Consider the following 57,671-nt stretch of genomic DNA (forward strand, 5'->3'; position numbering starts at 1 on the left):
GGATCCCCGAACAAGTCATCAAGATCGTCCGACGGGGCCTGCTCCGCGTCCGAAGCTGCGCTTTCAGGGGCTGCCGCCTCGCCCAGATCGCCCAGCAGGTCATCAAGATCGTCGGCGGGGCCTTCTTCGACGTCACGTCCACCCAAGAGTTCATCAGTTGACGCCTCGCTGTCTGAGGCGTCGGCGTCCTCCGGATCCCCGAACAAGTCATCAAGATCGTCCGACGGGGCCTGCTCCGCGTCCGAAGCTGCGCTTTCAGGGGCTGCCGCCTCGCCCAGATCGCCCAGCAGGTCATCAAGATCGTCGGCGGGGCTTTCTTCGATATCACTCTCGCCCTGGAGTTCATCGGATAACGTTTCATTGTCTGAGGCGTCGGCGTCCTCCGAATCTCCGAACAAGTCATCAAGATCGTCCGACGGGGCCCGCTCCGCGTCCGAAGTTGCGCTTTCAGGCGATTCCGTCTCGCCCAAATCACCCAGCAGGTCATCAAGATCGTCGGCGTCAGATGCCAGCGACGACGAGTCGTCATCCAGCGGATCAGCCGCAGCAACGTTGTTACCCGCCTCTGGCAAATCCGGGGTGGGGTCCGACAGAGATATCTCTGTGGAGTCCGTGGCATCCGGATCTCTGAGCAGATCCTCCAAATCGTCCGGCTCAGGCGTCCCATTCGCGGCATGGGTCGCGCTCACGACATCGACAGGCTCGGTGCCCGCCGCGGACCCAATCTCGCCCAGCCCCAATAGATCGTCCAGTTCATCCGGAGTATCAATCCCGCTATCGCCAAACAGATCGTCCAGATCGGTCTCTGCAGCTGTTTTTTGTGTCGCTTCTCCGGCATCTGACGTGCCGAGACTGTCCACCGCAAGCTCCTCCTCATCCGCCGGTAGAGGCTCTTCAGGCTGAGTGTTCGCACTCTCTGTCAACACATCGGCACTGCCGTCACCGGCAGCTTCCTCGACTTCAATCGACGCCAGACTGTCGAGTGCGTCGTCCAGGTCATTCTCCTGCGGCAACTCTTCCGGTATTGCGCCAGCAAGTTCCGCCAACGTATCAGCCGTCGTATCTTCTGGGGGCGGGCCGCTGTGAACGTCGGCAAGACTGTCCAAGGCCGACTCAATATTGTCTGCCTCCGGAGGTTCTTGAGGCGCAAGTTCAGCGAGCCCGGCAAGCGCATCATCTGCCGCATCATCGGCAGTTACCGGAAGCTCGACATCTGCGATGCTGTCCAGTGCCGCGCCAACTTCATCCGGTTCAGGTGTCTCTGCCGGGGCAGCGGCAGCAAGACCTGCCAAGGCGTCATCGGTCGTGTCTTCGGTTGGTCGCGGAGGCTCAACGTCAGCAAGGCTGTCCAGTGCCGCGCCAACGTCGTCCGGTTCAGGGGTCTCTTCCGGGACAATCGTGGCCAAATCTGCCAAGAGCGCATCGCTCTCATCCTTTGCTGCGTCCGGTATTTCTGCCCGCGCCAGACTGTCCAATGCGGAGGCAGTCATATCAAGTTCGACCTCGGCATCGGGGACCGCATTGGCAAGACCCGCGAGCGCGTCATCAACACTCGTATCCGGCGCGTTCTCGATAGGCGAATTGGCGCGCAGTTGATCCAATGCGGCTTGGTCCTTGTCCTCGCCGGGCTCGTCTGGTGCTGCGCTCTCGCGCAGGCTGGAAAGGACGTCCGCTTTCGTGTCAGTCGGTTTCGGCTCTTCCGCCGATGTTCGGGCAAGTGCTGCCAACACATCGTCGGAAGTGTCTTTTGGCGTCTCCTCCACCGGCGCCTTCGACTTCAATCCGTCCAGGACATTGTCGGCCACATTCGCATGCTGCGGCTCTTCCGTGGCCAAAGCCCGCAAACTGTCCAGAGCAGCAGCGCTATCCGTGGCCTCTTGCTTCGATCCGGCGAGGGCCGACAGCAATGCGGGATCGGCGAGGATTTTCTCGATCAGGGTTTCCGCACCGACCTTGCCATCCATATACGTCATCAAGTCTGAAAGTTGCGTGCGTGCCTCAAGCAGTGAACGGAGCGGTGCGACCTTGGCCGCGATCGCCTCCGGTGAAAAATCCGATATCTTCTCAAAGGTCAGATCAACATCGACATTGCCCTCACCGGTCAGAGTATTGGGTACACTGAAGGCCGCGCGGGGCTGCATCGCGCGCATGCGATCATCAAAATTATCGACATCGATTTCCAGGAACTTGCGCTCTTCGATCGAAGGCTGGGGCACCTTGGATTTTCCGGCAAGATCAGACATGACGCCCATGACAAACGGCAATTGCACCTTCTTTTCGGAACCGTAGAGCTCAACATCATACTCGATCTGCACCCTTGGAGCACGGTTGCGAGATATGAATTTCTGCGAGCTGTCGCTCATTTCTCCTCTCCTTTGAGTTCCGCGACTTCGGCGCGCAATGCCCGGAGCTCCGCGAGCATCTCGGTGACATTCTCGTTGACGATGTCGGTTTCACTCTTGACGAGTTCTCTCAGGTTTTCGAATTCGGCCTCGTTCTCTTCCTCCACCGCAGCCTGCATGGTGTTGACCAAGAGACCGATGAACAGGTTCAGGACCGAGAACGCGGTGATGATGATAAAGGGCACGAAGAACGCCCAGGCATAGGGATGCACCTCCATCACCGGGCGAACGATGCCCATTGACCAACTCTCGAGCGTCATGATCTGAAACAGAGAATAAAGACTGCGCCCCAGCGTGCCGAACCATTCGTTGAAATCAGGCCCGTACATCAGCGTGGCCATCACGCCGAAGACATAAAAGACGATCGAAATCATGATGATCACTGCGCCCATGCCCGGCAACGCATCCAGAAGAGCCTGCACCACCGCCCGCATCTGCGGGATCACCGAGAGCAGACGCATCGCGCGGATCACCCTCAACCCACGCAGGGCCGACAGACCGCCCTTGTCCGGCAACAGGCCCAGGCCAACAACGATAAAGTCAAAGATATTCCATGGGTTTGAGAAAAAGCCCCTGATGCCATAGGCAAAGAACTTGAGCGCCAGTTCGGCGACAAAGATCATCAGCACGATCTGGTCGATCACCTTGAGGGCCGGGCCGATCACGCTGTTGATGTTTTCCGATGTCGACATGCCAAGCGTCACGGCGTTGAAAATGATCACGCCCAGAATTGCGTTCTTGACGCTGTCTCGTTCAACGAACTCCAGCGCCTTTTCCCGCAGGGTGGTTGTCTGATTGATCTCTGGGCTCGTCTGCACGTCTGCCACTCCTAGGTCTTGGGTCTATGTTCGGGCCTTACTCGAACGCATATGAAAAATTCGTACCATCCGAATCTATCGCCACCTTGGTCACGGCGCCGCCTTCCATCATCCGGCGCAGGAACTCTGCCGAGATTTCGGGCAGCATCGTGTTGGTCACGATCGCATCGATCATGCGACCTCCACTTTCCAGTTCCTGACAACGATCAACAATCGTGTCGACCACAGCATCGGAAAACTCGAACGGCACGCCATGCGATGTTTCAACCCGGCGCTTGATCCGACCCAACTGCAGCTTGGTGATCTCGGCGATCATGTCGGGGCTGAGCGGATAATAGGGGATCGTGACCAGACGCCCAAGCAATGCCGCCGGGAAAATCTTGAGCAACGGCTCGCGTAGCGCCTTGGCGATGCCTTCGGGTTCGGGCATCAGGTCGGGATCGGCGCACATGTCCATGATCAGGTCGCTTCCCGCGTTGCTGGTCAACAGGATCAGGGTGTTCTTGAAGTCGATTACGCGACCTTCGCCATCCTCCATGACGCCCTTGTCAAAGACCTGAAAGAAAATCTCGTGCACGTCGGGATGGGCCTTTTCAACCTCGTCCAACAGCACCACGGAATAGGGTTTGCGCCGCACCGCCTCGGTCAGAACGCCACCTTCGCCATAACCGACATAGCCCGGAGGCGCGCCTTTCAGGCTACTGACCGTGTGGGCTTCCTGATATTCGCTCATGTTGATGGTGATGACATTCTGCTCACCGCCGTACAGAACCTCGGCCAGCGCCAGCGCGGTTTCGGTCTTGCCCACGCCCGACGTGCCGGCCAGCAGGAAGACACCGATGGGTTTGGACGGGTTGTCGAGCCCCGCGCGGGATGTCTGGATGCGTTTGGAGATCATCTGCATCGCGTGATCCTGCCCGATCACCCGTTTTGCCAGATGGTCTTCAAGGTGCAGGATGGTCTCGATTTCGTCCTTGACCATGCGGCCCACTGGAATGCCCGTCCAGTCGCCGACGACGCTGGCCACGGCCTGATGATCGACGATGGGCAGGATCAGCGGGTTTTCCCCCTGCACTTCGGTCAGTTCCGCGTTCTTTGCCTTCAACTCTGCCATCAAGGCCGCGCGCTCTTCTTCGGACAGCGGACTTTGGGCGGCTTCATCATCCTGCGGCGCCTCATCCACCGGCGCGCCGCCTTCTCGAAGTTTGGCCCGCAGCGCCAGGATGGATTCAACCACGGCCTTTTCCGTTTCCCAACGACCGTTCAGTTCTTCCAACCGGTCCTCTTCCGCGCTCTTGGCCGCCGAAACGGCCTCTCGCCGATCGGCCACTTCATAGCCCGCGGTTTCGTCCCGCCCGATGATATCAAGCTCGGTGGTCAGTCCCTCGATACGACGGCGGCTGTCATCCACCCTGGCCGGCACGGCATGCTGGCTGACCGCAACGCGCGCGCAGGCCGTATCGAGCAGGCTGACGGATTTATCCGGCAATTGCCGCGCCGGGATGTAGCGCGCCGACAGTGTGACCGCCGCCTCGATGCCTTCGTCCAGAACCTGCACCCGATGATGCGTTTCCAGCATCGACGCAATGCCGCGCATCATCAGGATCGCCTTGGGGATGTCGGGCTCATCAACCTGTACCACCTGGAACCGGCGGGTCAGCGCGGGGTCTTTTTCGATGTACTTCTTGTATTCGGCCCATGTGGTCGCGCCGATGGTCCTTAACGTTCCCCGTGCGAGTGCCGGTTTCAGCAGGTTTGCGGCGTCCCCAGTTCCCGCCGCACCTCCGGCCCCCACCAGCGTATGGGTTTCATCGACAAACATCACGATAGGCTGATCACTCGCCTGCACCTCGTCAATCACCTGACGCAGCCGGTTCTCAAATTCGCCCTTCATGCTGGCCCCGGCCTGCAGCAAGCCGATATCCAGCATCAGAAGGCGCACATTCCGCAACGCCGGTGGCACGTCACCGCGCGCGATACGTAGTGCAAAGCCTTCGACAACGGCGGTTTTGCCGACGCCCGCCTCGCCGGTCAGGATCGGATTGTTCTGACGCCGGCGCATCAGCACATCGACGATCTGGCGAATTTCCTCGTCACGCCCGACAATCGGGTCGATCTCGCCGTTCCGCGCCTGCTCCGTCATGTCGGTACAGTACTGGTCCAGCGCCTCGGTGCCGCCCAACTGGGCCTGCCGAGCTCCGCTGGCTTCGCCCGGCTCCACGCCTCCTCCCGTCTGGCTGGCGTCTTTGGGGTGAAGCGCCTCTTCGGGCGAACCGTCAGTGGCCTTGGCAAAGTTATCCGCCAGGTCATCCGCCCCGATACCACCTAATTCGGGTGACATGGTTCTCAGGATGTTGCGCAGCGCCGGGGTTTTCAACATTCCCAACAACAGGTGACCCGTTCGGACATGATTGGAACTATAGAGCAGAGACCCCCAGACCCATCCGCGTTCCATCGCATCCATCAGATGATCCGACAAATCGGAAATCGCACTGGCCCCGCGCGGCAATGCATCGAGCGCACGCGTCAATTCGGCGGAAATCTTGCCCGGGTCCAGATCAAAGTAACCGATGATGCGATGAATGTCGCTGTCCTGCCCATTCAGGATCTGATGCATCCAGTGAACAACCTCGACATAGGGGTTGCCCCGCATCTTGCAGAACACCGTGGCCCCTTCTACGGCTTGATAGCCCAGTTTGTTGAGCTTTCCGAACAAGGCTACGCGGCTGATTTCGGTCATCTGATGTCCTTCCTGGTCAATATTGGCGTCACAGCCCCGCCTGCGCGGGTGGCAGATCCGGGTACAGGTACAAATCCTCGGCATTTGAGCGCGTGTCATCCGCGTCCGGGCGGGTTCTGATCCAGCTTGTGTGGCCCAGGCGCGTGGTACCTCCGAGACTGGCGCGGGGCACTTCGTCGCCGGCCAGCACGAGGTTCACGTCCCAGTCAAGACTGTCGCCCACGTAGTTGCGCACGATGGACTGCAAGCGCTGCTGCGAGTCGCCGCCCGGCAGCAAACGTTCATAGTCCACCAGAGAAAGTGGCCCGATGCGCAGCCTGAACTTCGCTGCGCGCGTCCAGACCCTTTGTCCGACGCTGGTGCTGCGCCCCAATGCGGCCCGATGCCCCAACTGCCATTGATCGTCCGGTTCGAGCTCGAGCCAGCAGCCGACAAATTGCTGCAATTTCACGGGCACCCGAAAGAATGCCGACAGGATGGAGACAAGCCCTTCCGGATTCCGGGCCGCCTGCGCCAGATGACCTGCGAAATGAAGCTTCGCCAGATCCGGCATCGCATCGCGATCTCGCAACGCGCGCCCATGGTACCCGGCCAGCGCCGCCACCTTGCGCGCCATCGGATCATCCGCGCGATCAAAGCTCGGTGCGGGCTGGCCGGTGGTCCACGCGCGATACAGCAGGCTCATCATCCGATGAGTCAGCATGTTGGCAAAGGCCACAAACGTGCTGTCGCGATGATTGCGATGTCGATCGCGTGCGTATTGCGTCATGTGCAGCGGCAATGGTCCGTTGGGGCCAAACAAGCCGAAGAACCGGTTGGTCAGTCGCGCGGGCCGGTCTCCGACGCCCAGTTTGAATTCGGCGATGGTTGACGGAGGAAAGGCCAGTTCAGCCTCCTGTCCCAGCCGCACCTTGTCTTCGCGCGGACGGCGGCTTTCCCCCAGGCGCGGGGCGTCTTCAAACGTCGCTTCGATAACCCGAAGCGCCTGAAAAACGTGATGCTTTTCCGGATCCTTTTTCAGCCTGTCAAAATGGCTCAAATCATCCGGCCCAATCCGGTTTCCGGTCGCCATCTGGCAATTTCCCCGCGTTTCTGCGTTTTCAGAACGGTTTCTGTAAAGCTGTTGATCGTCGTGTATCGGCGCAGGAACCGTTCCAGTACCGCGCCCAGTACATAGGCGCTTGTGCCTTCAAAAAAGCTCTCGTCTATGCCGATCGTCACTTCGACGCCGCGCACTGCCGTCGACAGGATTTCATCACTCATCCGGCGCACGATCGGACGGCTTGAAACCGACACGATGCCTTCAAGTTGCTTTTCCGTAACCCGGTCGCCCAAAGGTGCATAAAGTCCGACCAATTCGCGCAACGCGGCGGCCGAGTCCCCTTTGCCAGAATCCGCAATCGACAGGTAGTTGAGGCTCAGATGGCTGATCAGCCGCCAGGCCGTATCCCCCTGCGCCAGTGTCGGGTGAGGCCGTGTCGGCGAGACCGGCAAGCGAATGGATTTGACCGGCCCCCCCTCGGGCATCCGGAACACATCCGCATCCCCTGTGGCCAACAGCAATGGCAGGTCCCGGTTGGAGCACAACGCCTGGACCGCCAGTTGGTCGAGCCCGGCGGCATAGGGCGTTTGGGCCCGATCAACCAGTGTCAAATAAACTTCGGACCCCAGATAGGAGGTCCGCACCCCCCGCAGGCGTTCCTTTTCCGAGCGCTGCCGCATCCGTCGGTTGATTGTATAATATGCCGGGTGGGTTTCCCCGGCAGCCGTGAAATCGGTTGAGGAATAGAACGGGCGAAACACCACGTCATCTCCCCCCGCACTGCTGATTCCGGTGACGTTTTGGAGGGAATGAATTTCGAAATCCAGCGCCGCGGTGCGGCTGGCGATGATGTGTTGTTGCGTGTCGCTTGAGGCGACATGCACACGGTCACACCGTTTGGGGAACAGGTTCACCGCCGGCACGGCATTGGGGGTAAAGGCCTCGGCAACGACAAGCGGCGCCACTTCGCTGCGGCTTTCCTTCAGCAGGATGTAGATGTCTACATCCGGCCCCGTCGCGCGCGCGAGCGCCGCACGTAATCCCTGAAGCTCGACAAACAGGAACCGCTCGGGCATCGCAAAGTATTCCTGCAACAGGCGATACCCGTCAAAGGACCGGCGCGGGGTCGGCAGCAAGGCTTCGTCCTGTCCAAAACCACGGTTCACGACTGCACCCGCCACCAGCGGTTCTGCCCAGTCGGCACGACGGTCAGTCGACCGCCCGCAGAGGCCGCTGACCTGCGTTGACAGCAATTCGAGGAGCGCCCAGCTGTTGCCCCCGCTGCTGTTGAGAAACAGCGTCAGGTCATCCATCGGCATTTCCGCGATCGGACCACCATCCGCACGCCTGAGCCTGAGGCGAATGCCGGCGCGGGCCTCGGCCTGACCGGCGACACCGGCCGCAACCAGTTCGCCACGCCCTTCTATGTACTCCGCCTCGCTTATCTGGATCGGCCACATTGTCATTTCGGCAGCCGTACGAAACTCGCACGGGGTACTTTCACCTTCCATCGGCCGACTGCGCAGCGAGGTATGACGCGGCAGGACATAACCGCTCTTGACCGCCGAATTGGTGGTATCGGGCTCGAATGCGGCAATCATCATCGACGGGGTCGGCGCGAGGTAGTGCGGATAGACGATCTCGAGCAGATTGCTGGTAAAATTCGGGTACTGGAGTTCCAGTTCCAATTGCACGCGCGCAGAGAGGAAGGCGACACCTTCCAGGAGCCGCTCCACATAGGGGTCCAGCACCTCGACCCCCTCCATGCCAAGGCGGCTGGCAATCTTGGGATAGGCAGAAGCGAATTCCGCGCCCATGTCACGCAGAAAGATCAACTCGCTTTCATAGTGTTTCATCAGGCGCGTATCCATGGCGACTATCGGCTCCCTTCCACGGAGATTTCACCGGTGGTCACGTCCACCTGGCTGCGCAGGTACAGTTCGAGCGGCAGAGGTTGCGCCCACATATCCGCCCGGATGATCAGCGCCACCATCATGTCGCTTCCCTCCCCTTCAGGATTGAGCGTCACATCCACGGTTCCCTTGATGATGCGCGGCTCGTAGGTGGAGATCGCCTGCTGGATCGAGCGACGGATTTTTTCCGCCCGCTCCGCCGTAGAGAACTCTCCCGAGACCTCGCGAAGCCCGTAGTTGATCACCGAGCGCGTAACATGGGGCAAGGCGGCGGCATCAAATGAGCTCTCGGTGTTGGTCGTGTTCAACAGCCAGGACAGATCACGCTGAATGATATCGCGCAACCGCGAGATGTCGATCACCCGCGCGTCCCTCGCTTCCTTGAGATTGCCGGGCTCATTGTCCGTCAACCTGTCCAGCAGGGACGGTTGAAGGCGCTCGGCAAGGGTCTTGTCAGCCATCGCCCGAAGCGCCCCCCGCTGCCGGGGCGCCCTCCATGACAAGGCTGCGAACGTCCATCAGGGCCACATCGTTCTGGTCGGTCGCTAACAGTCGCTGACCAGACCCGACAAATGTGTCGGCCCCCGCATCGGCCCATGTGGTCGCCCGCGCGAGCTTGGCCGCGGCATCGTCGCCATCGGTGGTTCCGACATAGCGCGTGGGTATGAGCGCCGCCACCTCGCCACCATTGTGCAGGCCCAGAGTCGCCGCAGTCCAGACCGCATCCCTCAGATCGCTGGGATCTTCCATGGTCAATGACGCGATCGAACTGAACGGCAGCCAAAAATATCGTCCGTTCACGATGACTTCGAGGACCGGACCCAACCGCATGTCAGCGTCCGCGATCCATTGAAAGGGTTGCCCGTTGATCTCGCCAGAGCAGGCAGGTGCCGCATCAAAGGCCCGGGCACGCAGTGTGGCAGCCTCGTCCGCTTTGCCCGATGCGAGGAGTTTCTGCGCCTCGATCAGCAGGGCGAGCCATTCTTCCGGTTCGCCAAAAATAAGCGGCTCCTTTTCGCCCGCGAACACCTTTTCGCGATAGACCTCGCAGATGATCGCCTCGCGGTAGGTCTGGGCCATCATCGTCGCGGTGCCGTCCATTTCGGCGCTCAGCTTCAGTTGGGTAATCGCCCGCTTCCAATCTCCGAGTACGCACAACAGCTGAAACAGGAAAATCCGAAGCTTTGGATCGGCCGGATTCGCTCTGACCTTGTCCTGCAGTGCGGTCAGCGCCGACTTTGGGTCGCCAGAGTTCAGATGCTCTTCGGGGGTCATGCAGACTATTCCATATCTCGTACAATGGTGGACATGCCCGGCCAGAACGCGACCGGGCATGTAAGGGAAACGATCAGATCATTTCGTTCTTCATGACATTCCAGGCAAAATTCGAGGTGTCCTTGGTCAGCGCGCCGGTCTCGGGATCGGATGCCTTGTAGTCGACCGTAATGGTGCGATAGGCGAGATCCCAGTTTTCTTCCGGAATCTGCTCTTCGCCGCCCGAAACCTCGTATTTGTCGATCACCGAATGGGTCAGGGTAAAGACCAGATAGGGTTCCATTCCGGTGTTTCCGTCACTGCCGGACCGGCACAGGTGGATTACCGTCTTGTCGCGAACAGTGCCATTGGCCACGGAGAGCATCAGCTTGGGCGAAGCGAGGCTAAGCTCTGACGTCAGGCTGATCTTCCCGAAATTGGCGTTGGCATATCCGCGCTGCGTCGTACCAAGGTCGGCCATGTCCAAAGTACGCTCGACATTGAAGGAGACAGACTTGAGCGGGATCCAGTTGGGGTGACCCTTGTCCATGCTTTCGCCATCGGCGCCCTCGATTTCTACAAATGCGTTTTCCATAGTTTTTTCCTTTCAGTGTTTGACGCGATGCGTCTTTTTTGGATGTAGTGCCTTCCTGGAGCCAAAAATTACGCTCCTTTCTCCGAAGGCAATTTGGATACCAGTCGCAGGGAAACAGTGAGCCCCTCCAGCTGGTAGTGAGGGCGCAAGAAGAATTTCGACGAATAATAGCCGGGATTGCCCTCTACTTCTTCGACAACGACTTCGGCGGCAGCGAGTGGTTTGCGCGCCTTGACCGCTTCCGAAGAAACATCTGCGTTGGTGTCTACGTATTGGTTCACCCAGCCCTGAAGCCAGGACTGCATGTCGTTGCGGCTCTTGAACGAGCCGATCTTGTCGCGAACCATACATTTCATGTAATGCGCAAAGCGGCATGTCGCGAAAAGATACGGCAACCGGGCCGCGAGATTGGCGTTGGCCGTCGCGTCAGGATCGTCATATTCCGCCGGTTTGTGCAGGGATTGCGCACCGATAAAGGCCGCAATATCCGAATTCTTGCGGTGAATGAGCGGCATCATACCGTTCTTGGCCAGTTCTGCCTCGCGCCGGTCGTTGATGGCGATTTCGGTCGGACATTTCTGATCTACACCACCATCGTCCGTCGGGAAGGTGTGACTTGGCAGATTTTCCAGCGCGCCGCCGCTTTCGACGCCGCGAATACGCGAGCACCAGCCATATTGCTTGAACGACCGGTTGATGTTGACCGCCATGCCATAAGCGGCATTGACCCAGCCGTACTTGCTGCTGTCCGCACCTTCGGTGTCTTCTTCAAAGGCAAAGGCCTCGACTGGATCGGTTTTCGACCCATAGGGCAGACGCCCCAGAAACCGTGGCATCGCGAGGCCGACATACTTGGAATCCTCGCTTTCGCGCAGGGACCGCCAGGAGGCGTATTCCGGTGTCTGGAAGATCTTGGTCAGATCGCGCGGATTGGCCAGCTCGGACCAGCTTTCCATCTGGAACAGCGTCGGTTGCGCACCAGTGATGAGCGGCGCATGGGCAGCGGCGGCAATCTTGGACATCTCGCCAAGAAGCTCCACATCGGGTGGGCTGTGATCAAAGTGATAGTCCGCAACAAGGGTGCCATAGGGCTCGCCACCAAACTGGCCGAATTCCTCTTCGTAGACTTTCTTGAAGATCGGAGACTGGTCCCAGGCAGTGCCTTTGAACTTGCGCAGGGTCTTGTGCATGTCCTTCTTCGAGATGTTCATCACGCGGATTTTCAGCATCTCGTCCGTTTCGGTATTGTTGACGAGATAGTGCAGGCCCCGCCACGCGCTTTCCATCTGCTGGAATTCCGCGTGATGCAGGATCAGGTTGACCTGTTCGGTCAGTTTCTTGTCGAGCTCCGCGACAATACCTTCGATGGAACGCAGCGCGTCATCGGAAATCAGGTTGGTGTTGTCGAGCGCCTGTTGTGCAAGCGTCTTGACGGCGGATTCGACGGCGGTTTTGGCCTGATCGGATTTCGGGCGAAACTCTTTTTGCAGCAGATCCTCAAATTCAGATGATCCAAATGCGGTGGCTTCACCACCGGCTTCCGCCTGGGCTTGTTCTTCAGCCATGTGTGTCTCCTATTCCTCGTCGCTTTCAGCCTTGGGTGCGGGCTGCGCAGCCAGTGTTTTCAACAGCGTCGGGTCGGTTATGATCTTGCTGATCAAATCCTCGGCTCCGGTCTTGCCGTCCATGTATGTCATCAGGTTCGAAAGCTGGGTGCGCGCCTCGAGCAATTCCTTGAGCGGCTCGACCTTGGCCGCGATTGCAGCGGGTGAAAAATCGTCCATGCTCTCAAAGGTGATATCCACGGCCAGGTTGCCTTCACCGGTCAGGGTGTTGGGAACGGTAAACGCCGCGCGGGGCTGCATCGACTTCATCCGGTCGTCGAAATTGTCGACGTCAATCTCGAGAAACTTGCGGTCCGCAACGGCAGGCTGCGGCGCTTCGGACTTGCCGGCAAGGTCGCTCATCACACCCATGACGAATGGCAACTGGACCTTTTTCTCAGCGCCATACAGCTCAACGTCGTATTCGATCTGAACCCTTGGTGCGCGATTTCGCGCAATGAATTTCTGTGAACTGTCCGCCATCTAGTGCTCCTTGGTATCCCTGTTTTACATTAATTCGCAGCATTCCCGAACAGAGGCTGCGTATCGGTTAATCGTTGTCGATGCCGCCCAGAATTTTCACATTGTCGAATTCGTTGGGTGCGATGTCCTGAATGATTGTCAGGAAATCGGCATTGACCAGCCGCTTTGCCCGCTCGAGCAATATCGGAACCGGACTGGATGGCTCGTGCTGGCGATAATAGCCGACAATCCGATCCAATGCATTCGTCACGTCGGAACGCGAGTTGATTGATCCGACGGCCCGCGTTGGTGCCGCCGACGTTGCTGCGGCTGCAGGCGCGTCCGCATCGCCATGGCTATCGTCCACTTGTATCGTCGGATCGTCAGCAGACGTGTATTCTCCCAAACGCCGCGCCATCTGGTCCAGCAGCTTGACCAGAGGGTCAAGTTCCGGTCCCCGACCCGGCGTCTTTTCGTCAAATACCGCGGAAATTGCCCGGATGTTTTCCGACGCGGTCTGGACGGCGGCCAGCGTTTCGGCCAGCACATCATCGTCCGTATCCTGAAAGGCCGCCGAGATCGCGGCGGTATCCGGCCCGGTCTCACCCTCCGGCAAGGCGATCTGACCCTCGGACACCTCGATGTCACGCATCGAGAAGCGCCCAAATCCGCGGCTCTCGGTCAGCGCGACCCGGCGCAGCGACCGATAGGCCAGTGACGGCCCCGCCATTCCGCCGGGTTGACCGCAGAGCCCCTGAATAGCGTTGACACGCATCGTCGGATCGTTGTCATCGTCTTCGTCAAGCTCGGGATGGCAGGTGTCCCAGAACTGTTCAACATGACCACGCAGGACCGTTGTCGCGTCGGCGTACCCTTTCAATCCCTCGATGTTCAGGATCGCGTCGGCCAGAAACACGCCGGCCCGCAGATCGTGGCTTTGTTCCAGCACCAGCAGAGCCTTCTTGATGACTTCGCGATAGTCCGGTTCGTGCCCCTCGGTTTTTGCATCGCCAACCTGTTGCTCCTCGATCGGCTGAGCGGCAAGTTCCATTTCGGTAAAGACGGTCTCGTACTCGAGGTTCTCACCGCTCGGAGAGTCATCACTCTTGGATTGTAAAAGGACTGCCGGGTCCATCGTGTCTCCCTTCGAAGCGGCACACACCCTGGCCGCGACTACACTTGAACCCATTCCTCGCTGCGTTTGCTGTAATGCAGTTCACACAACAGAAAAAAACATTTTCTTGACCCCAAGTCAGCCTTATCGTCTTCTTAAAGTCAATTGAATTTCCACGATTGATAGAGGGTTCAAGACCATGGCAGATCTGAAACTCGAAGGCGCCGAGCTGAAAAAGATGGTGAAGCTCGGAAAGAAGAAGGCTCTGTCGTTTGCCTTTTGCCCCGGATCAAAGAACGAACACACGTTTCTGATCGACCGCCGCAAGGGCCCTGAGATGCTTGGCAAGCTTGCCCGAAAAGAAGGCACCGGCAAGAAGGTCGCGTTCGGCACCTTCGAGGTCAAGGGGCGCGTCATGGAGATGACCTGCGGGCGGACGGTCCCGCAGATGGCGAAGACCGTCAAGAAGTACCTGAAGACCCAGAAAACGCTGGTCAATGTGGTGATCCTCGACGCCGACGGCAACACGCTGGAAAGCGATGTGGAAGATTTGCCCGCAGATCCCACGATGGAGGATACCCAAGCGGATCCGGCAGCAGCCGCAACCGAAGAGGAGCCGGCCGCCACGAGCGAGGATCAGGCCGGGGATTCCGCTCCCGCCGAAGACGCACCGGCAGACACCGAAGAGGCCCCGGTTGATGCCGCAGCGTTGGCAGCGCGCCTGAAAGCCCTGCAGCCCGCTATCGCCGCCGCTGGTGGAGATGTGGCGGACAAGCTGAAAAAGGTGATGACAGGCGCGGTCGCACAGATAAAATCTTCCGCATTCGAACAGGCAGACAAGACGGTTACCGCCCTGGAGAACGCTGTCGCCAAGCTGGGTCAAGACGTGGCCCCGGCAGCGGACACCGAAGCAGCAGAGGTTGCCACCGCACCCCAACCGGATTTTCGCGCACTGGCGGCCCGGGCAAAGGCGCTGCAGGAAACGATTTCCGCCATTGCAGAACCTGCAAAGGGCAAACTGATGACCGCGTTGTCCAGCGCTGCGCAGAACATCAAAGAGCGCAACCATGACGCCGCGGACGCGATACTGGGCAAGATCGAAAACGCCGTCAACAAGACGCTGGCCGCCGCGACCGACGCGACCGCTGCAGACGGCGACGCAAAAAAATGGGAAACCGCGTTGGCACGCCTGCAACCCGCCGTCGACAAGACGATGCAGGACAAGCGCGGCGATCTCGCGGCGATCAATCGGACCTTTGACTATGCCAAGGATCAGGCTGCGGATGGTAACTATGCAAGCGCCTTGAAGGCCGCGGCGAAGACCGCTGAGCTGCTCAAGCAGGCAGCCACGATGGAAACCACCGCGGCGGCGCAAGAGGCTGCTGACATCACACCCGAAGGGCTGGTGAAGCTGCGTGTGGCCTGGATCGAAACCCGCCTGGGGATAAAAGAGGAGATCGAGGGCCTGAAATCCGCGATCGACGACGCGACCAGGGACGTCGAGGGCATGGAAGAGGTGGCTTCCAAATCGAAGGTGCTGTTCGATTATGTTGCCGATATCGACACGAATCTCGAACAGACCCTGCAAAAGATGGCCGACGCAAAAGACGCGGAAAGCCGCGACGCCCTGAAAGGCGACGCAATGCAGATCGTGGAGACCTACAGGGGTGTTCTGGACTCTGAATTCTTCAAGGCCGTTGACGACAACGGATTTGTGAAAACCAGTATCCGAAGCACGGCGCTCAACTCGCTGCAACAGGTGAGTGCGGCCCTGGCGGCCTGACCTGAGCACTGCGGATCTTGACATCAAACGGAGGCGAACATGACCCCGCGAAAGACCCTGTTGGCTGCGGCTGCCCTGATGCTTGCCGGAACTTTGCCGGGCCTGGCGGAGACCGGGCGGATGACTGTGGAGTTGAACAAGGTCGAAGAGATCGATGGTGGCGGTTGCCGGGCGTTCTTTCTGTTTCGGAATGAAACCGCATCAAGCTTTGACGGCTTTGAGATGTCACTCGCCATCATGGACAAGAACGGGATCATCGACCGGCTCCTGTCGATAGACGCGGCACCCCTGCCGGTTGCGCGCACGACTCTGAAACTGTTTGAAATTCCGGATATGACCTGCGCCAACATCTCTGAAATCCTGCTGCATGAAATGACATCATGCAAACAGCAGAACGAAGACGAAATGGATTGTTTTCCGATCCTTGACCTGAACAGCAAGGCCAATGCTGTGCTGGTCAAATAGGCGATGCCAACGTCGTTTGAAGACCTCGGCGCTGGCGGCCCGATCATGGTGGTGCTGGCGCTGCTGTCGCTGCTGTCATGGGCGGTCATCGTGATCAAGACACTGCAACTCTGGCACAGCCGCTCTGGCGCGGCCATGCGTGGCGACGCCTTTGACAGGTGGCGGAGCGGTGAACGGCAAGAGGCACAAGCGGCAGTGGCGGCGGGCCGTTCACCGGCGGACCGGGTTACGAGCTATGCCATGCAGGCGCTGTCAGGCGGGTTTTCGGGGCCTGTTCTGCTGGCGGAACTCACCCGGCGCGGCAACGATGAAGTGTCACGGATGAACGGTCTGATCCGACTCCTGGAACTGATTGCCATGATCTCGCCCCTGCTCGGGCTTCTGGGCACGGTGCTGGGCATGATCCAGTCGTTTCAGGAACTGGAACTGGCACAGGGTGCCGCAAACGCATCGGTTCTGGCGGGTGGTATCTGGCAGGCGTTGCTGACGACGGCGGCGGGCTTGCTGGTCGCGATCCCGGCGGCGGTCGGGGCAGGCCTCTTGTCCGCCCGGATAGACGGCGCGGCGCAATCCATTGAAAGCGCGGTCGGCCAGTTGATGCTGGCCGAGGAGAACCCGGATATCTGACTGTCAGGAGAAGTCGGCCACATGGCAAACGAACTGGCATTGAGACGCGCGCGGCGGACCGGTCCGCTGATCTCGCTGGTGCCGATGATCGACGTCATGCTGATTTTGCTGGTCTTCTTCATGGTCACATCCACCTATCTGAACCTCGACATGATCCCGGCGGTCAAGCAACAGGACCGGGCAGGCCGCCAACAGAACCCGAATGGCGAAACTGTTCTGATCCGGTTGGCGGCGGATGGCGCTCCGGTTCTCAACGGCAAGCCACTTGCACCGGAAGCGTTTGCTACGCTGTTGCGTGAGCGCGTCAAAGCAAACCCCCTTACTCAGGTCCTGCTGCTGCCCTCGGGCGCGGCGACGACGCAATCGCTGATATCCGTTATGGATATCGCCACACGTGCAGGCGTCGAACGGTTGCAGGTCATCAGGCTGGAAGCGCGGCCATGAAGCTGAATCGCCCGACCCGAAACACGCAGTCCGAGACCATGATCGCGCTGATCGACGTGGTGTTTTTTCTGCTGGTGTTTTTCATGTTGATCGGCCGCATGGATGCCACCGCACCATTTGAAGTCTCGCCACCATTGGCAAGCAGTGGCCAAGACATGCCTGCAGGAGGCGCGACACTGGCCGTCGCGCAGGACGGGAGTCTTGCGATGGACAGTGTTTCAATTGAGCGATCTGAGCTTGAGGGTCTGATTACCGGGGCGCTGGCAGCTGACCGTGATCTCCGTTTGCAGATCAACGCACATCGCGACGCCGAATTGCGCCATGTATTGCCGCTCGTTGGCCTGGCCGAAACCCTGGGTGTTGGCGATGTCGTATTGGTCGTCACGCCGGAAACACGACAGGCGGGACCGTGACGGGCGGACTTGGCATTTGGGCTGTCGGGATCTGTGCATCGGCACTGGCAAACGCGGCGATTGGAACCGCCCTGTTGGTTGCCATGCGCCCGGAGCCTGTGGAACAACAGCAGTCGCCGCAAAGCGTGCTCGACGTGCAGGCCCATCAACTCAATCGTGACCGTGCGGTCGAACAGCAGCCAGAAGCTGACGCAGCCGACGCCGCTGAACCGAACAGCCCCACGGTGGACGCAGGGCACATTCCTCGTTCACAGGCCGTTGCAAGACGGCCCGTTCCGGCACGACTCTCGGAGCAGCCCCCACCGCACGTCACGCTTGGATCGGTACGGCCGTCCTCCGCGACCCAGACCCCGGCGCAACCCGAACCAAACAGGCTCGGATCGGCGCAAACACAGGGTATGATGCTTCCAGACCGCACAGTGTCCGCCCGCCCCGCTCCGGTCGTGCGGCCTGTTTCGTCGAACGCACTGCAAAGCAACGTTCCCGATGATATCAGCCTGCCAACTGTTGCGGCGGCGGCAACTGCAATCGGCACGGCAAAGCGCACCGCGATGGCGCTCCCGCAGGCATCTGGCAATGCCGATCCGGTAACGCCCATATCGCCGCCTTTGCAGCGCGCTGCGCCGATACTGTCGGAACCGGAAAAAATGACGGCTGCACTCGCCTACTCCGGTGCTGATGACGGTGAAGTCGATCCGGCATCGGTCGCCGCTTTTCAGAGCTTTGTCCACCCGGAGGACGCACCGTCACAGGGAACAACGGTGCGTGATGCCGTATCAGATCTTTTGGCGCAGGTGCCCTGTTCGCGACTGCAGGTCGAATTTGACCCGACGACCGCGATGCTTCGCGTCAACGGGCATATCCCGGAAGATGGCCTGCGCACCCCGGTGCTGAAGGCGTTGCAGACACAGATGGGCACCGATATCACTCTCTCGGATCACATCCTGATCCTGCCACGTCCGCAATGTGGCGCCCTGGCGGGAATCTCGAATGTTGGCCTGCCACAATCAACCGACCAGTTGACCAACCCGCTGCTGGTCGGAGCGGACACCCATGTCAGGGCGCTGAATTTCGTCAGGGAGGAGCGGCTGTATTTCAATCTTACCGCACCCGATTATGATGCCTACATCTATGTCGACTATTTTGATGCGGACGGAAACGTGTTGCACCTGTCTCCGAACGACCAGATCGCACAGCGGATGGTCCCCGCGAAATCCGACGTCCGTGTCGGAGCACGTTCACCCGAAGACGACGGCCTGCAGATTTTTGTCGGTCCGCCCTATGGGCAGGAGATTTCCGCAGCCTTTGCTGCCTCGGTCCCGCTTTATGATACACCGCGCCCATTGATCGAACCGGCGGCGGCCTATCTCGAGTGGCTCAAAGGCAAAGTGGCAACAGCCCGGCAGAACAACCCAGACTTCAAAGGGGAATGGGTCTATTTCTTTGTCACGACATCCGCCGACTGACCCAGGGGCGTTACTTGCACCCTGCTTCGGCCCAGTCTTTCAAATGTCGCTTCAACGCGCCCCCAAACGGATGTTTCTTGTCAAGCGAGCGTTCCATGTTCGCGCTCATATAGGCCCCCGCCTGAGTGCAGAGTCGATCCTGGGTCCATTGATGGCAGTTCGAACAGGTTTGATCTTTCCAATACGCCTCGGGCAGGCCTTCGACCGGCGGATAGAGAGGTGACATCTTGATGAGATCAGCAATGGAACGCCCCGAAACCGTCGGCAATTCGGATACCACCGCCGTCTCGAAAGTGATGGGCCCGGATGGAGCTGCGGGCGCTTTCGGAACCGGCGCTGCCGCAACTTCAGGTTCGGGCGTCACGCCCTCGCCCTGGGGATCATGACCCGCCTTTTCCTGAAGCGCGAGCACCTCGCCGCTTGCGAATTCGGCAAAAACACCTTCTGGATAGGCATCAAGATAGGCTTGATACGAGTCGATCGTTGCCGCAGCTTGCGCCATTTCGAACATCTTCTGTTCTTCTTCAGACGGACCTCTTGCAACTGTCGAAGGTTTCACCGCCTCTGGCTCCGAAAGCTCCCGTTCCATCAGGACAGACAGGAGCGCGCGCGCATCGCCGGCAAAGGTTCCGTCCGGGTAGCCGCGCAGAAACAGCATGATCTGAACCGGATCGCCCGAAGACTGGACCGAGTTCCACAATTGCAGTTCCTGCAATTGCGCGGGCGTCATTGGTGTCTCTTCGGCAAAGACAAAGTCGCTGGTCAATGATGATGAATCCCACGGCGTCTGCTGACCATTGGTCTTGTCGATGACATCGATGCGCACCTTCTTGAACATCTGTTCGATACGCAGACCCGGGGTGGTTATCTTGGACGCAAGCGCCTGTGTGAACGGGCTGTTGTCTTCCAGACCGTCCAACGCGACACCGCCGGGCGCCGTTGCATAGGCCAGAAACGTTCCGGTTGGGGCCTGCATTTCGGCAAGACCGTTGTCGTTGAACTCCGGAATGTCGATGAATGGGTTATTGCGGCAGGCATCGAGGATCATGATGTTCGTCTTGTTCCGAGCAGAAAACATCTGCCGCAGCACGGACTGCGCCTCGACCGCCATCAGGTCCAGATCAGCGGCATCTTCGAGCGCAACATCGACCGGCAATAGATAGTTGGTGCCATAAGACTGTACGCCGTGGCCCGCGTAGTAGAACAGGCCAGTCGCGTCCGACCCGGCCTTTCGCAGATCGCGACCGAACTGGGAAATTCCGCGCTTCATCTCGGATTGATCGCTATCGAGCAAGAGCGTCACCTTGAACTCGAGCCCCTCGAGCGCTTCCGCGATGAGGCGCGCGTCATGTGACGGATTGTCAAGCGGCGAAACTGTTTCGTAGTCCGAATTCCCAACGACAAGCGCCAGTCGTTCCTGCGCCAGGACAGGCGCGGCAACAAACAAGAGCAACAGACAGCAGACTCTAAAAACAATGCGCAAGGGCAATGATATCTTCCTGTTTCGGCACCGGAATTCCGGAGAGGATTATCTGGCGATTTCGCCGTGTCAAATTCGCGAATGCGCCTTTAATCATGCATTTTCAATAGAACTATCGCTTTTCTCCTTCAAGGGTGCAAGTTTCCTGTTACTCTGATCTCAGTGCCATCCAACCGTTTAGATTTTGTTAACTTTCGAGCAAGCAAGGACTGCCATGATACTCCAATTTGCCCGCAACACACTTGGTACCTGTCTACTGGGCATCTGGGTCATGCTGAGCGCCGCACCTGGCGTTGACGCACAAAGCACAGATCCGTTCGAGAATGGCTGGACGCTTGACACCGCGGCCTCTGAATTGCGGTTCATGTCCATCAAGAAGGGCAATCTTGCCGAAACCAACAAATTCGCGACGATCAGCGGCCTGATTACGCAAGAGGGCAAGGCCCAGGTCCGCGTGCTGATGGATTCGGTCGATACCAAAGTGGATTTGCGCAACGTGCGGATGCGGTTTCTGTTCTTTGAAACCTTTCTGCACCCCGAGGCGACCATCACCGTTGATCTTGACCCGGCACAGTTGACCGATCTTCACACGACCCGGCGCAAGATGATCGAAGTGGAATACACCGCTGCCGTGCACGGCGTAACGGTCACCAAGACCGCCGAGATCGCCGTCACCCTGATCAACAATGACCGTGTGGCGGTCTCGACCACCACACCCATTGCCGTCACCTTGGCAGAACATAACCTTGAGGCCGGTCGCCAAAAATTGCAGGACGCGGCGAACGTGGATATCGCGCCGCTCGGGATCGTCAGCTTTGACTTTGTGTTCGACCGCTCAAGCCCCGGCACGCCCCCGGATATGGCGACACTGACCAACGCGGTAGCGCCCGGTTCCGCCGCGCTCGAAACCAAGGGAAACCTTGATCGCGACGCCTGTGTCGGACGGTTTGAAATCCTCTCGCGCACCGGCAGCATCTATTTCACGACCGGTAACGCCAAGCTCGACAGCAAGAGTATTCCGTTGCTCGACAATCTCTATGACATTGTGAAGCGGTGCCCTGATCTTGCGATCGAAGTCGCTGGGCACACGGATTCCGACGGAAGTGACGTCGCGAACCAGCGGCTGAGCGAGCGGCGGGCGGCCTCCGTTGCGACTTATCTGCAATCCAAGGGCATTCCGGCATCACGGATGAAGGCCAGCGGATATGGTGAGACACAGCCTTTGGTCGCGAACACATCGCGCGAGAACAAGGCCAGGAACCGTCGAATCGAATTTTCGGTTATCAACTGAGCGGCCAGGCTGGTTCCGCGGGTGTCGGCTTAACCTCTGGATTGGCGGGGAAAGCGACTTGAATACGCGTGGCTTCACGTGATGTAAGCACCCTGACGGAACATGTGATCTTCGTCGTTCTCCCCCGATCAGTCAGAGGCTTTCCCGGATGACCGCTCAAATCGACAAACCCCGGGTTCTGGTGACCGGCAGCGCCGGGTTCATCGGCTTCCATCTGGCGCGTCTGTTGCTGGCCGAGGGCTTTCGCGTCCATGGCTGTGACGGGATGACAGAATATTATGATGTCACGCTCAAACAGCGCCGGCATCAGATTCTCCTGCAGGACCCGAACTTCACCGCCACCGAAGCCCTCTTGGAAAACAACAAAACCGTCGAGCAGGTGACGACCGGCTTCCGGCCGGACGTGATCGTTCACTTGGCCGCACAAGCGGGTGTGCGGTACTCTCTGGAGGCCCCACGCACGTACATCGAGAGCAATATCATCGGCACCTTCAATGTGATGGAGGCCGCGAGGAACCAGCAGGTCCGGCATCTGTTGATGGCTTCGACCTCCTCGATCTACGGCGCAAACGATGACATGCCGTTTCGCGAAACCGACAAGGCCGATTTGCAACTGACGATCTATGCCGCGACCAAGAAAGCCAATGAAAGCATGGCGCATTCCTATGCGCATCTCTGGAACATCCCGACGACAATGTTCCGTTTCTTTACAGTCTACGGGCCGTGGGGACGTCCGGATCTGGCCTATTTCAAATTCACGGAGGCCATCCTGAACGGCCGGCCGATCGACATCTATAATCATGGGGACATGTACCGCGACTTTACCTATGTCGATGATCTTGTGCGCGGAATTCGCCTGTTGATTGATGTGCCACCCGTGCGGCCGGACAACCCCGAGGACATCAAAGCCGGAGACAGCCTGTCACCCGTCGCCCCTTACCGCATTGTGAATATCGGAAACTCCCAAAAGGTGCGCTTGCTGGACTTCATCGAAGCCCTTGAAGACGCACTGGGGGTCAAGGCAGAGCGAAACTACATGGGCATGCAGAAGGGTGACGTCGCAGCCACCTGGGCGAATGCCGATCTGTTGCATGCGCTGACCGGATATTCGCCGCAGACCGACTATCGCGATGGTCTTCGGGCGTTCGTTGACTGGTATCGCGACTACGCCCGGTCTTGATGTCTGATACATGTCTGCCTCTGGTTCGCATCGATCTCTTCTGATCGGATGAGCGGTCCTTACCAATCCAAAAAACAACCGGCTCGCGCGCAGTAGAGGCCCTGCAACGTACGCTCCATTCACCGTAATTGGTCAATATCTGTCCTATTCGGTTCCCGAATTCAGACCCGTTTTCCAATCTCGGACCGAAAGGAGCCAGTGATGGCCAGACCCCGCAACCTAAAATCTCTCAAGGGTGCCGCTGAAGCCGCCTCGCTCGCAGTTTCAGAGATCCGCAAACCTATTGGCGGAGTTTGATCATGGAACCGAGCAACAGATTCCAAGCCGGTCGGTTTCACGCAGGCCGTTTCAGCGGGAGCGTCGCTGAAACCGATCAGGCGTCGTATTCGGTGTTCATCTCCGGTTTGAGCGACAACCCGACCTACGGGCCAACCGCCGAGATTGGCGTGCAACTTGTTGCGTCAGCACAGGGGTTTTCCGGTGCCGCGCCTGCGACCATCGCGTGGCAATGGCGAAACAGCCAGGGGGACATTCCCGGCGCAACCGATGCGACGTATGTTCCGGGCGTTCAGGATGATCTGGACGCCGTCTATCCGGTCGCGTTCCCGTCCGACACCTACCCCACCATGGCTGGTGCGGCATATGCCGTCCGGTTTGCCCCCCCGACAATCCAAACACCGCTTGACGACCTGAACGTTCTGGCAGGGAGCGGTGATGTCAACGTTGCGACGGACAGCGGATTTGCCGGTGAAAACCTGACCTATGCGCTTGCGGGCGATTTGTCCGGGCTGCAGATCGTTGCGAACAGCGGCCTTGCAACCGTCGCCACGAATGGCGGTGTGCAATCCGGTTCCGTCTCTGTTTCCGCCTCCAACAGCGGCGGGACCGTGACACAGGACTTTGTCGTTACAATTGGCGATGAGCCGTTCAACGTGGATATCGGCGGCCTGCAAAACGGCATCGCGACGATTGGCAGCACGGTGACCGCAGAGGTTGTCTGGTTCGTGCCCGAGGACGAGATCGCCCGTATCCGCTGGCGCAGAAATGGCAAGGTCATATCCGGCGAGCGGGACCCGAGCTATGTTGTTGATCCATCTATGGCAGGCAACGTCTTGTCCTGTACGGTTACGACGGTGAACAACGGTGCAAAGACATCGGACACCTTTCCTGTCAGCTAGAACCCAACAGCAATCGCCGTTCGGGGCGTGTCTCACTTTGGCTCTCAAGACCTCCCCTTGCGGTCGCAATTGCCACAGGCTTGTGCAGTGAGCGTCAAAGCCCCGGCACGTAAAGACTGGCACTGCCAAGACCGACACCTGATCCGCGCCGCCGAAAACGACTGCTCACCAGTCGCACGATTCTTGCCTGCCCGGTTCCAGGCTGCAAACACCGATCTTGCCTTGCGAAAGACGCGGGGCTTGGATGCCCTAAAATCGCGCTGCACCCAGTCAGCGATCTGCTCGTGACTCTGCCTGTGGCAGAAACCAACCCGAGCGAGGATCAGCTTTGAGTCGATATTGATGCCAGCACCGCGCAGAAACGCTGGCCCCTATCAATACATGTGGATCATCAGCCCGCCCCAGACGTCATAAGCTTTGTCTTCAGTGGTGGCTAGCGCAACGCCGCTGAGCGCATAGCAATTTCAAGATCCTTCGTTCGGTTCCTGATTTTCAGGCCCCCAGCCAGCCGCAGTGCGCAATTCCGAAGGAATGTTTGAGTACATCGCGGTGGTATCTGTCGTGGGAAACAGACGCCCGCCGACCCGTTACGACCAGAGTATGGTCAGAATCGTTTCCTGCATCAGAACAAGACTTGCCACCGTCTGGGCAATGAGTCTCTTGTCAGAGACGGAAAAGTATTGTTCCATTCAGATAAGATATAAGTTTCACTCAGTGAAATTCTGGCGGAACAAATCCGGCGGGACAATGGGGAATCTGAAACGCAAGATGCCAGCGATGCAAACCATTGACCGGGCCGCAGCGGTCCTGCGGGCGCTGTCCGGCGCGGATTCTCATGGAATTCGTCTGTCTGATGTCGCCGAGGCAACCGAGCTGGGCAAAAGCACCGTGTTGCGGTTGCTGGGTGCGCTCGGCGCAGTTGGCTATGTCGAATACGACGGCGATGCCAAGCGGTATCGCCTTGGCTACGGTCTGTTCGAATTGGGGATGTCGGCGCGTCGATTTCATCTGTTGGATCAGGCCAGAACCGTACTGGACCGACTTGCCGCAGCGACGGGTGATACGGTTTTCCTGTCCGTGCGCGACAGTGATCAGGCACTATGCGCCGACCGCCGCACCGGGTCCTATCCCATCCGCTCGCTGACCCTGTCAGTCGGAGACCGACGTCCGCTCGGCGTGGGGGCGGGGTCACTGGCTCTGCTGGCCTTTGAACGGGACGAAGAAATCAACAGGGTGCTTGAAAGCAGCAAACCCGAGCGCAAGTGTTTTGAACGCTTTGGCGACGCAGCGCTCAGAGCGATGATCGCGGCCACGCGCCGGGACGGATATTCCTTCAATGACGGACATATCGTCAATGCGATGAATGCCGTCGGGGTGCCGGTGTTGGATGACTCGGGCAGGGTCATCGCCGCGCTGTCCATTGCCGCCATCCGCGATCGTATGCAGGACCCACGCCGCGCCAAACTGGTCGCGCTGCTGCATGCTGAATCACGCGCCCTTGGGCGACGAAATACCGAAAGGACGACAGGTGCCGATGGATAACGCACACAACCTTGATCGCGAGCGCTTTGGTGCGGTGCTATCCCTGATGCATCGAATCCGAGCCTTTGAAGAGGCCGCGATTGCCGCCCAGAAGGACGGGCTGGTTCTGGGGGCGATTCACCCGTCAATCGGACAAGAGGCCGTTGCGGCGGGTGTCTGTGGCAACCTGCAACCCGCCGACCTGATGTTGTCGACCCATCGTGGCCATGGCCACACGCTGGCGAAAGGCGCGGATCCCCTGGCAATGATGCGCGAGCTGTTTGGCCGCGCAGGCGGGACCTGTGGCGGCAAGGGCGGGTCGATGCACATCGCCGACTTCGGGGTGGGTATGCTGGGCGCCAACGGAGTTGTCGGCGCGAACATTCCGATTGCGACCGGCGCCGCACATGGGTTGAAGCTGCAGGGCTCGCACCAGATCGTAACCTGCATTTTCGGCGACGGCGCGATCAACCGTGGTCCGTTTCTGGAGGGGCTCAACTGGGCGCGGGTGTTCGATTTGCCGGTTCTGTTTGTCTGCGAAGACAACGGATTCTCGGCTACCACCCGCACCCGAGAGATGACCGGAGGAGCCGGTGCGGCGGCACGTGCCGAGAGCATTGGCATTCCAGCAGTCGATTTGGATGGCAACGACGTCCTCGCCGTGGATGCGGCCGCCCGCAGCGCCATTGCCGACATCCGCGCCGGAAAGGGGCCGATGCTGCTGCACTGCCGCACCTATCGGATCGCCGGGCATACCGCTGTCGATCCCGCCACCTATCGCCCGGCGGAAGAGGTCGAGGCCCAACGCGGCAACTGCCCCATCACCCGGTTGGCCACGGCACTGGCACTGGCCGGCATGGACAAGGCCGACCTTCAAGTCGCCCACGATCGGGCCGTGGAGGAAATGAACGCCATCGCCGCCCAAGCGCAAGCGACCGATTGGCCCGATCCGATGGCCGCCTATTCCGATGTTCAGGATATGGGCGATCCGCGCGAGAGGGCATTCTGATGGCAAGTGACACCTACCTGAATGCTGGCCGTCGTGCGGTCCTTGAAGAAATGGAGCGCGACACAGCGGTCTGGGCACTGGGCGAGGATCTGGGCCGGGGCGGCGTCTTTGGCCAGTACCGGGGCCTGCAAGAGATGTTCGGGGCCGACAGGATTGCCGATACACCGATCTCCGAGGCCTGCATCATGGGGGCCGCTGTCGGGGCCGCAATGGCCGGCACGAGGCCAATCGTCGAAATGCGGTTCTCGGACTTTGCCCTCTGCGCGGTCGACGAACTGGTCAATCAGGCGGCCAAGGCGCGGTTCATGTTCGGTGGCCAGATGCGGGTGCCGATGGTGGTGCGCGAGCCGATCGGCATGTGGCGGTCCTCGGCAGCCCAACATTCGCAGTCGCTGGAATCGTGGTACACGCATATTCCCGGTCTGGTGGTGGTCGCCGCCGCGACGCCCGCAGACAATCTGGGGCTGCTCAAATCCGCGATCCGCAGCGATGATCCAGTGGTCTATCTCGAACACAAGAACCTCTGGGCGCTGGAAGGTGACCTGTCAAATGGCGAACATCTTGTGCCGCTCGGCAAGGCTGACATCGCGCGCGCCGGAGACGCCGCGACCATCGTGACATGGTCGGGCATGCGCCACGGTTGCCTGCGCGCCGCAGAGTCACTTGCGACAAAAGGGATCGAGGTCGAAGTCATCGATTTGCGCACCCTCTGGCCCTGGGACCGTGACGCCGTCTTTGCCTCGATCAAGCGCACCGGCCGCTTGCTCGTCGTGCAAGAGGCGGTGAGCGTATCGGGCTTTGGCGCGGAAATCGCCGCCAGTGTGGCCGAGGCGCTGCATCACGACCTCAAGGCACCGGTGCGCCGACTGGGTGCGCCCCGCATTCCCATCGCCTATGCCCCCGTGCTGGAGGATCGTGCGCGGGTCAGCGACCAAGCCATCATTGACGCGGTGCAGGGCCTAATGTCGCCCTGCCCTGCGGACTGAACCGGCGGCCTGTGCCGCCACGACATGAACGGGAGGACTGACATTGCAATTTCTCAAGACCATGATCGCCGCTGGTGCGGCTTTGGCCACGCTAGGGACCACGGGTGCCCATGCGCAGGATTACAAGGACGAATACCGCGTCTCGACCGTGGTGCCTGCGCCGTTTCCCTGGGGCATTGCCGCCGAGAAATGGGCGGAACTGACGGCCGAGCGGACGGACGGACGGATCAACCTGAAAATCTATCCCGGTGTGCAACTTGTGCAGGGTGACCAAACCCGTGAATTCACCGCGATCCGCCAGGGCGTGATCGACATGGCAGTCGGCTCGACCATCAACTGGTCGCCGCAGATTGTCGAACTCAACCTGTTCAGCTTGCCGTTCCTGATGCCAGACTACGCAGCCTTGGATTCGCTGACGCAGGGACCGGTGGGCGAGAAGATTTTCGAGATCATCGAGGCAAAGGGCGCGGTTCCTCTGGCCTGGGCCGAAAACGGGTTCCGCGAGGTGACAAACTCGAAAACCCCGATCCGCTCGCCTGCCGACATGAAGGGGTTGAAACTGCGCGTCGTCGGATCCCCGATCTACAACGACATGTTCACCGCAATGGGCGCAAACCCGACCCAGATGAGCTGGGCCGATGCACAACCGGCATTGACCACCGGCGCGGTCGACGGTCAGGAAAATCCGCTGACGATCTATTCGGTGCTGAACATGCATGAACTGGGCCAGACCAACGTGACCCTTTGGGGCTACGTCGCTGACCCGCTGATCTTTGTGGTCAATCCGGCGGTCTGGGAGAGCTTTACGCCCGAAGATCAGGACATTCTTCGCCAGGCGGCTGTGGATGCCGGTGCCTATGGTGTCGAGGTCGCGCGCAAAGGGCTGACAGGTGGCGACCAGACTCTGATCGATGATATCAGAGGACATGGGGTTGAAGTGGTCACACTGACCGACGAAGAACGTCAGGCCTTTGTCGATGTGACTCGTCCGGTCTATGACGCCTGGAAAGTAAAGATCGGCCCGGATCTTGTCGACATGGCCGAGCAATCCGTCGCCAACCGCTGATGTCGCGGACCGCCGGGCCTGACGGGGCCCGGCTACAAGGGAGGACGGGGCATGGAGCAGCAAGAACACGAACACGAAGCAGATACCGGAACCGAACACACCATCGTGCCGGTCCGGATTGAAGAAGCGCTCGGCGCGGCGGCAATGGCGCTGATCTGTCTGGTTTCCTTCGCAAACGTGATCGCACGATATGCCACCAACGTGTCGTTTGCCTTCACCGAAGAATACTCGGTCTTCCTGCTGGTCTTCATGACCTTCGTCGGGGCCTCGGCGGCCTTTGCCGGGAACGAACACATCCGCATCACGTTTTTCCTCGACCGTATGCCGCCGCTCTTGCAGCGCGTTTGCGAGGGGATCACCCTTTTGGCCACCACCCTGATGTTTTCGCTGATTGTCTATTATGGCGCGCGTGTCACCTATTCCGAATGGAAATGGGAGGAGACCACGCCGGGGCTCGGCAACCCGTCCTGGATCTATACCATCTGGATGCCGATCCTTTGCATCGCCATTCTGTTGCGGGTGTCGGGACGGGCCTGGGCCAGGTACCGCAAGGCCCGCGCGGCATGATACTTGCCAATGTTCTGCTGCTGACGGTCTTTGTCGGGCTGATGATCATCGGCACCCCGATCGCCGTCGCTCTCGGGTTGGGGGGGGCCGTCGGTGTCTGGCTGGGATTGGACGCAGCCGCGCTTGGCATGATCGGCCCCAATACCTATGCTGCGGTGGCCAAGTATCCATTGATCGCGATCCCGCTCTTCATCCTGACCGGGGCCATGTTCGAACGCTCGGGCGTTGCGGCGCGGCTGGTTGAATTCGCGCAATCGATGATCGGGCCACGCCGGGGCGGCCTGGCGCTTGTGGCTATTCTCGTCTGCATGATCATGGGCGGCATGTCCGGCTCCGGACCTGCCGATGCCGCCGCGGTTGCCACCGTGATGCTGCCCTCGATGGTCAAGGCCGGTTATCCCCGTCCGTTCACTGCCAGTGTCATTGCGGCCAGTGCCTCGACCGCGATCCTGATCCCGCCGTCTATCGCGATGATCGTCTACTCGGTGATCATTCCGGGCCTGGACCTGCGCGCCCTTTTCGCCGCAGGCATGATCCCTGGCCTGCTGCTGGGTCTTGCCGTGGCCGTGCCGACGTTGATCCTGAGCCGACGCAATGATTTCGGCGCGGATGAACAGCCCGAGCGCCCGCCTTTCTGGCCCAGCCTGCGCCGCGCCCTGCCCGGCCTGATGGCGCCGGTGATCATTCTGGGGGGGCTGCGCTCTGGCCTGTTCACCCCGACAGAGACTGCAGTTGTCGCGGTGTTCTACGGGTTGTTCGTCGGCACCGTCCTCTATCGCACGATGGGCTGGCGCGACGTCTATGACGTGCTGGCCGAAAGCGCCAAGATATCAGGTGTGCTGATGCTGATCCTGTCGCTTGCGGGCCTGTTCGCATGGGCCGGATCGACCATGGGCGCCTTTTCCGCCACAGCCGAACTGATCCTTGGGGTCAGCGACAACCAGTGGGTCATCCTGTTCCTGGTCATGGCGGTCCTGCTGTTGGCGGGCATGGTGCTTGACGGGGTATCAATCTATCTGATCACGCTGCCACTGCTGATCCCGATCATCAACGCCTTTGAGTGGTCCTACGTCTGGTTCGGCGTGGTCATGGCCATCAACATCGCCATGGGCCAGTTCACGCCCCCGGTCGCCGTCAACCTGATGGTCACGGCCAAGATCGCCGGCGTGCCGCTGGAATCCACCTTTCGCTGGGTCGGCTGGCTGCTGTTGGCGATGGCCGTAGCGCTGGCCCTCATCATCATATTTCCCGAAATCGCGCTCTGGCTGCCCCGGCTGCTGGGCTATCGCATCACCTGATCCGAGGACGACATGACAGACTCCAATGAAATGACCGGAGGCGAAGCCCTCGCCCGTACCCTGCTGGCGCACGAAGCCGGGCCGATATTCGGCATGGGGGGCTTTCAGCTGTTGCCCTTCTATGATGCGGCGCGTCGTCTGGGGCTGAACCACCATCTGATCAACGACGAACGCTGCGGAACCTTTGCCGCCGATGCCTATGCCAAGGTGTCCGGTCGCGTAGGGTTGGTCGACGCCACGCTCGGGCCAGGGGCCACGAACCTTGTGACCGGGCTGGTCGAGGCGCTGAACGCGGGCTCGCCCATCGTCGCCATCGTGGGAGACACGCACCGCGACCACAGTTGGAAGAACATGACGCAGGAGACCAATCAGGCCGACATCCTGCGCCCTGCCTCCAAAGAGGTGATCCGTGTCGAGGCGGTGCACCGCATCCCCGAATTGCTGCGCCGGGCCTTTCAGGTTGCGACCACAGGCCGACCAGGGCCGGTGGTTCTGATCGTGCCCGAGGATGTCTGTCACGGCACCCACGGGTTTGACGACGCGGATTTCGACTGCGACCCGCGCTATCAATCCGCCCCGGCCCTGCGCTGTCGGCCCGAGGCCGAAGCGCTGGCACGGGCCGCCGCGATGCTGTCCGCGGCGGAACGCCCGCTGATCCTGGCAGGTGGCGGCGTGCACATTTCGCAAGCTGCCGAAGTCTTAGCCGAACTGGCCGAAAGCGCGCAGATCCCGGTTGCCCACACCATGAGCGGCAAGGGCGCGATCGCCTGCACCAGCCCACTCTCCGCCGGGTTGTTCGGCCGTTATGACCGCATCGCCAACGGCCTGATCGAAGACAGCGATTGCCTGCTGGTCGTGGGTTGCAAGCTGGGCGAAATCGCCACCAAGCGGTACACGGTTCCGGCACCCGGCAAGACGATGATCCATCTGGATTGCGTCGCCGAAGAAATCGGGCGGACCTATGCCCCCGAACTGCCACTCTGGGGTGACGCGCGCGAAGGGCTGCGCGATCTTGCCGATGCTCTGGAAGATCAGGCAATACCTGATGCGCGCCAGACGTGGTGCGATGACGTCGTGACCCGAATGGATGAATGGCGCGAGATGGCCCGTCCCCGGCTTGAAAGCGACGAGGTGCCGGTATCCATGGGCCGGATGGTGGGCGAATTGAACCAGCACCTGCCCGACGATGCCATCCTGATCGCAGATGGTGGTTTTGCCGCGCATTGGGGCGGTTTGATGTATGACAGCCGCCGCGCCGGACGGGGGTTTGTGCCAGACCGGGGGTTTGCCTCGATCGGCTACGGTCTGCCCGGCGCAATCGGGGCCTGCATGGCGGCACCGGAGCGCGCCGTGGTGGCAATCACCGGCGATGGCGGGTTCAACATGGTTCTGGGCGAGATCGAAACCGCGCGTCGATTGGGCATCGCTCCCACGATCATCGTCGTGAACAACGCCGCCTCGGGATACGTCAAGGCGTTGCAGCACCTGATGTATGGCGCGGGCAATTACCAGTCGTCGGATCTGGAAGAGACCAACTATGCCAAGGTCGCGGATGCGATGGGCTGTCTCGGGCTGCGTGTGGAAACACCCGATGCGTTCGCCGGGGCACTGCAACAGGCATTGGGGGAAACCGGGCGTCCTGCGGTGCTCGACGTGGTGGTCACGCGCGATGCAGGCAAGATGCTGCCCGCCGCAGACAGCCGCGCCGTCAAGGTGAACAAGGGTGACCGGATTGCCTGATACGTTTCTGGCTGACAGCGTTTCGAAACTCGGCCCCGACTGCGTGGGTCGGGTCGTTGTCACCGGCTCACACGGCGGGATCTATGCCGCCTATCTCGCCTGTAAGGCCGATGTACGCGCCGCGATCTTTCACGACGCCGGCGTCGGATTGGATCGCGCCGGGATTGGCGGGCTGGACTGGCTCGCCGCGCAGGGTATGGCGGCGGCGGCGGTCGATCATACCAGCGCCGCCATTGGCCAGGCCACACAGGTACTTGGGCGTGGCATCATTTCCCATGCCAACGCGCCTGCCGCAGCACATGGCGTCACCGCCGGGATGCCGTGTCGCGCGGCGGGAGAGCTCCTTCAGGCCGCGGAAATGCCAATGGGCAGCTGCCCCGAGGTGCGGGAAGGCCGGGACGAGATCACCCCGCCACAGGCCACGCGCCGGTTGATCCTCGTCGATTCCGCCAGCCTCGTGGTTCCCGACGACGCCGGTCATGTGATTGTTACCGGCTCGCATGGGGCGCTGTTTGGCAGCGATCCTGCCAATGCGCTCAAGGCAGATGGGTATCTCGCGCTGTTCAATGACGCTGGCGGGACGGCCACATCGCGCCTGCCGGTGTTGCAGGATCGAAGTATCGCTGCGGCGACCGTCGCGGCCAGTTCTGCACGGATCGGAGAGGCCCGGTCCACATGGCAGGATGGGATCATTTCGGCGTTGAATGACACCGCTGCCGCAAGCGGCGCAAGAGCGGGGATGCCAGCGCGAGATCTGATCGCACTGGCCCTGACGCAGTAATCGAACCCGCGCCGCAAAGCACGCGGGCGCTTGATCAGCCTCTATTTGCGCGCGCGGGCAATCGCGATCATTTCCACGGCCATGCCAGCGCGCGCCAACCGCACACCGCCGGTCGCACGCGCCGGAGGATTGTCGCGGTCGACCCATTGATCCCAAACCTCGTTCATCGTGCCGATATCGCCAATATCATTGAGCCAGACCTGAACCGATGCAAGATCAGCCTTGGTACACCCCAATTCACCGAGCACCCGGTCAATATTGGCCAGCACCTGCCGGGTCTGGGTGGCAACATCTGCCGTGAGATCGTCCGGCACCTGCCCGGCGAGAAATATGATGTCGCCAATCTGTGCCGCCGCACTCATGCGGGGGCCGGGGGCGTGGCGTGTGATTGTCATTGCTGTCTCCAGTCAGTCATTGTCAGTGGTGGCCGCACCCGCCCCCGCGCGCGACGCATCCGACGCCGGGACAGTGGTGCGCAGTGCGTAGTCCTGCAGGCGACGAAGGGTATCCTTGTCGATGATGCAGGCGGTTTTGGACGGGGTGACGGGATCCTGTGGAACGGCTTCGCTCGACAGCGTCAGATCGCGGCGGTCCGAACAGGCGGCAATGTCTCCCCACACTGCGCCAGTTGGGTCCACGGAACAGGTGTCGCCTTCCGAGGTCAGATGCACAGCGGTGCCGGTGGCGTTCGCAAGCGCGTGCACGAACGGCAGCAGCAGCAGAGGATGCGCCACGTTGGTGATAGAAAGTGGTCCCGACGCAATATCAGCTTGTCCAAGACCCCTGAAATCCGAAAGCGCGGTCCCTGCTGCCAGCGGGCAGAGATGCGCGCCCTTTGCCCGCCAGATGCGGTCGTCCACATCGGGTGACAGGGATGCGAGATCGCCGTCGCCGTAGAGGTCAAGCAGAGCCAGCAGCGTGGATGCGCCATCAAGCCCGCGAACCTCCAGCCAGGTTGCCGCATAGCCGGCTTCCTCAGCCATGCCCCAGCTGAGCCCAGCACCGCGCGCGGCCTTGAGCGAAAGCGCCTCGATCTCGGCACAGGAGAGCGCGCCGCCCGCGACGGTCTCTACCGGGCTGCCCGACATGGTCGGATCGTTCGGCGTCTGTGTCATTGCACAACCCTCCAGTTCAGATCGCTGGGATAGACCTGATCCTGAAACAGGCTGATGCGAACCCATTTGTCCGATCTCGGATCAAACCGGCTGGCCCCAAAGAACGCAAGCTTGCACCGCATCAGATCGATCGGCAGCGTGGTGTCGGCAATCAGGTTGTCGCGCACTTCGCTATAGGGATAGGTTCCGCACCGCTGCGCCCGGCGGGTCATATACCGCTGATCCGGGTTGGCGAGCAGGAATTCCGCAACCAATTGCTCTTCGTTCCAATCGGCCAGTGCCACGTGCAACTCCTGCGCCAGACGTCCGGTGCAAAGCGGTTGCTCCAGGTCCTGTCCAAACTCGGTGTTCCGGTTGCCCAGACGCGGTTCCAGCTTTTCCTCGGAGACATACCAGAAGCGCGCGCAATTGGCCGGATCGGCAAAGTCGATGCAGAGTGCCCAATCATAGCGGTCTTCCAGAACCCGCCGCAGTGTGCCGACTTTCATCGTCCCGTCGATGGCGAAACTGGCCGTTTCATTGGCACTCATGCCGCTGCACAGATCATCCACCAGTTCACCATGCGGCTCCAGCATCGCGGCAAGCAGGGCTTCCTGTCCTTCAAGCGACAGGGTGCCCTCCCCCCAGGTCCAAAGCGCATCCCAAGGGTGATCTTCGGTCATCGGCCATGCCGAAAGATGGGTGTCGACGGTTTCCAGATCGTTGCGCAAGGCGGACAGCTTTCCGATCTGGATCGGATGCTCCGATCGCCAGTACGCGGCGTTCTCACGGGCGGCCTGGACCGCTGCCTTCAGCCCGGCAACGGCGTCGGGCGTTGCGTCAGGCTGGGCGCGGACACGGGCCAGCGCTTCTTCGCGCGCCATCATCCAGTTGTTCAGCAGAACCGGGTGGCGCACCAGATACGGCGCCATGCCCAGACCGGTGGAATTGCCGACACCCAACGCGTGTTTGATCGCGGAGTCCAACGGAACAGCAGCGTCGCCACCCCGGACTCGCGCCATGTGCTCTACAATGTCGATGGTGAACTGGCGGGTCAGCCAGACCGACAGCATTTCGGCCTGAAACGGGATCGACAGTTCCGCACGGTCGGCAACAAGGGCATAGTCGGAGGCACCAAACTTGCCTGACCCGTAAACCGCCGTGGTCCGCATCAGATAGCCCACCGCATCAATCTCGGCAATGTCAGGCTGCTGGCCTGCGGCAAGGCACTCGACAACATGGGAAAACAGGCGCACCGATCGGTTGGCCCGACTCAGCGACAGTTCGCGCGGGCTGATGCGGCCGGCCTCCTGAAGCGGAACATTGGCCTCGAGCCGATCAAGATCGGCAGCGTCCGGCGTGCCGTCAAACAGCGTGAATGTCGCGTCCCATGCGGTTGCGATGACCCGGTCCGACCGCATCTCCGGCGGCAGGTCATGGGCAAAGGCCACGAGGCTATAGGTCCGCTCCGGGCCGATGGCGCGATAGACTGCGCGCCCGACGCCCTTGTCGTCCATCTGCCAGACCGACCGTTCAAAGCGCCAGTCGCCACCGGTCATGCGGCGCAGCAGGTGGCGCAGGAACGAAAGCCGTGTCGGGTGGGCGCTGCCCATACGTGCAAGGGTCATGACCGTGGCGGGGCTGCGGCGGAATTTCTCTGTCTCGGGATTTGATTTGAGGGTGGCGCCGATCATTGGATGAGCCTTCCTGTTGACGGGATCGAGGGTGCAGACGCGGGCAATTCAAATCGCCCGCGTCCGAGGATAGCCTACTTGCGACCCAAAACCAGGGTAATGCGCAACGCATCCCAAAGCGATGGCAGCAGGATCAGCGAAACCGGGACCGCCGTGATCACGATAAAGCTCTGCAGCTTGCCGATACCACCGGCACCGGTCGAGATCAGGATCAGGGCCATGATACCCATCATGATGCCCCAGAAGCTGCGCAGCGGTACCGAAGGTTCACCCGACGACATCGATGTGGCGATGACATAGCTCATCGAGTCGCTGGTGGTGGCCACAAAGATCAGCGTCAACACCAGGAACAGCACGGACAGCAGGAAGCCCATGGGCATCGCCTGGGTGATCGCCAGCAACCCGGCGGGCAGGTTGAAGCCTTCGAACGGTCCCGAAATCGTGCCCGCAGTCAATTGCTCGAACGCGATGCCCGAACCGCCGATGATGGTGAACCAGAAGTTCGTCACGATCGGTGCAATCAGCGAGAGCATGATGATGATCGAACGGATCGAACGGCCGCGGCTGACGCGGGCAATAAAGATTGCCATCAGCGGACCATAGCCCATGAACCAGCCCCAAAAGAACACGGTCCACCAGCCCAGCCAGCCGGGTTCGCCAAAGAGACCCGCCTCGCCACGGTACAACGACAAATCAAAGAAGTTCGACAGGTAAACACCCATGCCACCCGCAAAGCCGTCAAAGATAAAGAACGTCGGCCCGGCAACCAGCATGAAGGCAAGCAAGACGAAGGCCAGGATCACGTTGACCTGGGACAGCAGCTGAATGCCTTTTGACAGACCCGAGATTGCCGAGATCGTGTAGATGCCCGCAAGAAACAGGATCACGACGGTCTGGGTTGCAAAACTGTCAGGAATGCCAAACAGCGCGTTCAGACCATAGGACATCTGCAATCCGAGAAAGCCGATCGGGCCAACCGTTCCGGCGACGACCGCAATGATGCAACAGGCATCGGCAATCAGACCGATCGGGCCATGGATCGCACGATCTCCGAACACCGGATACAACAGGGTGCGCGGTGCCAGTGGCAAGCCCTTGTCATAGTGATAGTGCATCAGCATCACGGTGGTCAGCGATCCTAGGATTGCCCAGGCCAGAAAACCCCAGTGCAGATAGCTTTGCGCCAGCGCGGCATAGGCACCGGCCTGCGGATCGGCGCTCAGGTCACCGAACAATGGCGGGGAGGACAGATAGTGGGCAATCGGCTCGCCTGCAGCCCAGAACACGCCACCACCGGCCAGCAAGGTACACATGATCATCGAGCCCCACTGGAACGCGTTAAACTCGGGCGTGGCGAGGCCACCCATCACCGTCTTGCCACCCGGCAGAATGCAGAGCACCAGACCGATGAGAAAGGTCGACAACAGCAGGACCTGCCAGTAGAGGCCGAAATAAGTCGCCGAAAAGTTAAAGCCCCAATCGACCATCGCCGAAAGCGTGTCGATGCTGACCAGCGCCAGCAGGCAGAACAATATGATGAAGCCGCCAGTCGCGGCAAACAGCGGTTTGTTGACGTTCGCAAGCCATCCGGCTTGGGCCGTCGTATCGGGTGTGTCGGTCATGGTTTCCTCCCTGATCGATATTATGTTTCCGCGCGGGTCATTCCGCAGCGCGGTCGTTCCTCTTGCCGGCGGCATCTTGCGGGCCAAAGCTCTTTTCAAAAAAGGTCAGCCAGTTGTCGCCCATGACCTTTGCAATCACCGCGTCTCCCATCCCGGTGACCCGAAGGCCGTCGGCGATGCTCCCGAAGTCGCGGTTGTCGTGAAACCAGCTGGGCATCTCGGGAAAGCCGGGCGCATCTGCACTGCCTTCGCCAAAGTCCACGGTCTTGCTCCAGCGGCCGGTTCGCATCCATTCGACGATGGAATCCGGTTGGTCCTGGCACAGGTCGGTGCCAATCCCGACATGATCTTCGCCCATCAGGTCGATGGTCCGCGCGATCATGTCCGCGAAACTCTGCACAGTGCAGGCAGTGCCGTCCTTGAGGTGGTGCGGATAGACCGAGAATCCCAGCATCCCACCACTTTCGCCAAGCGCACGCAGCAGATCGTCGGATTTGTTGCGCAGCGCCGGGTGCCAGCTGTGCGGATTTGCGTGCGTGATGGCGATGGGGCGCGACGAATGCTCGATTGCGTGAAAGGTCGAGCGACTGCCTGAATGGCTCATATCCACCACCAGTCCGACGCGGTTCATCTCGCGCACAACTTCCTTGCCCATGCGCGTCAGGCCGATGTCTTCGGCTTCGTAACAACCGGTCGCCAGCAGCGACTGGTTGTTGTAGGTCAGCTGCATGAACCGCAGTCCAAGCGTGTGCATGATCTCGACCAGGCCGATATCGTCCTCGATGCAGGATGGATTCTGCGAGCCGAAAAAGATCGCCGTGCGCCCGGTTGCGCGCGCCAGCGTGACATCGGCGGCCGTCCGGCCCTGAAAGATCAGGTCGGGGAACTGCTCGAACCAGCGGTTCCATTTCTCGATCTGCAGAACTGTCTCGCGAAAGGTCTCGTGATAGGTGATGGTGACGTGAACTGCGTCCACGCCCCCTGCTCTCATCTGGCGAAATATCTTTTCGGACCAGTTGGCATATTGCAGCCCGTCAATCAGCATGCTCATTGAGGTGTTCCCGCAGCAACATAGGCTGTTTTCACCGAGGTGTAGAATTCGGCGGCATAGCGGCCCTGTTCACGCGGACCAAAGGACGATGACCCCCGACCGCCAAACGGCACATGATAGTCGGTGCCCGCCGTCGGCAGGTTGACCATCACACAGCCAGCACGCATCGACGCACGGAAATGCGAGGCCCGCGCCAGCGAGCGTGTCATGATCCCGGCGGTCAGTCCGAATTCGGTGTCATTGGCGATTGAGAGGGCTTCGTCATAGCTGCCCGCTTTCATCACGCAGGTGATCGGCGCGAACATCTCTTCGCGGTTGATGCGCATGTCGTTCCGGGTGCCGGCAAAGACGGCGGGCGCCATGTAGTATCCTTCGGTCGGGCGTTCCAGCCGATCACCACCGCACAACAGCTCGGCACCTTCAGATTTGCCGATCCCGACATAGTCGAGGTTCTGGTTGAGCTGGCTTTCGCTGACCACGGGGCCGATCTGGGTGCCATCTTCGAGCGCATGGCCAACCTTCAATGCCTGCGCGGCAGCAACCAGCTTTTCGACAAAGGCGTCATGGATCGCCTCGTGGACGATCAGCCTGCTGGCGGCGGTGCATTTCTGGCCGGTGCCCCCAAAGGCCGAACCTGCCGCATGGGCGACGGCCAGATCGAGATCGGCGTCGTCCATAATCAGCATCGGGTTCTTTGATCCCATCTCCATCTGCACCTTGGTCATGTTGACGATTGCCGAGGCCGCAATGCCGCGTCCGACGGGAACCGACCCGGTAAAGCTGATGGCGTCTACACCACGGCTTTCAACAAGGCGCTGGCCGACTTCGCGTCCGGCACCGCTCACCAGGTTGAACAACCCCTTTGGGATGTCCTGGCGGGCAATGATCTCGGTCAGGGCAACGGCGCTGGCCGGTGTTACATTGGCCGGTTTCCAGACCACGGCATTGCCAAAGGCCAGCGCTGGCGCGATTTTCCACGCAGGCGTCGCCACAGGGAAGTTCCACGGGCTGATGATCGCCACCACACCCACAGGCTCGCGGCGCACATCAATCTCGATACCGGGGCGCACGCTTTCCGCCAGATCGCCCTGGTTGCGCAGCACTTCGGCGGCGAAATAGGTAAAGAACTGTCCCGCGCGGTACACTTCACCCTTGCCCTCGGCCATCGGCTTGCCTTCTTCGCGGGCGACCATGCGTCCGATCTCTTCGGCGCGCGCCATCAGTTCGGTGCCGATTGCCATCAAGACATCATGGCGCTTTTGCACCCCGGCAGCCCACCAGATCGGTTGCGCGCGGCGCGCGGCATCCAGCGCCATATCAAGCTGATCTGCGCTGGCCTGCGCGTACAGGCCGATCACATCGCTGATATCGGACGGGTTGCGGTTTTCGATGGTCGAAACGCCTGCCTGCCAAGCGCCATCGACATAGATTTCGGTCCGGTTGGTCATAGAATCGCCCCTTCTTGGTTGTGGTGACCATAGACATCGAGTTTGATTTCAATCAATCTGGAAGTATTGAAACTTGCTTCAGGAAAACTGAAATATGATCAAGCTGGAAATGCTTCGGGTGTTTCGCATTGTCGCGGAACAGGGCAACCTGAGTGGTGCGGCGAAAGAACTGGGGCGGACACCCTCGGCGGTGTCGATGATGCTCGCGCAACTCGAAGACCACATCGGCGCACCGCTCTTCGAAACCGACCGCAAGAACCGGCTGACGACGCTGGGCCGTCTTGTCTTCGAAGAAAGCAACCGGGCCACCGATGCCTTTGCCCGCAGCCTTGATGCGATAGAGCGGCACCGCAAGTCGAATGCCGGAACCGTGCGCATCGCGACCGTGCCCTCGGCGACGGTGACGCTTCTCCCTGAAATGGTGATGAGCTTTCGTGTGAGCTATCCCGATGTGCGGTTGGAAATCAGCGACGTCGATTCAGCGGCCGTACATCGCAGGATCAGGTATGAAGAGGCGGACATCGGGATCGTTTCGGCATTTGCCGATGACGGCCTGACCAATGACGCCAGCGTAATCATGTACGACGATCTTGGCATTGTCAGCCGCGCAGACGGGGAAATCGCCCGCGCGGCCCGATCAGGCGCGGAACACCTTGGTTGGGACATTCTGGAAAGGGAGTCCCTGATCGCAAATCCGTTGTGCCAGATGGTTGGCGATCCCGCCGTCCAGAGATTGCTATTGACCTGTACCCTGGAGGCGCGAAACACCACCGCGCTTCTGTCGTTTGTCAGGCGCGGCCTTGGCGCGACCATCCTGCCGCATTCCACGATCAAGGAACAATCCCAAGAACTCGCGTTTTTCGCCCCGCCGGATTTGCCCGTTCGCCGCGCCTTGCTCAAGATCGCAAACCCGGAGCGTACTCTGAATCCCGCAGCAATGGCATTTTGGAACAGGCTCGTGGTGTGAGAGGCGTTCTCTGGTATCCGGATGCGAAGGTATTGCGATGCTTTGAATTGATCGCGCATTTTGGCATTGACCTATCGGAAACGACCACCCGTTCGGTCAGCGCAGACAATCAGGGACCCCCGAAACCTCCGGCTGAAAGGCCGCACTGATCGACAAATGGCCGTCTTGCTGCCCTCCCGCTCAGCTGACGGTGTAATGCATCAGAATGGCAATGTCCCTGACCAGATCCGCGCGGATCCGCGGCACATCCGTTCCGCCCACATCCACCGTCGTCCTGAGTCCCGCTGGAAGGGCCGAGACCGCTGCGGAGGGGGTGCTCAGGCTCCAGGTTTCTGCTGTCGACAGTGTGCCCAGCTTGTTGGTGAACTCCGCGTGCGGCAGCCCCCCAAAGGCCCCGCCCGCCGCAAGCAGATCCTGCGCCTGCGTCGCGCCGCCCGCGCGCTGCAGCGTCAGGGCAAACGGCGCGCCATTTTCATGCAGCATCGGGTCGGTCAGTTCCAGCACCATCGTGACATTGTCGATGTCGATCGTCCGTCCCCGGAACACATAGGGAAGGTGATCGACCGACAGTTCGAACTCTGCGGCATGATCATTTGCCCCGGCAGGATGTAGGAAATGATGCAGCACGGTGCCGAAATCCCGTCGCAGCTGGAACAGGCGATACAAACCCGTGGCAGCGGTAGCGTTCACGATCTCGCCCAGACGCGTATCAAGCGCCGCGATGACAGGTGCTGCAACCGCCTGTCCGCCCTCGCGCGCGGTGTAGGCGATCTTCAGAACCACATCAGAAATGCTGTCATAGTCAAATCCGCGGAATGGATCCGCAAGTTCGATCCGCCAGCGCGAAACCGCACCGGCACCCTCAAACGGCAAATAGCGTTCGTCCTGGTAACTGAGCTGGAACAGCCCGGCATCATCACGCCCCGAACTGATCGCAACAGACTGAATGCCGCCCGTGTTGACGATGAAGTTCGCATCATTCGGCCCCGCATAGGGCTGATCGGCATTCACCGAATTGCGCCGGATGCGGTTCTGCAAGAGCGTCAGCGTCGCGTTCACACCGGAATAGGGACCGGTGACACAGGGCACCGTCACGCCGACCGACTTTAACCGGCGCAGATAATGTGACGGGTGATCGAGGTTGAAGAACGCCTCCGGTACTTCGAACTCACACCGTCCGGTCTGGCGCAATTGGATCAGCGCCGCAGGATCGATCTGAGCGAGCGAGCAATGGCGTGTCAGTTCGAATTCGCGGCGGTTCTGCTCGCGATAGGCGGTCTCCATGCGGCGCAGGTCAAGCTGCAGTTTCTCGCCGGCCACCAGCCCCTTTCGAAGCCCGGTCCAGTGACCGAACCCGACGAAACTGGCATCGCTGTCGGCCAGTTCATGCTGGAACGCCCGCTCGGCCCGCTTCGCAAGATCGTAGGCAAGCTGGTAAGTTTGAAAATAGAGTCCCGAAACCTGCTTCACCATCCAGCTGTAGAGATCGCGGTTGGTGAACTTGTCGCGCATGAACCGATGGATTTCCTGGCTCTGCTCGATCTGCTGTTCCTGGTTTTCCAGTTCGCGCTCGGCGACGGCAAGGCGCACCTCGGCCCCGGCGATCTGGATTTCCATGTTCTGCGCGTCGAATCCCGCTTGTGCTGCGGAAAAATCCCACTCCTCCTGCCGGCGGTCATAGGTCGCGCGGATCGAAGCGCGTTGGGCGTTGTTGCGCGTGGACGAGGCCACAGCACCGAGGATCTGCGACGCCAGCGAAGCCGCCTTGGACAGGTTCGCGCCGCCAAACTGGACTTTCACGGTCGGCGAGGAGAACCCGCCCTCCGCCCCGACATCGAACTCGGGGATCGCGGCGAGCGCCGATGCGACGAGCGAGGTTGCCCGGCTGACTTCGTCGAACGTGTCCGCCAACTCGAGCTTTGACATATGCAGGGTTTCGTTGGGGATGCGCGGATTGCGGGTTTCGTGGAAATTCTTGCGGAATTCTATGCCCTCGAGGTTGTTTCTCAGCCCTGACAGGGCTTCTTTCGCCTCGTCGATCCGAAGCCTGCGCACCGCACGAACAGATTTCAGCACGACCTCTTCATGACGCTGGCGCAAGAGCGCCAGATCTTCTCCGTCGCGCTTTTCAAGCGCGGTCAGAAGCGCCTGACCCAACGCCTTGACGTCTGCGGTGAGGTCAAGCGCCGTGCGCAACATGGGCTGGAAACGGTAGTGCGGACGCGGGGCTCCCAGATCGGACAGGACAGAGCCCAGATCGAGGCCCGCCGCCGTGGCCCGCACGAGAAGCGCCGGATCAATGGGCGGGGCGAACAGGGCAAGCTGGCGTTCGACTCCTTCGATGTTCAGGCAATGGCGAATCTTGAAGAGCCTGTCCGCAACGGTGTCCCAGTATCCCAACAGTTTTGGATTCGGCGGAACGCAAAAGAACAGGGTCGACCCTACGATCTCCGGCGCGGGCGGATCTTCGGGCACCTCCCCGACTGCAAGCCCGTCCGGGCCGCCAAACCCGGGGCCGGAACCGCCATCGTCGATGCCCGGCGCGGCAAACTCGGTCGCGACGCCCAGCCCGCCGGCAGGGTCGGACCCCGGCAGCTCTGCCGGAGGCAACACGGTCTCGAGCATGATGAGCGCATTGTCGAGATCGTTGAGATGCGGCGCAAGATCATTGAAACTGTGCACAGTGTTGCCGCCGATGGTCTTGGTGCCTGCGGGCGTCGGTATCCTGTTCGGTGCCTTGCCCAGCATCCCCGAAGCCAGCACATAGATCTGCGTCGCCTCGCGCACGCTTTGGCGGGTATCCTGCCGGAAGAGCTGATCGGCCCAGTCGATGAGGTTGTCGAGATACTTCATCACGATTGCCTTCTGGTAGGCGACCGGGCGCTGCTCTGCGATGCGATTCGGCTGGAACGGGTTCTTGCGCCAGTCCTTGATCTGAGCCTCAAGATCGCGCCGCGCCGTCAGTTCCCCCGGATCGGAGGACGACAGAAGCCTCAGCATGTCCTCGACGGTGCGGATATCGGTGTTTTCGTAGAAAGGTTTCACCTTCCAGAACCGATAGGGGTTCATCGCCAGCGGTACTTCGGAATTGTCGGTGGGATCGAAGATGAAGTGATACCACGCCTGGGCATCCTCGAACCGCTGGTTCTGACTCAGGTGGTTCGCGATCATGAACGGAATGTGGAAGAACAGCTCCCAGTTGTAGACCGACATCGGCGACCCATACTCGAAATCGAATTCCTCGACCGGCAGGTTGGACGTATCAAGCCGCTGGCCGGGTTCGTAGATATCGTCGAACTCCCGGTTCGATGCTTCGCGGGTTTGCTGTCGGCGCAGGCTGTCTGCAGGGCCGCCTTCTCTCGGGTTCAGCACGCCCTCGACTCCATAGCGGTTGAGCTGTCGTACCAGCATCGGCACATAGGGATGGTGGAAATTGATGAAACGATACCTGGTGTACTGGTATTTTTGCGGAAGAAAGGTCCAGATGCCGGACGACGACGCCATATTCATCACGCCCGCCGCAATCGCCATCTCGCCGGCGGCGATGGTAAAGTTCTCGGATCCGCTGTCGCCACGCAAGAGCCGGGCCACCGGGCTGACACGCGCAGTCCCGTCATCCGACATCAGCGCGAACAGCGGGTTCGAGCCGCCCTGAAAATCGGGCCGGACGGTCATCAGGTCCACATCCACGTCACCACCAAAGACCGGCGTCGCCATATCGTGAACCAGCAATGGTTGCGCGGTGCCGATCACCTGCCGCATCGCGCGCACGCCTGCAGTCATCTGGTCCGGGCCGGGGTTCGCGCCACCGATACCTGGCAGCCGGTCACGGGCCGGGTTGCGGGCGCCCCGAATGTGAATATCCGGCCCAAAAACCGGATCGGGATCCGGCAGGGGGCCAATGACTCCACCGTTGATGAGGTCATTCACGCGCACGAGATCATCAAGCTCCATGAAGATCTCGGGACGCACGTCCATGGTCAGATCGCCCACGAAACCGGGCGTGTGACCGAAGACATGCCGGGGCACGATGACATAGGATCGGTATTTGTCCTCGAAAAACAGCGGGGCCGCCGACGTCCAATGCGTATATTGCAGCGGCGTGGTCAGCCGGAAATCATGGGGCGCATCGTCCAGCACGTTCTGATAAGTGCCGTTGTAGCCCCTGAGCCTCAGCGCAGATCCGCCATCCGCCCGTTCGGCAAAGCCAATGGGAAAAACCTCGTCCTTGGCGACGAAAGGCAATTGATGGGTGTCCGCATCGCCATAGCGGTCAAGCGAGATATCCCCGTCATGGACAAAGCGGAACGCAGTGGGACCGTCCAGATAGTTGCTGTCAAGCCATGCCGCCAGACCGCTGAACGTGGCCTGTACCGCGATCAGCAGGTCGCCGTTCGGCCTGATGACCGGCGTCGGCCGCCAGTATTCCTGTTTCAGGGTGACAACGGTGTCACTGCGCGAGCGCGTTGTCTTGACGAAGATATCGGTCAGCCGCTTGCCCGACCATTTGCGCTGCCGGAACTGGCTCCACGCGAGCTTGATCTCCATGTAGCGATTGGGCTTTTGGCCCGTATCCGGAGCAGGCACCTCTTCGTCGGCCTTCACCAACGTTACGAACCAGAAGATGTATAGCCGACGGTTGTAGATCACCGGTTGGACGACCTCGGCCTCGATCTCGACCGGGATTTCTTCCCACGGTGTCCAGCGGCGGGATTCTTCCCAGCGGCGATAGAAATACTTGTTGGGTTTGGACGCCGTGCGCCCGATCACGTGCAGGGTCTTGGTGTCATTTTCGCGCCAGACCCCGACGACCTGAAGCTTGGCCACCTCATCGAGCTTTTCGAGATATTCCTGATACGCCAACTCAGCAGTTTCAAGCGTAACGTCGCCTTGCAGAAGTGTATCCTCAAGCGCCTGGAAGAACGGCGATTTGTCCAGCCGCAACTCCGGTTCGATCCAGTTCTCAGGCGAGATGAAGACCTTCACGTTGGCTTCCCAGACGCGGTAGTTCTTCATCCATTTCCATTGTTCGGCATCCGCGTTGGACAAGGATGCGGCGTCTTCGAGGTTCATCAGGACGCGCTGCACAAAGGTCTGGATCGCGCCGGTGGCAAAAACGATGCGCGAGGTATGGAAGCAGGGTTTCATTTCCACGTCCATCAGGAAGTGGTTGTAGAGATCCTCGCTGTCCCGGATTCGTGGAGAATTCAGCCGCCGGATCGCCGCTTCGACAAGAGCTGCGCGCTGCCGGTCGCGCAGGCGGTCGCGCACCGGCTCGGCTATGTCGTACCACTGGTCGGGCTGGTACTTGGCGCGGGCGGCCTGCTTGATGCTGATCGCGATCTGTCGCGTGACGGTGGTGTCTGTCCAGGTCCACGCCATCGCGGGCGCGACGCCAAGCTTGCCAAGCATCGCAAAGGCGTCTTCCAGCCGCAAGAGGTTATGCAGCGCGTTCACGCCCTGCCAATCGGCATCGAAATCATCCATATCAAAATGGGTGCCATCCACGAACGCCTCGATTTCCGGACGTGGCCAACCGAGACGGGTGTGCAGGGTGTCGATAAACGCCCCAAGACTCCCGCCGCCGCCTGCGGTGTCGGCCTGAAGAACCAACGGCAGCAGAGAAGTTTCGGCCGCAGGCGCGCGGTCGGTCATCGCGTAGAGACTGGCTGTGTTGGCCCACGCCGCAAAGCCCGACGCGCCCGACGCCTCGCTCAGCGGAAGGTTGTTGAAATCGATCCAGCCAAAGGTTGCGGCAGAGGCAAACAGCTCTTCGAGGTCTTCGGTCGGGATGCCCAGTTTTTGCACGATAAGCCCGGCCTTCAACAGACGCCGGACCATCATGAACTGGTCGGGATAGGTGCCCGCGTCGATCTCTGTATCTGCCGCCGCAAATGCAGGGGCGAGGAACGCTGCGCTGGCCGGGTCGCCGGCATTCAAGGTCGAGTGCATCAGCCTGAGCAACCTGTCGCTTGCCGCGTCTGAGACGCCCAGAAAACCGGCAAAGCTGGTCTTGACCAGCGCAACGCTGGCGATGCGCTCAAGAAACGGGGCCATGGCACCCAGTACAAGCCCAAACCGCTCGGCCCGCTGTGTTTCGGGAAAAAGGAAACCCGGATCGGTATCATCCACAAGCCGTGCGACGATGGCCGCCCGCGTCGGCGCGTCCGCGATGAAGGGCGTGAACGCCTGATCGAGACTTGCCGTCAGATCGGCGGGCAGGTCGGCAGGATCTGCGGTCAGGTCAATCACCGCAAGAACCGTAGGTAAATCTGCGGCATCAACCACGCTTGCAAGCATCTGGCCGGTGATATCGCCCGTCGGGTCAGGCTGTATCCGGTAGGTTTCGTGCAACTGGCCCAAACCGGCGCGCAGCGATTGCAGAAAGACCGTAATCTGGCTGTCAGTGGGCACGAAAGCTGCAGGCGGTTCATGTATGTCGCGGAAGAGATAGGTCAGTTCAGCAATGTCAAAGCCGGTTTCGTCGGCCAGATCGAGCAGTTCTTTCAGCCGCCGCGCCTGATCAAGGCGACCGGGACCAAAAGGATCGAGCGCGGACAATTCCAGAAGGTCGAGCAGATCGCGGACGGAAATCCCCATTGCGCGCTTCATCGTCGCGATACGGTGCAGTTCCGAAAGATTGGCCAGCGACAAGGTGGGGTCGGCAAGCCGCCGGTCCCGGATTTGCGACAGTTCTTCGGCGGTGATGATGCGCAGGGCGGCCAGGATCGCGGCCTCGTGATCGCCCATATCCCCAGCCCCCAACGCGCCCGGTTCGAACGGTGCCAAGTCCTCTGCCGAGCCGATGGTGCGGTTGAGAAATAGCCCGGCGTAAGTCGAGACACGGGTCTTGTCACCCTCGTCCAACCAGTCGCGCGTATCGAGATCGGCGATCCAGCTGGACAACACAGGCAGAGAGGTCCCATATGTCTCGTGCAGCCATTTCAGATCAGACAGTGTCACCAGCGCGCCTGCATCGAGCGATCCGCCCGCTGCGGCCAGCGCGACATCAAGGTCATGGACCGACCAGCCCAGCTTGAGGCGCAGCCGGGTGAACCGCTCGATCCGGTTCAGATCACCTGTTTGAAGGTTTTCGATCCGGGCGACCGACAGATCACAACTGATCCTGGCATCGACGCCCTCACCCACGGCATATTGAATCTGCAAGGTACCTGCGGCATTGACAAAGCGGCTGTCCAGAAGCTGTCTCAATTCCTGAAACCCGATACGCGCAACATCAATCAGCGTCTGAACAGTGCGAAGATTGCCCAAGGCCACGCCACCCCAGTGCGACGCGTTGAAAGCACCGTTCAGCACGAGATCGCGTTCGGTTTCTGTCAGGCCGAGGTGTTCGATGGCGACGGCCAGCCTGTCTGCCGGACTGCGATCCGGGCGCGGCACCGGATTGAACACATCCAGCAATTCGGTCCGCGTTGTGTCGAGCGGGCCAAGATAGCTGCGCGCTTCTTCGGTCCAGAGTGAAAACGGCAAGGTCCAGGGATAAACCTCACCTTCAAGCAGGGAATAGGCATCGGCATTGATGTGTTCCGGATACACACGCAGGTCACGGACATCGCCGGTGGTGTTGTGCTCGGCAGCTGTGTCGGTCAGGAAACCTTCGAGGATCTCGATGACCAGGTCGACATAAGGCAAGGTGACATTGGTGTTGTCACAGGTCAGGTGCAGCGCGCCGATCTCGGCGCGGCGGGAATCGAGCGCGCCCAGAAGCCCGCGATCGCGTAGGAACTTCAGGAGCGCGACCATGTAGGCCGCAGGGCTGTAGACCGAATTGCAATGCTCGCAGGCACAGAAATCGATATTGCCGAAGAGCCCTTCCCATGTGGCCTCGTCGACAGTCGGAAAGGCGGCAGCCAGTTCGCCGAGGATCGCCGGGATGTTCCAGGCCGGCAGCACATTCATGGCAACACTGTTGAAACCCGCCCCGTAGCGACCAAACAGCGTGGTGGCGAGCGCCGTCTTGGACTGTGCGCCCTCAAAGACCATGCGTGCCGTGGTTTGGCCGAGCGGCTCGGAAAAGCTGCGCATGAACTGCGTCTCGCCCATCGCACGGATTTGGTAGGCCGACGTCAGCCCGCGTGCCAGGATGGGCCGCATGACCTCGGCGCGTTCAAACCGTGGCGCCAGTGCGAAAATGCGCTGCACGCCTTCCAGCGCGCCCCGTGTCTTGGCGTCGAGTTCCAGGTCCTGCTCGGCGGCGAAACTGCGCACGGATTTCGAGGACAGATCAAAGCCGGGATTGTTGCGCAGAAAGCGCGAAACCACGTCTGCCCCGTCGAAATCTCTCTCGTGCAGGCGCGCGGCAAAGGTCTGGGTTGGATAGGCATCTTCGATCATCCTTGCCATCATCCGAGCATAAATTGCCTGCGGTTTCTTGTTGCCGCTGACGGCAAACCCCGGTGGCAAGCTGCCCTGCCCCGGCCCGTTCACGATGTCTTCCCAATCGCTTCGGCTCAGTGACACGAGGGAGGACAACGGGTCCGCGTCATCGGCATCCGACAGGCGCTCGGACAAGGTCTTGATCAACGCGGTATTTCCGAGCGTGAGCACACTCAGCCGCGCGGTGGTCTCGATCTGCTTGCGGCCAGCGGGACCGATCCGTGGCTCGGATTCGAGCTTCTTCCAGAAATCCTCGGTTCTGCCTGTGTGGCTTTGCACCAGTTCCACGAAACTGCGCCTTCCGTCCCGGCTCAGCCCGCTCAATCCGATGAAGGTGGCAAAGGAGGGCACACCGCTTTTCAGATCGGGCTGATCAAGGATGGTCGTGATCTCGGCGGCGTTTACGGACTTTATCAGTTCGTCGATCTTCTCGCCTGCGTCGGCGATCTTGGCCGAGATGACCCCAGCCTCCGACGCCGTGCGGATCGCCCGCGCCAGCACCCCGTCTTCGATGGCCGCCAGCGCCGGTCCGTTGGCGGGAAGGTTCGCACGGAAAAGACCATAGTAAATTTGTGCATCGGCTGCGCCACGGCGCGCGAACGCCTGCGACTTGAGGTAATGCGAGATGCGAATTGGCGAGATTCCTGTCTTGGCATGCAACATGGCGACAGAGTCGGTGTCGAGCTGCGCGGGATCGTTCACGCCATCGATCAACGGCGAGAGGCGCCGCGCGATCTCGTCGTACTCGCTCTGGGCCGGGTATGCACCGGCGGCATTGACCACCAGGTCCACCGTGCGATTGCCCGTCGCCCCGATAACCAATGGCGAGCGGGTCAGGCGGCCACCGCCCCGAGGCGGCCGAACTTCGATCACCAGATCGATGCCTCCGGAGTCGACCGCCGTCTTGAGCGTATATCGGCCCTCCGCATCCGTCCGCGCGAGCCCGATATCCTTGTCATCCGCCGCAACGAGCCCTTTGGAGACACCCGCCACGACCGCTTCGCGGATCGGCTTGCCATCGGGATGCAGGATCAGGCCGGTCACGATCAACTCGGACCGTTCGGTGCGGGGCGGATTGGTGTCGGGACCCCTTGGGTCGTTGGGATCGGGAGTGTCCGGGTTGGTGTCGCGACCGCCAAACGGGTCGTTTCCCAATGCGGTGACAAGCGCGGCCAGGTCCAGAGGGTTGAAACTGCCGGTTGTACGCAGTTGCAGGCGACGCTGAAAGTCGAAAACCGCGCGGCGGGTGCTGTCGCCGAAAATGCCTTCGCGGTCCTCGACACGCAGGTTCAGCGCGCGCAACGCCTTTTGCAGTCGCGCGACATCCTCGCCGTGCATTCCAATGGTCAGCGTACGTGTCAGGGGCATGGGAGCGACCTCCATTTGTTAGTTGCGCATGGAACTGCGCCGTCAAAACGCGACCACGGCGGAACCGCCGAGGCCGGGAACACCGATGGGATTGCCACCCTCTCCGGAGTCTTCGAACAGAACCGCTCCGACCGAGACACCGCTGAAGCGTCCGCCGCGGTAGTCGAAGAAGCCATAGCCGAGCACCAATGGCCGGATCGACGGATCCGCCGGTGGATTAATGAAGTCCCGCGCCGCCGGTGGCAGAGGCGCCGGATCGGTAACATCAGGGAAGGGAATGAGCGGGCCCAGTCCGATCAGATGTGCCTGCCCTGAAAAACCCTCTGCCGATGACGCGCTGAAGCTGCCAAAGGCATAGGTCGTGGGGATGGGCAGCGGAGTCGGGAAAATCAGCCCCTGCGCACCGCCTGTGAAGCTGTATTCACCCGTGCTCTCGATCGAACCTTCGACATTGAGACGCAACTGCGGATACCCGAAGAGCCGAAGCTGACCGGTCGCTTCCAGATCCACGCCACCTTCGCGCAACTGCCCCGAGCCATCGAGATTAAGGCGCGCGATGTTACCGATGGTGCCGATTTCCGCGTTGAAACCGAACTGGCCACGGGGTCTGAGGGTAAAATCACCCGAATAGGTGCCAAGCGTGAGTCCGGGCACCTGCACGGACCCGAAAAACCGACCCTGCCCCGTTGCATTTCGGGCAAACAGATACGGGTCAATCGAAGGGCTGTCGGGCGTCGGTGCGGTAAATGTGCCAGTCGCGTGCAACGAGGCCCACACACCGGATCCGACGGTGCCCACCAGTCCAAAGGCCTCGGTACTGGCGGTGATCGTTCCTGCCTGCGCATCCGAAGAGATGACCGCCGACGCTTCGGCGCGCACCGGAGTGCCGCTGTCACCGTCACTGTCCGCATCCTCGGTCCGCCGTTGCGGCAACTCGTCCGGCGAAGGCACATCCATCGGCAGCGACGGCGGCATCGGCGCGAGGCTGAGCGAGCTTGAGAACTGCAGCCGGGGGCCGGGCCGGGGCGGCAGGAACATCGGGAAACCACCCGGTGTGGTCCCGACCCCGCCCGAGACATCGATGCGGATGTTCCTGAGCCGCAGCGGCCCGACATCGACCTCATCATCAGGGTCCGTACCCTGCCTGTCGCTCATCCGCATCGGATTGTTGCGGGCGTATCGGTAAAGGTTGGGGCCATCCACAAGTCCCGCGGGATCGCTGGCCGTCCACCGGCCCAGCCACGGCGCATAGTATCGCGCACCCATGTGGTAGAGACCGGTGATGTCATCCTGTTCGGCTGCGACATAGCGATAGGTCTTGCGTTGCGTCTCGGTCGCATCGCGCCCCGCCTGATAGGACGTCGCACCAAAAGGGTAGTACTCCTCGTAGGAAATCACCGCCCCGAACCCGTCAAGCTCCAGCGCCGCCGAGCCGATATGATCGTGATACTGCAGGCGCATCAGCGTCACCCCGACACCCGCCGGCGCGGCCGCGTCGGTCGTTGCCGTTTCGGCCAATGCAAAGCGACTTTCGCCGTCCATCAGGTGCACCGTCTCGCGCTCGATCTCGAGCCGGGTCCCGGTGCGACGTCGAAAAAGCTCGAACCCGCCAAGATAGAGGCGGTCTTCGCGAACCGAGCCACGAATCTCGGTCTTGCGGACCCGTGTGCCGTCCGCGTCATAGGTATAGCGGGCTTCGGCCGTGCCACGCACCACCCGGCGCAGGCGATCATTCTGGTCCCATTCGGTGATGTCGAGATGGGGCAGCGCCATGTTGCCATGGCTGTCATGGGCAAAACTCTCGATGATCCCCCCGGCGGCGGTCCCGGTCAACTGGTTCGATCCGGCGGCATAGGTTACGGTCTGACGCCACTGCTCGGCAAAGGCACCGACGCCGGCGCGATGCACGATCTCCAAGAGGTTGCCCGCCGCATCGTAATCAAAGTCCTGCACATAGGACCGCATCGCATTGCCGTCACCGGGATGCGCGAGACCGCTTCGCGTGGGGTCCTCCGGCCCCGGAGGGCGGTTCAGCCCCACATGCTCGCGGCCCGACGCCTGAGCGAGGCGATAAAGCGGCGTGTATCGGAACCGCCTTTGCGAATCCACGACCGCACCGGCAAAATAGACGTCCTCCTGCGCAAGATCGCGAATTTCGGTGATGTTGCCGACGGGATCATAGGTATATCCCAGATCCTGCAGGGGCGTCGTACCGCGCACAGTCAACAGACGCGTCAGGCGGAAAGTGTCCGGATCGAAACTCTGCTCGGTCCGCGTCCCGTTGGCATAGTCGACCGCCGTGCGCCTGCCGTGCGCGTCATAGTCGATGTTGGTGATCTGCGGTTGGCTTGGTTCGCCGCGCACAGCAAGGTCGATCCGGTCGAGCGCCTGCGCCGCATTGTAGCCGGGTGTGACCACCGAGGCGATCATTGTGGCACTGGCGGGAGTGCTGATCCGGACAGGGCGCGACAGCGCGTCATAGGCGGTTTCGCTTACGAATGATTCTGTTTCCAGCAGTGTTTCGGGATCGGGCCGGTCATAGTCGGTGACACCGATGGTCGCAGACACAAGCCGGCGCGCCATGCGGGTCAGGTTGCCGTTGAAATCGAATGCCTCGTGGGTCAGCAGCCCGGCTTGGTCAAAGCGGCGGAAGAGCCGCGTACGGAGGTTGCGCGCCACGGCATCGGCGGGAGCATCCGGGCCGTCCCCATGCTCCAGTCGCGAGACCAGGGCCTCTGCGCCACCGTTGACGCTGAGCCAGCTTCGCACCGGCCGGTCAAGCGCGTCATACTCGGTCCGGGTCCTGTGACCGCGGCTGTCCCAACCCAGACGCACCCGGCCCAGAACATCAGGAAACAGCCGTCGTGCACCGCTGTCGGGACCGTCTTGGGCAATACGTTCGCCGGTAATCGAAAACGCATAACGCATGATCGAATTGCCGCGCGCGTCGATGACTTCGCGGCTGCGCGCCGCGATGTCGATGACGGTGTGCACAGTCTGCGTCGTGCCGCCACCGGGGTCGGTTTCCGTCGCCACCGAACGGCCCAGCGAGTCGAAATGCTCGCGCGTTGGCGTATCCGCGTGGGCGGCGGCGAGCCAGGCGGCACGGGTTTGCGCAAGCACCGGTTCGGGATCGAGATCCGGGTCGGGCGCGCCGCGCGTCGCGTACCAGTCACTGTCCAGCACCGTGTCGTTGCGATCATGGCGCACCACGAGCCACGGCGTAAAGCTGACCCGCTCGAAGGTACCATCGGGATAGTCCGTCCGGATCTCGCGGCCCAGGGCATCGTATTGCCTGAGTGCGGTCACGCCGACTTCGACCAAATCCAGTTCGGACTCGTAGTCCGGGCCGGGCGAGAAATAAGGCTCGTAGGCCTTGACCGGATTGCCCTTGTTGTTCTGCACGATACGGCCCGAGGCGATCCAACGCAGCGCGGGGGTCGTGTCGATTTCGACAACGCCGCCGGGGGTGCGCAGCCGGGCAAGCCCCGGTTCGGCCTCGCGCTTGGCCATCTGCACCCCGCCTGCCCCGTTGGTGTATTCGATGCTGACCCGCATCGCGCTGTCGGGGCCATGTCGCTCTCTGGTTTCGGTCCGCACGAAATTGGGGCGGCCCGTCGCGGCAAACACCCCAAGGTCATGACTGTGGCGCACGGTCGGGTCGGCCAGCGTATCGCCCTCGGCCCCCTTGCCAAGCCGCGCGGTGGCGGTGACGAAACCCAGCTCGTCGGTACGGATCTGTGTGTGGTTGAGATTGGGTGAGATCTTTTCGACGGGCGACAAGGTGCGCGGATCGTTGATGAATTGCGAGACATTGCCGACAAAGTCCATGCGGCGTTCAACCATCAGGGCGTCCGGGTCACGGGTCAGGCTGGCCACATCTCCAAACGGGGATTCGACCGAGGCCGGTTGAAAGAACGGGCCATAGCGGACGACCGACGTCGGACGCCACCATTCTTCGCCAATGCTCTGGTAACCGGCAGCCGTCATTGTCGCCGCGTCGACATCGGTGCCATAGACTTCACTCAGCAAACCCGGCGTAAAGGCCAGTGCGAGACTCCGGCGGGCGAGCACACGGGCCGCGATGGTGCCAAAGGGCAATGCGACGGTCCCGGTATCATCCCAGAACTCGGTGCGCATGGCTGAAATCAGACGACGTTCGGGAGCGCCCGACAGCGAGGTTTCATACGGGATTTCCGCAGCCCCGTTGATGGCCGCATCAAGCGCAATCAAATCGAAAAGCGCGCCCGCAGGCGCCATGCCCGCGATCTCGAAACTCCGTTCCTCAACTGCGACGGGAAGCCGATAGGCGGTATCGGTGTCGATTTCATTGGAATAGCCTGTGTTCTGGCTGGTGATGCGCAGCCGCGCCTGCTCCGCCCGGGTCTGCGCAGGGACAGCGGGATCGGCAGCGGCGCGCGGATAGACCACGTTCGCGGTGCGCACCGGATTGCCATAGGCATCCTCGGCCAGCGTGAGGGTATGCGACAGGCGTGGCTCGGACAGGCCCTGTTCCACATGCAGCGTCAAGGTCTCGATTGCCGTCGAAAACACCACCGAAGGCACGTTGCCCGCCCGAGCCTGCACGTGGGTCACCCGGTGGCGGGTATTGGCAATCGTCAGCGGGATTGCAGCACGCGGCGTCCCGTCCTCGGCATAGACCTCTTCGCGCAGTGTCTTGCCCTTCAAGGCTCGCGCGGTTTCGCGCGCGTCTTCAGCGTCGAGGGTCGGCGACAGATCAATCGGCGGCAGAATTGGTTCGGGGTGGGCGGGATCGCGGAAGAACTCGGCCCGCAAGCCCAGCGGCAGGTGGCGCGCATCCGGTCCTCCCCCCGTATGATACCACGTACGGGTCAGGACCGGAGCCTGATCCAAAGGATCGGGCAGGGTTCCTCCGTCGGTGGCGCTGAAATGGCTGGCCGTCTCGGAGTCGCGCCGGTCCACCCGCGCAAAACCGCGAAACTCCCGATCTACGGTATCGTAGTGACCGTGATGATATGAAAACGTCTCGACCCGCGCGGTTTCGGCCACCAGATCGCGGGTTTGCAGCCGCGAAACCAGGTGGACCGGGAAGGGCAACTTTGTCAGCCAGGGACGCCCCTCGGCACGGTCAGCAAGATAAAACGCCGTAGAGTGGCGATACTCGACCGTGACCTCGGCCCCTGATCCGTTGCTGTATCCCGTCATCAGATGCGGCTTGCGCCCGGCCATCAGATCAATCACGCGCAACGGTGCCCCGGCATCCGCAGGCAGGCCCGACGACCAGACAAGACAGGTCGTCCCCTGCCCATAGATATCCGCCGTTTCGATGCGGGCGTCGGCATGATGGGGCAGGCCCGCGATCTGGATCGGAGCCTCTATCCAGCCATTGCCCCAGAGGTTGCGCCAGATCCGGGCGCGGCTGGTCAAATAGATCAGGTCCGAAGGGCCGGTGCCGTCGATATCGGCAAGCCTGAGACGCGATGGGTCGAACTGGTCGGGCGCGTCCAACAGAGGCGCATCCGCCATCTCCACCCGCAATCCGAACCGTCCGTAGCCGCGATTGGGCCAGTAGCAGATCGCCCCATTGCGCACCCGAACGATGTCGTTGAGCCCGTCACCGGTCATGTCGGCCAGCAGCACTGATTGCTCGGGATCTGAAAAGACCACCCGCGGATTACGCACCTCGTCATCCAGAAGGTCCACTACACGCGCCGGGGCGTGGCCTTCCACGCCCCGGCTCTCATACCAGACGAGGCGCTCCCCCTCTGTGATGAGCAGATCAGGCTGCCCGTCACCGGTCAGATCGACGGCGCGTGCATCAGGTGTATCCGCAGATCTGTTCACGGATTTCGGGATGGTGACAAACGCGCTCCAGGTTTCGTCCTGTTCCAGCGTGTAGTGTCCGCGCGGGCCAGTATCGCGGCTTGCAAGTCGCTGGCGGCCGTCGCCACCGAGATCGACCAGGTTGCTGGCCCCTGTCGCCAACGCGGGCAAGGGGTCGAGATGTTCCTGTGGCCCGAACACCCCGCCACCCCGATTGCGCGCGTAATGCCACGTGGTGTCCAGACGCGTCAGCATCCCGGGCAATCCCTCGGCGTAGAGATCGATGAACAGCCGTGCGTCGTCTGCAAGCCCCGCGCGCAGACCGGCGATGTCACGGCTGCCCAACCCGCGCACGTCCGCCTGCCACGCATGATCTGCATAGTCGAACGACAGCGATGGCATCGCGCGCGCCGTATAGCCCGTGCCACCGCGGATGTAGCCGCGCGTCGTGGCCCGGGTCAGCTGCGACAGACCGGACGCATCCTCGTAGTCGAGATCGACCGAGCGCACCAGTTCGGGCGCATCGAAGGCGTGAAACAGCATCACCCGCCGGCATCGGCGATAGGTCCGGATATCAAAGCCGCTTCGGAATGCCGAGAACCGGTCTGAACGCACATCCCATGTGCCGTCATCACCGGGTTGCGGATCAGCGCCATAGCCAAGCTGCCCGCCCCCCAGAGCAACAAGAGGCGCATCGTCATGTTCGCCATAGTCGAACACGGTCTGAAAGCGGAACTCCTCGTCTCCCGGCAAGGGATCAGCCGGCGTGTACGGCGTGCGGTTACCATAGAGAATGCGCTTGGGGTAAATCTGAGCGGCAGGCGCCGCACCGCTCAGGCGGTGGAAATCGGCAGGCGTCTCGGCGATGCCAACGCCATCCTCGGCCTTGTATTCATAGAGTGTCAGGTTGCCGCGATCATCATAGCGCCGTTCACACATCCAGCGAAAGATGTGGGCAGGCGCCTCGGGATCGGCCAGCCGAGCTG

General features: G+C 60.9%; 37 protein-coding genes and 1 pseudogene (1 of these 38 running past the window's edge). 18 read left to right on the forward strand and 20 right to left on the reverse strand.

Features of this window, described 5'->3' with window-relative positions; all coding sequences use genetic code 11:
• Positions 1–1,862: 1,862 nt before the first annotated feature.
• The 11 genes and pseudogenes from tssB (QO231_RS19020) to tssA all read right to left on the reverse strand — a co-directional run.
• A pseudogene (gene tssB, locus QO231_RS19020) lies at positions 1,863–2,363 on the reverse strand (type VI secretion system contractile sheath small subunit); the annotation flags it as partial.
• Positions 2,360–3,220 carry an ion transporter gene (locus QO231_RS19025; RefSeq protein ID WP_316780096.1) on the reverse strand — a complete coding sequence of 287 codons (861 nt, stop codon included), beginning with the start codon at positions 3,218–3,220 and terminating at the stop codon, positions 2,360–2,362. The gene QO231_RS19025 and the pseudogene tssB (QO231_RS19020), both read right to left, overlap by 4 nt.
• Positions 3,221–3,257: 37 nt before the next feature.
• On the reverse strand, positions 3,258–5,960 hold the full coding sequence (gene tssH, locus QO231_RS19030; RefSeq protein ID WP_316780099.1) for a type VI secretion system ATPase TssH: 2,703 nt from the start codon (positions 5,958–5,960) through the stop codon (positions 3,258–3,260).
• 28 nt (positions 5,961–5,988) lie between these two features.
• Positions 5,989–7,032 carry a type VI secretion system baseplate subunit TssG gene (gene tssG / locus QO231_RS19035; RefSeq protein WP_316780101.1) on the reverse strand — a complete coding sequence of 348 codons (1,044 nt, stop codon included), beginning with the start codon at positions 7,030–7,032 and terminating at the stop codon, positions 5,989–5,991.
• Complete coding sequence (gene tssF / locus QO231_RS19040) at positions 6,996–8,873, reverse strand: type VI secretion system baseplate subunit TssF (protein WP_316780104.1); 1,878 nt, start codon at positions 8,871–8,873, stop codon at positions 6,996–6,998. The genes tssG and tssF overlap by 37 nt, the downstream gene beginning before the upstream one ends.
• Before the next feature lie 5 nt (positions 8,874–8,878).
• Complete coding sequence (tssE, locus tag QO231_RS19045; protein WP_316780107.1) at positions 8,879–9,376, reverse strand: type VI secretion system baseplate subunit TssE; 498 nt, start codon at positions 9,374–9,376, stop codon at positions 8,879–8,881.
• Positions 9,369–10,190 carry a type VI secretion system accessory protein TagJ gene (locus QO231_RS19050; protein ID WP_316780110.1) on the reverse strand — a complete coding sequence of 274 codons (822 nt, stop codon included), beginning with the start codon at positions 10,188–10,190 and terminating at the stop codon, positions 9,369–9,371. The genes tssE and QO231_RS19050 overlap by 8 nt, the downstream gene beginning before the upstream one ends.
• A gap of 73 nt (positions 10,191–10,263) precedes the next feature.
• Positions 10,264–10,764 carry an Hcp family type VI secretion system effector gene (locus QO231_RS19055; protein ID WP_316780114.1) on the reverse strand — a complete coding sequence of 167 codons (501 nt, stop codon included), beginning with the start codon at positions 10,762–10,764 and terminating at the stop codon, positions 10,264–10,266.
• Positions 10,765–10,832: 68 nt separating this feature from the next.
• Entirely contained in the window at positions 10,833–12,329 is a 1,497-nt protein-coding gene (gene tssC / locus QO231_RS19060; RefSeq protein ID WP_316780115.1) for a type VI secretion system contractile sheath large subunit, read from the reverse strand.
• 9 nt (positions 12,330–12,338) lie between these two features.
• The gene (tssB, locus tag QO231_RS19065; RefSeq protein ID WP_316780118.1) at positions 12,339–12,851 is read right to left on the reverse strand and encodes a type VI secretion system contractile sheath small subunit; all 513 of its coding nucleotides are present in this window, start codon (positions 12,849–12,851) and stop codon (positions 12,339–12,341) included.
• A 67-nt stretch (positions 12,852–12,918) separates the two neighbouring features.
• Positions 12,919–13,965, reverse strand: a complete 1,047-nt coding sequence (gene tssA / locus QO231_RS19070; RefSeq protein ID WP_316780120.1) for a type VI secretion system protein TssA — start codon at positions 13,963–13,965, stop codon at positions 12,919–12,921.
• Positions 13,966–14,143: 178 nt separating this feature from the next.
• Here tssA and QO231_RS19075 point away from each other — a divergent pair, with 178 nt between their 5' ends.
• The 6 genes from QO231_RS19075 to QO231_RS19100 are packed head-to-tail and all read left to right on the forward strand — an operon-like array spanning position 14,144 to position 19,142.
• Positions 14,144–15,727, forward strand: a complete 1,584-nt coding sequence (locus QO231_RS19075; protein ID WP_316780124.1) for a hypothetical protein — start codon at positions 14,144–14,146, stop codon at positions 15,725–15,727.
• Positions 15,728–15,766: 39 nt separating this feature from the next.
• Positions 15,767–16,192: a hypothetical protein gene (locus QO231_RS19080; protein WP_394356633.1), complete on the forward strand. Its 426-nt coding sequence runs from the start codon at positions 15,767–15,769 to the stop codon at positions 16,190–16,192.
• Between the two features lie 3 nt (positions 16,193–16,195).
• Positions 16,196–16,819 (forward strand): MotA/TolQ/ExbB proton channel family protein, encoded by a 624-nt coding sequence (locus tag QO231_RS19085; RefSeq protein ID WP_316780127.1) that lies wholly within the window; start codon positions 16,196–16,198, stop codon positions 16,817–16,819.
• 21 nt (positions 16,820–16,840) lie between these two features.
• Complete coding sequence (locus tag QO231_RS19090) at positions 16,841–17,263, forward strand: ExbD/TolR family protein (protein WP_316780130.1); 423 nt, start codon at positions 16,841–16,843, stop codon at positions 17,261–17,263.
• Positions 17,260–17,676, forward strand: a complete 417-nt coding sequence (locus QO231_RS19095) for an ExbD/TolR family protein (RefSeq protein WP_316780132.1) — start codon at positions 17,260–17,262, stop codon at positions 17,674–17,676. Before QO231_RS19090 ends, QO231_RS19095 begins: the two co-directional genes overlap by 4 nt.
• The gene (locus QO231_RS19100; RefSeq protein ID WP_316780135.1) at positions 17,673–19,142 is read left to right on the forward strand and encodes a DUF4384 domain-containing protein; all 1,470 of its coding nucleotides are present in this window, start codon (positions 17,673–17,675) and stop codon (positions 19,140–19,142) included. The genes QO231_RS19095 and QO231_RS19100 overlap by 4 nt, the downstream gene beginning before the upstream one ends.
• Positions 19,143–19,152: 10 nt before the next feature.
• Here the strand turns inward: QO231_RS19100 and QO231_RS19105 are convergent, their stop codons facing one another.
• Positions 19,153–20,631, reverse strand: coding sequence for a caspase family protein (locus tag QO231_RS19105; protein WP_316780136.1), 1,479 nt, complete (start codon positions 20,629–20,631; stop codon positions 19,153–19,155).
• A gap of 205 nt (positions 20,632–20,836) precedes the next feature.
• Between QO231_RS19105 and QO231_RS19110 the strand changes: the two genes are divergently transcribed.
• The 11 genes from QO231_RS19110 to QO231_RS19160 all read left to right on the forward strand — a co-directional run bounded on the left by QO231_RS19110 (position 20,837) and on the right by QO231_RS19160 (position 33,239).
• The gene (locus QO231_RS19110) at positions 20,837–21,913 is read left to right on the forward strand and encodes an OmpA family protein (RefSeq protein ID WP_316780139.1); all 1,077 of its coding nucleotides are present in this window, start codon (positions 20,837–20,839) and stop codon (positions 21,911–21,913) included.
• Positions 21,914–22,061: 148 nt separating this feature from the next.
• On the forward strand, positions 22,062–23,093 hold the full coding sequence (locus tag QO231_RS19115; protein ID WP_316780141.1) for an SDR family NAD(P)-dependent oxidoreductase: 1,032 nt from the start codon (positions 22,062–22,064) through the stop codon (positions 23,091–23,093).
• 299 nt (positions 23,094–23,392) lie between these two features.
• The gene (locus QO231_RS19120) at positions 23,393–24,271 is read left to right on the forward strand and encodes a hypothetical protein (RefSeq protein ID WP_316780144.1); all 879 of its coding nucleotides are present in this window, start codon (positions 23,393–23,395) and stop codon (positions 24,269–24,271) included.
• Between the two features lie 777 nt (positions 24,272–25,048).
• Positions 25,049–25,813: an IclR family transcriptional regulator gene (locus tag QO231_RS19125; RefSeq protein ID WP_316780147.1), complete on the forward strand. Its 765-nt coding sequence runs from the start codon at positions 25,049–25,051 to the stop codon at positions 25,811–25,813.
• Complete coding sequence (locus QO231_RS19130) at positions 25,806–26,801, forward strand: thiamine pyrophosphate-dependent dehydrogenase E1 component subunit alpha (RefSeq protein ID WP_316780150.1); 996 nt, start codon at positions 25,806–25,808, stop codon at positions 26,799–26,801. The genes QO231_RS19125 and QO231_RS19130 overlap by 8 nt, the downstream gene beginning before the upstream one ends.
• On the forward strand, positions 26,801–27,787 hold the full coding sequence (locus tag QO231_RS19135; RefSeq protein ID WP_316780152.1) for an alpha-ketoacid dehydrogenase subunit beta: 987 nt from the start codon (positions 26,801–26,803) through the stop codon (positions 27,785–27,787). The genes QO231_RS19130 and QO231_RS19135 overlap by 1 nt, the downstream gene beginning before the upstream one ends.
• Positions 27,788–27,830: 43 nt before the next feature.
• Positions 27,831–28,853, forward strand: a complete 1,023-nt coding sequence (locus QO231_RS19140) for a DctP family TRAP transporter solute-binding subunit (protein WP_316780155.1) — start codon at positions 27,831–27,833, stop codon at positions 28,851–28,853.
• A gap of 51 nt (positions 28,854–28,904) precedes the next feature.
• A complete protein-coding gene (locus tag QO231_RS19145) occupies positions 28,905–29,420 on the forward strand; it encodes a TRAP transporter small permease (RefSeq protein WP_316780157.1) in 516 nt (171 codons plus the stop codon).
• The gene (locus tag QO231_RS19150; protein WP_316780160.1) at positions 29,417–30,718 is read left to right on the forward strand and encodes a TRAP transporter large permease; all 1,302 of its coding nucleotides are present in this window, start codon (positions 29,417–29,419) and stop codon (positions 30,716–30,718) included. The genes QO231_RS19145 and QO231_RS19150 overlap by 4 nt, the downstream gene beginning before the upstream one ends.
• A gap of 12 nt (positions 30,719–30,730) precedes the next feature.
• Positions 30,731–32,458, forward strand: coding sequence for a thiamine pyrophosphate-binding protein (locus tag QO231_RS19155; RefSeq protein WP_316780163.1), 1,728 nt, complete (start codon positions 30,731–30,733; stop codon positions 32,456–32,458).
• Positions 32,442–33,239, forward strand: a complete 798-nt coding sequence (locus QO231_RS19160; protein ID WP_316780166.1) for a hypothetical protein — start codon at positions 32,442–32,444, stop codon at positions 33,237–33,239. The genes QO231_RS19155 and QO231_RS19160 overlap by 17 nt, the downstream gene beginning before the upstream one ends.
• A 41-nt stretch (positions 33,240–33,280) precedes the next feature.
• On the opposite strand, the gene QO231_RS19165 is transcribed toward QO231_RS19160, so the two are convergent.
• The 6 genes from QO231_RS19165 to QO231_RS19190 all read right to left on the reverse strand — a co-directional run bounded on the left by QO231_RS19165 (position 33,281) and on the right by QO231_RS19190 (position 40,148).
• Positions 33,281–33,634 carry a RidA family protein gene (locus QO231_RS19165; protein WP_316780168.1) on the reverse strand — a complete coding sequence of 118 codons (354 nt, stop codon included), beginning with the start codon at positions 33,632–33,634 and terminating at the stop codon, positions 33,281–33,283.
• Positions 33,635–33,646: 12 nt separating this feature from the next.
• Positions 33,647–34,354, reverse strand: a complete 708-nt coding sequence (locus QO231_RS19170) for a DUF3726 domain-containing protein (protein ID WP_316780170.1) — start codon at positions 34,352–34,354, stop codon at positions 33,647–33,649.
• Positions 34,351–36,027 (reverse strand): hypothetical protein, encoded by a 1,677-nt coding sequence (locus tag QO231_RS19175; RefSeq protein WP_316780172.1) that lies wholly within the window; start codon positions 36,025–36,027, stop codon positions 34,351–34,353. Before QO231_RS19175 ends, QO231_RS19170 begins: the two co-directional genes overlap by 4 nt.
• Before the next feature lie 74 nt (positions 36,028–36,101).
• On the reverse strand, positions 36,102–37,649 hold the full coding sequence (locus QO231_RS19180) for a BCCT family transporter (RefSeq protein WP_316780175.1): 1,548 nt from the start codon (positions 37,647–37,649) through the stop codon (positions 36,102–36,104).
• 37 nt (positions 37,650–37,686) lie between these two features.
• Entirely contained in the window at positions 37,687–38,700 is a 1,014-nt protein-coding gene (locus QO231_RS19185; protein WP_316780180.1) for a membrane dipeptidase, read from the reverse strand.
• The gene (locus QO231_RS19190) at positions 38,697–40,148 is read right to left on the reverse strand and encodes an aldehyde dehydrogenase family protein (RefSeq protein WP_316780183.1); all 1,452 of its coding nucleotides are present in this window, start codon (positions 40,146–40,148) and stop codon (positions 38,697–38,699) included. Before QO231_RS19190 ends, QO231_RS19185 begins: the two co-directional genes overlap by 4 nt.
• A gap of 94 nt (positions 40,149–40,242) precedes the next feature.
• Between QO231_RS19190 and QO231_RS19195 the strand changes: the two genes are divergently transcribed.
• Complete coding sequence (locus QO231_RS19195) at positions 40,243–41,115, forward strand: LysR family transcriptional regulator (RefSeq protein WP_316780185.1); 873 nt, start codon at positions 40,243–40,245, stop codon at positions 41,113–41,115.
• Between the two features lie 180 nt (positions 41,116–41,295).
• On the opposite strand, the gene QO231_RS19200 is transcribed toward QO231_RS19195, so the two are convergent.
• Positions 41,296–50,880 carry a Tc toxin subunit A-related protein gene (locus QO231_RS19200; RefSeq protein WP_316780187.1) on the reverse strand — a complete coding sequence of 3,195 codons (9,585 nt, stop codon included), beginning with the start codon at positions 50,878–50,880 and terminating at the stop codon, positions 41,296–41,298.
• Between the two features lie 42 nt (positions 50,881–50,922).
• On the reverse strand, positions 50,923–57,671 hold the 3' portion of the coding sequence (locus QO231_RS19205) for a SpvB/TcaC N-terminal domain-containing protein (RefSeq protein WP_316780190.1). 604 nt of this gene lie beyond the right edge of the window; only the last 6,749 of its 7,353 coding nucleotides appear in the window; its start codon lies beyond the right edge, outside the window; its stop codon occupies positions 50,923–50,925.

The sequence above is a fragment of the Sedimentitalea todarodis genome (assembly GCF_032595355.1).
Classification (GTDB): domain Bacteria; phylum Pseudomonadota; class Alphaproteobacteria; order Rhodobacterales; family Rhodobacteraceae; genus Sedimentitalea; species Sedimentitalea todarodis.

Excerpts from the sequence above, each read along its gene's own strand:
- QO231_RS19085 (WP_316780127.1), top strand. The coding sequence starts at position 16,196 with ATGCCAACGTCGTTTGAAGACCTCGGCGCTGGCGGCCCGATCATGGTG.
- tssH (WP_316780099.1), bottom strand. The coding sequence starts at position 5,960 with ATGACCGAAATCAGCCGCGTAGCCTTGTTCGGAAAGCTCAACAAACTG.
- tssG (WP_316780101.1), bottom strand. The coding sequence starts at position 7,032 with ATGGCGACCGGAAACCGGATTGGGCCGGATGATTTGAGCCATTTTGAC.
- tssB (WP_316780118.1), bottom strand. The coding sequence starts at position 12,851 with ATGGCGGACAGTTCACAGAAATTCATTGCGCGAAATCGCGCACCAAGG.
- QO231_RS19050 (WP_316780110.1), bottom strand. The coding sequence starts at position 10,190 with ATGACCCCCGAAGAGCATCTGAACTCTGGCGACCCAAAGTCGGCGCTG.
- tssC (WP_316780115.1), bottom strand. The coding sequence starts at position 12,329 with ATGGCTGAAGAACAAGCCCAGGCGGAAGCCGGTGGTGAAGCCACCGCA.
- QO231_RS19090 (WP_316780130.1), top strand. The coding sequence starts at position 16,841 with ATGGCAAACGAACTGGCATTGAGACGCGCGCGGCGGACCGGTCCGCTG.
- QO231_RS19190 (WP_316780183.1), bottom strand. The coding sequence starts at position 40,148 with ATGACCAACCGGACCGAAATCTATGTCGATGGCGCTTGGCAGGCAGGC.
- QO231_RS19130 (WP_316780150.1), top strand. The coding sequence starts at position 25,806 with ATGGATAACGCACACAACCTTGATCGCGAGCGCTTTGGTGCGGTGCTA.
- QO231_RS19115 (WP_316780141.1), top strand. The coding sequence starts at position 22,062 with ATGACCGCTCAAATCGACAAACCCCGGGTTCTGGTGACCGGCAGCGCC.
- QO231_RS19155 (WP_316780163.1), top strand. The coding sequence starts at position 30,731 with ATGACAGACTCCAATGAAATGACCGGAGGCGAAGCCCTCGCCCGTACC.
- QO231_RS19135 (WP_316780152.1), top strand. The coding sequence starts at position 26,801 with ATGGCAAGTGACACCTACCTGAATGCTGGCCGTCGTGCGGTCCTTGAA.
- QO231_RS19185 (WP_316780180.1), bottom strand. The coding sequence starts at position 38,700 with ATGAGCATGCTGATTGACGGGCTGCAATATGCCAACTGGTCCGAAAAG.
- tssA (WP_316780120.1), bottom strand. The coding sequence starts at position 13,965 with ATGGACCCGGCAGTCCTTTTACAATCCAAGAGTGATGACTCTCCGAGC.
- QO231_RS19150 (WP_316780160.1), top strand. The coding sequence starts at position 29,417 with ATGATACTTGCCAATGTTCTGCTGCTGACGGTCTTTGTCGGGCTGATG.
- QO231_RS19120 (WP_316780144.1), top strand. The coding sequence starts at position 23,393 with ATGGAACCGAGCAACAGATTCCAAGCCGGTCGGTTTCACGCAGGCCGT.
- QO231_RS19175 (WP_316780172.1), bottom strand. The coding sequence starts at position 36,027 with ATGATCGGCGCCACCCTCAAATCAAATCCCGAGACAGAGAAATTCCGC.
- QO231_RS19075 (WP_316780124.1), top strand. The coding sequence starts at position 14,144 with ATGGCAGATCTGAAACTCGAAGGCGCCGAGCTGAAAAAGATGGTGAAG.
- QO231_RS19095 (WP_316780132.1), top strand. The coding sequence starts at position 17,260 with ATGAAGCTGAATCGCCCGACCCGAAACACGCAGTCCGAGACCATGATC.
- QO231_RS19080 (WP_394356633.1), top strand. The coding sequence starts at position 15,767 with ATGACCCCGCGAAAGACCCTGTTGGCTGCGGCTGCCCTGATGCTTGCC.
- tssF (WP_316780104.1), bottom strand. The coding sequence starts at position 8,873 with ATGGATACGCGCCTGATGAAACACTATGAAAGCGAGTTGATCTTTCTG.
- QO231_RS19180 (WP_316780175.1), bottom strand. The coding sequence starts at position 37,649 with ATGACCGACACACCCGATACGACGGCCCAAGCCGGATGGCTTGCGAAC.
- QO231_RS19200 (WP_316780187.1), bottom strand. The coding sequence starts at position 50,880 with ATGCCCCTGACACGTACGCTGACCATTGGAATGCACGGCGAGGATGTC.
- QO231_RS19110 (WP_316780139.1), top strand. The coding sequence starts at position 20,837 with ATGATACTCCAATTTGCCCGCAACACACTTGGTACCTGTCTACTGGGC.
- tssE (WP_316780107.1), bottom strand. The coding sequence starts at position 9,376 with ATGGCTGACAAGACCCTTGCCGAGCGCCTTCAACCGTCCCTGCTGGAC.
- QO231_RS19165 (WP_316780168.1), bottom strand. The coding sequence starts at position 33,634 with ATGACAATCACACGCCACGCCCCCGGCCCCCGCATGAGTGCGGCGGCA.
- QO231_RS19055 (WP_316780114.1), bottom strand. The coding sequence starts at position 10,764 with ATGGAAAACGCATTTGTAGAAATCGAGGGCGCCGATGGCGAAAGCATG.
- QO231_RS19125 (WP_316780147.1), top strand. The coding sequence starts at position 25,049 with ATGCAAACCATTGACCGGGCCGCAGCGGTCCTGCGGGCGCTGTCCGGC.
- QO231_RS19145 (WP_316780157.1), top strand. The coding sequence starts at position 28,905 with ATGGAGCAGCAAGAACACGAACACGAAGCAGATACCGGAACCGAACAC.
- QO231_RS19170 (WP_316780170.1), bottom strand. The coding sequence starts at position 34,354 with ATGACACAGACGCCGAACGATCCGACCATGTCGGGCAGCCCGGTAGAG.
- QO231_RS19195 (WP_316780185.1), top strand. The coding sequence starts at position 40,243 with ATGATCAAGCTGGAAATGCTTCGGGTGTTTCGCATTGTCGCGGAACAG.